The sequence below is a fragment of the Streptomyces sp. NPDC001401 genome (genome assembly GCF_042895385.1).
Classification (GTDB): Bacteria; Actinomycetota; Actinomycetes; order Streptomycetales; family Streptomycetaceae; genus Streptomyces.
Map to the genome: position 1 here is coordinate 1 of NZ_JBIAWI010000018.1, position 57,671 is coordinate 57,671.

47 protein-coding genes and 3 pseudogenes (1 of these 50 running past the window's edge) are annotated in these 57,671 nt (G+C 70.0%); 28 read left to right on the top strand and 22 right to left on the bottom strand.

Features of this window, described 5'->3' with window-relative positions; translation table 11 throughout:
- Positions 1-1,155: 1,155 nt before the first annotated feature.
- Positions 1,156-3,174 carry a hypothetical protein gene (locus ACFY10_RS41530; protein WP_390670504.1) on the top strand — a complete coding sequence of 673 codons (2,019 nt, stop codon included), beginning with the start codon at positions 1,156-1,158 and terminating at the stop codon, positions 3,172-3,174.
- Between the two features lie 57 nt (positions 3,175-3,231).
- Here ACFY10_RS41530 and ACFY10_RS41535 read toward each other — a convergent pair whose 3' ends face one another.
- The 4 genes and pseudogenes from ACFY10_RS41535 to ACFY10_RS41550 form a co-directional block, all read right to left on the bottom strand.
- The gene (locus ACFY10_RS41535; protein WP_390670505.1) at positions 3,232-4,167 is read right to left on the bottom strand and encodes an SMI1/KNR4 family protein; all 936 of its coding nucleotides are present in this window, start codon (positions 4,165-4,167) and stop codon (positions 3,232-3,234) included.
- A complete protein-coding gene (locus ACFY10_RS41540; RefSeq protein WP_390670506.1) occupies positions 4,164-4,541 on the bottom strand; it encodes a hypothetical protein in 378 nt (125 codons plus the stop codon). The genes ACFY10_RS41535 and ACFY10_RS41540 overlap by 4 nt, the downstream gene beginning before the upstream one ends.
- Positions 4,519-4,798: pseudogene (locus ACFY10_RS41545) on the bottom strand (transposase); the annotation flags it as partial. The pseudogene ACFY10_RS41545 and the gene ACFY10_RS41540, both read right to left, overlap by 23 nt.
- 950 nt (positions 4,799-5,748) lie before the next feature.
- The gene (locus ACFY10_RS41550; protein WP_390670507.1) at positions 5,749-6,327 is read right to left on the bottom strand and encodes a TetR/AcrR family transcriptional regulator; all 579 of its coding nucleotides are present in this window, start codon (positions 6,325-6,327) and stop codon (positions 5,749-5,751) included.
- Between the two features lie 1,164 nt (positions 6,328-7,491).
- On the opposite strand from ACFY10_RS41550, the gene ACFY10_RS41555 reads away from it, so the two are divergent.
- The 9 genes from ACFY10_RS41555 to ACFY10_RS41595 all read left to right on the top strand — a co-directional run bounded on the left by ACFY10_RS41555 (position 7,492) and on the right by ACFY10_RS41595 (position 16,894).
- Positions 7,492-8,310: an oxidoreductase gene (locus tag ACFY10_RS41555; RefSeq protein WP_390670509.1), complete on the top strand. Its 819-nt coding sequence runs from the start codon at positions 7,492-7,494 to the stop codon at positions 8,308-8,310.
- 53 nt (positions 8,311-8,363) lie between these two features.
- Positions 8,364-9,215 (top strand): alpha/beta fold hydrolase, encoded by an 852-nt coding sequence (locus tag ACFY10_RS41560; RefSeq protein ID WP_390670510.1) that lies wholly within the window; start codon positions 8,364-8,366, stop codon positions 9,213-9,215.
- Between the two features lie 36 nt (positions 9,216-9,251).
- On the top strand, positions 9,252-10,430 hold the full coding sequence (locus ACFY10_RS41565) for a low temperature requirement protein A (protein WP_390670511.1): 1,179 nt from the start codon (positions 9,252-9,254) through the stop codon (positions 10,428-10,430).
- Positions 10,431-10,678: 248 nt separating this feature from the next.
- A complete protein-coding gene (locus ACFY10_RS41570; RefSeq protein WP_390670513.1) occupies positions 10,679-11,338 on the top strand; it encodes a response regulator in 660 nt (219 codons plus the stop codon).
- A 338-nt stretch (positions 11,339-11,676) separates the two neighbouring features.
- Complete coding sequence (locus ACFY10_RS41575) at positions 11,677-12,687, top strand: alpha/beta fold hydrolase (protein ID WP_390670514.1); 1,011 nt, start codon at positions 11,677-11,679, stop codon at positions 12,685-12,687.
- Between the two features lie 403 nt (positions 12,688-13,090).
- Positions 13,091-13,921: an enoyl-CoA hydratase/isomerase family protein gene (locus ACFY10_RS41580; protein ID WP_390670515.1), complete on the top strand. Its 831-nt coding sequence runs from the start codon at positions 13,091-13,093 to the stop codon at positions 13,919-13,921.
- A gap of 56 nt (positions 13,922-13,977) precedes the next feature.
- Complete coding sequence (locus ACFY10_RS41585; protein ID WP_390670516.1) at positions 13,978-15,552, top strand: MFS transporter; 1,575 nt, start codon at positions 13,978-13,980, stop codon at positions 15,550-15,552.
- Positions 15,549-16,109: a PaaI family thioesterase gene (locus ACFY10_RS41590; protein WP_390670517.1), complete on the top strand. Its 561-nt coding sequence runs from the start codon at positions 15,549-15,551 to the stop codon at positions 16,107-16,109. The genes ACFY10_RS41585 and ACFY10_RS41590 overlap by 4 nt, the downstream gene beginning before the upstream one ends.
- Before the next feature lie 86 nt (positions 16,110-16,195).
- Positions 16,196-16,894 carry an SDR family oxidoreductase gene (locus tag ACFY10_RS41595; protein WP_390670518.1) on the top strand — a complete coding sequence of 233 codons (699 nt, stop codon included), beginning with the start codon at positions 16,196-16,198 and terminating at the stop codon, positions 16,892-16,894.
- A gap of 707 nt (positions 16,895-17,601) precedes the next feature.
- Here the strand turns inward: ACFY10_RS41595 and ACFY10_RS41600 are convergent.
- A pseudogene (locus tag ACFY10_RS41600) lies at positions 17,602-18,006 on the bottom strand (transposase); the annotation flags it as partial.
- 127 nt (positions 18,007-18,133) lie between these two features.
- Positions 18,134-18,574, bottom strand: a complete 441-nt coding sequence (locus ACFY10_RS41605) for a hypothetical protein (RefSeq protein ID WP_390670519.1) — start codon at positions 18,572-18,574, stop codon at positions 18,134-18,136.
- Positions 18,575-19,767: 1,193 nt separating this feature from the next.
- Here ACFY10_RS41605 and ACFY10_RS41610 point away from each other — a divergent pair.
- Positions 19,768-22,266: a SpoIIE family protein phosphatase gene (locus tag ACFY10_RS41610; protein ID WP_390670520.1), complete on the top strand. Its 2,499-nt coding sequence runs from the start codon at positions 19,768-19,770 to the stop codon at positions 22,264-22,266.
- Between the two features lie 19 nt (positions 22,267-22,285).
- Here ACFY10_RS41610 and ACFY10_RS41615 read toward each other — a convergent pair whose 3' ends face one another.
- The 6 genes from ACFY10_RS41615 to ACFY10_RS41640 all read right to left on the bottom strand — a co-directional run bounded on the left by ACFY10_RS41615 (position 22,286) and on the right by ACFY10_RS41640 (position 31,047).
- On the bottom strand, positions 22,286-23,446 hold the full coding sequence (locus tag ACFY10_RS41615; protein ID WP_390670521.1) for a substrate-binding domain-containing protein: 1,161 nt from the start codon (positions 23,444-23,446) through the stop codon (positions 22,286-22,288).
- Between the two features lie 56 nt (positions 23,447-23,502).
- The gene (locus ACFY10_RS41620; protein ID WP_390670522.1) at positions 23,503-24,609 is read right to left on the bottom strand and encodes an ABC transporter permease; all 1,107 of its coding nucleotides are present in this window, start codon (positions 24,607-24,609) and stop codon (positions 23,503-23,505) included.
- Positions 24,606-26,153 (bottom strand): sugar ABC transporter ATP-binding protein, encoded by a 1,548-nt coding sequence (locus tag ACFY10_RS41625; protein WP_390670523.1) that lies wholly within the window; start codon positions 26,151-26,153, stop codon positions 24,606-24,608. Before ACFY10_RS41625 ends, ACFY10_RS41620 begins: the two co-directional genes overlap by 4 nt.
- A 136-nt stretch (positions 26,154-26,289) precedes the next feature.
- Positions 26,290-29,166, bottom strand: coding sequence for a SpoIIE family protein phosphatase (locus ACFY10_RS41630; RefSeq protein ID WP_390670524.1), 2,877 nt, complete (start codon positions 29,164-29,166; stop codon positions 26,290-26,292).
- Positions 29,167-29,296: 130 nt separating this feature from the next.
- Positions 29,297-30,265 carry a cyclase family protein gene (locus tag ACFY10_RS41635; protein WP_390670525.1) on the bottom strand — a complete coding sequence of 323 codons (969 nt, stop codon included), beginning with the start codon at positions 30,263-30,265 and terminating at the stop codon, positions 29,297-29,299.
- A 353-nt stretch (positions 30,266-30,618) separates the two neighbouring features.
- Positions 30,619-31,047, bottom strand: a complete 429-nt coding sequence (locus ACFY10_RS41640; RefSeq protein WP_390670526.1) for a secondary thiamine-phosphate synthase enzyme YjbQ — start codon at positions 31,045-31,047, stop codon at positions 30,619-30,621.
- A 136-nt stretch (positions 31,048-31,183) separates the two neighbouring features.
- Here ACFY10_RS41640 and ACFY10_RS41645 point away from each other — a divergent pair, with 136 nt between their 5' ends.
- The 6 genes from ACFY10_RS41645 (at position 31,184) to ACFY10_RS41670 (ending at position 36,368) form a co-directional block, all read left to right on the top strand.
- On the top strand, positions 31,184-31,252 hold the full coding sequence (locus ACFY10_RS41645) for a putative leader peptide (RefSeq protein ID WP_351286961.1): 69 nt from the start codon (positions 31,184-31,186) through the stop codon (positions 31,250-31,252).
- 122 nt (positions 31,253-31,374) lie between these two features.
- Positions 31,375-32,277 (top strand): ABC transporter permease, encoded by a 903-nt coding sequence (locus ACFY10_RS41650; RefSeq protein WP_390670527.1) that lies wholly within the window; start codon positions 31,375-31,377, stop codon positions 32,275-32,277.
- A complete protein-coding gene (locus tag ACFY10_RS41655; RefSeq protein WP_390670528.1) occupies positions 32,250-32,990 on the top strand; it encodes an ABC transporter ATP-binding protein in 741 nt (246 codons plus the stop codon). The genes ACFY10_RS41650 and ACFY10_RS41655 overlap by 28 nt, the downstream gene beginning before the upstream one ends.
- Positions 32,991-33,040: 50 nt before the next feature.
- Positions 33,041-34,063, top strand: a complete 1,023-nt coding sequence (locus ACFY10_RS41660) for an ABC transporter substrate-binding protein (RefSeq protein WP_390670529.1) — start codon at positions 33,041-33,043, stop codon at positions 34,061-34,063.
- A 4-nt stretch (positions 34,064-34,067) separates the two neighbouring features.
- Positions 34,068-35,222 (top strand): LLM class flavin-dependent oxidoreductase, encoded by a 1,155-nt coding sequence (locus ACFY10_RS41665; RefSeq protein ID WP_390670530.1) that lies wholly within the window; start codon positions 34,068-34,070, stop codon positions 35,220-35,222.
- 60 nt (positions 35,223-35,282) lie between these two features.
- Positions 35,283-36,368, top strand: a complete 1,086-nt coding sequence (locus ACFY10_RS41670) for an NAD(P)-binding domain-containing protein (RefSeq protein WP_390670531.1) — start codon at positions 35,283-35,285, stop codon at positions 36,366-36,368.
- A gap of 171 nt (positions 36,369-36,539) precedes the next feature.
- Here the strand turns inward: ACFY10_RS41670 and mltG are convergent.
- Together mltG and ACFY10_RS41680 are read right to left on the bottom strand one after the other, a co-directional pair.
- Positions 36,540-37,388, bottom strand: a pseudogene (mltG, locus tag ACFY10_RS41675) (endolytic transglycosylase MltG); the annotation flags it as partial.
- 61 nt (positions 37,389-37,449) lie between these two features.
- Positions 37,450-39,252, bottom strand: coding sequence for an ABC transporter ATP-binding protein (locus tag ACFY10_RS41680; RefSeq protein WP_390670532.1), 1,803 nt, complete (start codon positions 39,250-39,252; stop codon positions 37,450-37,452).
- A gap of 93 nt (positions 39,253-39,345) precedes the next feature.
- Here ACFY10_RS41680 and ACFY10_RS41685 point away from each other — a divergent pair, with 93 nt between their 5' ends.
- Complete coding sequence (locus ACFY10_RS41685; RefSeq protein ID WP_390670533.1) at positions 39,346-39,798, top strand: MarR family winged helix-turn-helix transcriptional regulator; 453 nt, start codon at positions 39,346-39,348, stop codon at positions 39,796-39,798.
- Positions 39,799-39,936: 138 nt separating this feature from the next.
- Here the strand turns inward: ACFY10_RS41685 and ACFY10_RS41690 are convergent, their stop codons facing one another.
- The 3 genes from ACFY10_RS41690 to ACFY10_RS41700 all read right to left on the bottom strand — a co-directional run bounded on the left by ACFY10_RS41690 (position 39,937) and on the right by ACFY10_RS41700 (position 43,830).
- Positions 39,937-41,283 (bottom strand): cation:dicarboxylate symporter family transporter, encoded by a 1,347-nt coding sequence (locus tag ACFY10_RS41690; RefSeq protein WP_390670534.1) that lies wholly within the window; start codon positions 41,281-41,283, stop codon positions 39,937-39,939.
- A gap of 168 nt (positions 41,284-41,451) precedes the next feature.
- The gene (locus ACFY10_RS41695; protein WP_390670535.1) at positions 41,452-43,047 is read right to left on the bottom strand and encodes a peptide-N4-asparagine amidase; all 1,596 of its coding nucleotides are present in this window, start codon (positions 43,045-43,047) and stop codon (positions 41,452-41,454) included.
- A gap of 57 nt (positions 43,048-43,104) precedes the next feature.
- On the bottom strand, positions 43,105-43,830 hold the full coding sequence (locus ACFY10_RS41700) for a L,D-transpeptidase family protein (RefSeq protein WP_390670536.1): 726 nt from the start codon (positions 43,828-43,830) through the stop codon (positions 43,105-43,107).
- Between the two features lie 137 nt (positions 43,831-43,967).
- On the opposite strand from ACFY10_RS41700, the gene ACFY10_RS41705 reads away from it, so the two are divergent.
- Together ACFY10_RS41705 and ACFY10_RS41710 are read left to right on the top strand one after the other, a co-directional pair.
- Positions 43,968-45,764, top strand: a complete 1,797-nt coding sequence (locus ACFY10_RS41705; RefSeq protein ID WP_390670537.1) for an ABC transporter transmembrane domain-containing protein — start codon at positions 43,968-43,970, stop codon at positions 45,762-45,764.
- Complete coding sequence (locus ACFY10_RS41710; protein WP_390670538.1) at positions 45,761-47,542, top strand: ABC transporter ATP-binding protein; 1,782 nt, start codon at positions 45,761-45,763, stop codon at positions 47,540-47,542. The genes ACFY10_RS41705 and ACFY10_RS41710 overlap by 4 nt, the downstream gene beginning before the upstream one ends.
- 48 nt (positions 47,543-47,590) lie before the next feature.
- Here ACFY10_RS41710 and ACFY10_RS41715 read toward each other — a convergent pair whose 3' ends face one another.
- Positions 47,591-48,115, bottom strand: coding sequence for a hypothetical protein (locus tag ACFY10_RS41715; protein ID WP_390670539.1), 525 nt, complete (start codon positions 48,113-48,115; stop codon positions 47,591-47,593).
- A 97-nt stretch (positions 48,116-48,212) separates the two neighbouring features.
- Here ACFY10_RS41715 and ACFY10_RS41720 point away from each other — a divergent pair, with 97 nt between their 5' ends.
- From ACFY10_RS41720 to ACFY10_RS41740, 5 genes are all read left to right on the top strand, one after another.
- Positions 48,213-48,839, top strand: coding sequence for an RNA polymerase sigma factor (locus ACFY10_RS41720; RefSeq protein ID WP_390670540.1), 627 nt, complete (start codon positions 48,213-48,215; stop codon positions 48,837-48,839).
- The gene (locus tag ACFY10_RS41725; protein WP_390670541.1) at positions 48,823-49,470 is read left to right on the top strand and encodes a hypothetical protein; all 648 of its coding nucleotides are present in this window, start codon (positions 48,823-48,825) and stop codon (positions 49,468-49,470) included. Before ACFY10_RS41720 ends, ACFY10_RS41725 begins: the two co-directional genes overlap by 17 nt.
- A 242-nt stretch (positions 49,471-49,712) precedes the next feature.
- Positions 49,713-50,183: a DUF5709 domain-containing protein gene (locus ACFY10_RS41730; RefSeq protein WP_390670542.1), complete on the top strand. Its 471-nt coding sequence runs from the start codon at positions 49,713-49,715 to the stop codon at positions 50,181-50,183.
- A gap of 28 nt (positions 50,184-50,211) precedes the next feature.
- Entirely contained in the window at positions 50,212-50,466 is a 255-nt protein-coding gene (locus ACFY10_RS41735; protein ID WP_390670543.1) for a type B 50S ribosomal protein L31, read from the top strand.
- A 97-nt stretch (positions 50,467-50,563) separates the two neighbouring features.
- The gene (locus ACFY10_RS41740; RefSeq protein WP_390670544.1) at positions 50,564-51,043 is read left to right on the top strand and encodes a carboxymuconolactone decarboxylase family protein; all 480 of its coding nucleotides are present in this window, start codon (positions 50,564-50,566) and stop codon (positions 51,041-51,043) included.
- 64 nt (positions 51,044-51,107) lie between these two features.
- Here the strand turns inward: ACFY10_RS41740 and ACFY10_RS41745 are convergent, their stop codons facing one another.
- On the bottom strand, positions 51,108-51,902 hold the full coding sequence (locus tag ACFY10_RS41745) for a metal-dependent hydrolase (RefSeq protein ID WP_390670545.1): 795 nt from the start codon (positions 51,900-51,902) through the stop codon (positions 51,108-51,110).
- 145 nt (positions 51,903-52,047) lie between these two features.
- Between ACFY10_RS41745 and ACFY10_RS41750 the strand changes: the two genes are divergently transcribed.
- Together ACFY10_RS41750 and ACFY10_RS41755 are read left to right on the top strand one after the other, a co-directional pair.
- The gene (locus ACFY10_RS41750; RefSeq protein ID WP_390670546.1) at positions 52,048-54,561 is read left to right on the top strand and encodes a DUF3516 domain-containing protein; all 2,514 of its coding nucleotides are present in this window, start codon (positions 52,048-52,050) and stop codon (positions 54,559-54,561) included.
- 31 nt (positions 54,562-54,592) lie between these two features.
- The gene (locus tag ACFY10_RS41755) at positions 54,593-55,459 is read left to right on the top strand and encodes an acyl-CoA thioesterase (protein ID WP_390670547.1); all 867 of its coding nucleotides are present in this window, start codon (positions 54,593-54,595) and stop codon (positions 55,457-55,459) included.
- Between the two features lies 1 nt (position 55,460).
- On the opposite strand, the gene ACFY10_RS41760 is transcribed toward ACFY10_RS41755, so the two are convergent.
- Together ACFY10_RS41760 and ACFY10_RS41765 are read right to left on the bottom strand one after the other, a co-directional pair.
- On the bottom strand, positions 55,461-56,417 hold the full coding sequence (locus ACFY10_RS41760; protein WP_390670548.1) for a DUF6397 family protein: 957 nt from the start codon (positions 56,415-56,417) through the stop codon (positions 55,461-55,463).
- A gap of 126 nt (positions 56,418-56,543) precedes the next feature.
- On the bottom strand, positions 56,544-56,957 hold the full coding sequence (locus tag ACFY10_RS41765) for a roadblock/LC7 domain-containing protein (RefSeq protein WP_390670549.1): 414 nt from the start codon (positions 56,955-56,957) through the stop codon (positions 56,544-56,546).
- A 93-nt stretch (positions 56,958-57,050) separates the two neighbouring features.
- Between ACFY10_RS41765 and ACFY10_RS41770 the strand changes: the two genes are divergently transcribed.
- On the top strand, positions 57,051-57,479 hold the full coding sequence (locus ACFY10_RS41770) for a PPOX class F420-dependent oxidoreductase (protein ID WP_390670550.1): 429 nt from the start codon (positions 57,051-57,053) through the stop codon (positions 57,477-57,479).
- A gap of 25 nt (positions 57,480-57,504) precedes the next feature.
- On the opposite strand, the gene ACFY10_RS41775 is transcribed toward ACFY10_RS41770, so the two are convergent.
- Positions 57,505-57,671 carry the 3' portion of an ATP/GTP-binding protein gene (locus ACFY10_RS41775; RefSeq protein WP_390670551.1) on the bottom strand. It continues 439 nt past the right edge of the window, so only the last 167 of its 606 coding nucleotides appear in the window; its start codon lies off the right edge, out of view; the stop codon is at positions 57,505-57,507.

Genomic DNA, 57,671 nt, shown 5'->3' on the forward strand with positions numbered 1-57,671 from the left:
GGCTCGGGCAGCAACGGCTCGATCAGCGACCACAGTTCGTCCGACACGATCCAGGGCCGCGACTGACGTTTCCCCACGACCAGACCAACGAGCGGCCAAGCCAACAGTCACATGATCAACCGCTTCTGTTAGGACCTCTTATGTCAAACCCACCTGCACACGGACGTCAGACCGCGCTCGAGCCGCACGGTTGGAGCAGGCCAAGGTCGCCCTGCAATGGATCACCATCGAGGGACGATTGATCACATGGACCAAATGTGCCGAGAGCCACGGTGACGGGGTCAACCGGACGGTGGCGAGCAATCCTTCGGAGCCATCGCACCTGACGCTCCACCAAGAACAGCGTCGAACGAGCGTCACGAGTCACCGGTCAATCGCGCAACGTCGAGAACATCAGTCGCGCACCCCGCACTATTCCTCGACAAAGCCGCAGGTCAGCAACGTCGTGCGGCAGGCGCAGGAGCACAGCGCGCTCCACTCCATAGCGATCCGGAAACAGATCGAACGAAGTGTGATACCCGGAGTAAGTGCAGGTCAGGATCCCTTAGTCACCGGCTCAAGAATCGCCACGCACTCCAAGTGATGCGTCATCGGGAACAAGTTGAGCGGAGCCTGGATGGCGTCCCGCGCACATCAAGGGACGTGACCCATCTACCCACCGGGCCGGACGACTGCGGCCTGCTCCAGGCGTTCCCCGCACCTCAGCCGCCGGCACCTTCCCCCTGCCGGGCCGAACCGGCAGGCCCGCTCAGGCAGTTGGCCACAACCAGCCGGAGTGACCGGAAAGCCAATTTATCGAACCCCTCCCTCAGGGAAGAGAGCGCGGCAGCCACGTGAACAACCCGTGGATGTCCACGACGAGCAGGATCCACCTTGGGTCGACATCGATAAGGACGCGCTCCCTTTTTTGGCCAAGTGCACACAAAGACAGCCTCACCCATGTCACCGCCCGGCCGACCTCCTGCATGCTCGGCCCGCCCTTCTTCTCAGCTCACGGTGATAGCCGACCGAACCCTCGGCGTTCACATGGTCACGCTCGCCAACTCCTTTTTGGTCAAGGTGAGTTAAACCGTGACCTTGGCCATATGACTCGCGAGACGCGTCTGATGGGATCACATCGCATCGAACATATGTACGTTAAGGAGGGATGCAATCTTGAGCCGCAGACCCACTGTCGGCCGCCTGCGCAGACTGGTCGCAGGCGCGGCCGCCGCCTTACTCATAGGCAGCGGCACTGCCGCTGCCGCCGACTTCGCTCCCAGCTCTTCCCCTGACACCGCCCCGTCCGCGCGCCCCGCGGCCGGCCCGGAGGATGCCACCGCCGCTGGATCCCGCCCGGTCTCGGGCAAAAGCCCGTCAGCGGGACCGCAGTTCGCCAAGAGCGGCAGCATCTGGAACGTCGTCGCCCCCGAGGTGATACTGCGCAACACCGTCACCGACGCCGACGGTGACAAGGCCAACCTGACCTTCGAGGTCTGGACGACCGACGCCGACGGCAAACCGAAGACCCAGGTCAAACTGACCGACGCCAATCCCTATGGCGTCCTTGTCTCCGACTTCGTGGCCTCCGGCAAGACCGGCCAGGTCACCGTCCCCTACGGCAAACTGAAGCCGGGCGTCAGCTACACGTTCCACACCTCCGCCTACGACGGCAGCCTGTACGAGACCGACTGGTCACCGTGGGCGAACTTCAAGATCAACCCGTATGTGACCTTCCCGGCCCCGCAGACTTCGTCCACGATCGACTCGCTGGCACAGAAGAACATCGAGTTCACCCGTAGCGACCCGGGTCCGGTCGCCGGTGTCGCGGCCAAGGGGACAAGGCCCCAGGGGCTCACCCCCAAGGCGCTGCAGGCAGGCGGCAAGCAGTCGTGCTCCCGGCCGGACGCCAAGGGCCGCAAGCTGTGCATCGAGATCGCCCCGCCAACCAAACAGAGCAAACAGCGCGTTGCCGCGGCGAACGCTGTCGCCGCGGACGGGACCAACCCCAATCTGGTCTCCTGGTGCGGTCCGAGCCCTGCGGGCAAGGACTTCATGAATCGGACCGAGGCGTGCATGAAGAGCATCGGCACCGCAACGCTGACCTTCGTGGACACCGACCCGGAGCACCCCACGCTCGCCACCGCCGTCTTCGACTTCCAGCAGCAGATCAAGACGTACACGAAGAAGGGCGACAGCGGCAGCGACTTCGGCGAGTTCGACCAGCAGATCGTCGCCATGCCCGCCAGCATCCACCCCGACCTTAAAGGCGTCACCCTCAAGTGGAACGTCGGCCATAACTGCACAAGCTGCGTCCAGTCATCGACGAAGTGGGCCGACCTGAACAACACGGCGTCCACCGGCCACTGGGGTATCACCGAGAGCGGTCCGTTGAACGCCCGCTGGGGTACCGTCCAGACCACCTGGAGCGGCACCGGCAAGGAGATCATCGACCTCGGCTGGTCCGTCACCGCCAGTGTCGATGCCAGTGACCTCACCGCCTCGGCCGACTTCGGCAGCAGCGGCGTCACCACTAGGCGCGAACTCGCCCCCCGCTGTGACGACATCCTGAAGGCCGTCGCGCCCGGCTGCGTGCTGCCCTTCTTCAAGCCGACCTACACCGTCGACACCAACCTCTTCCCGGCCGCCGGCGCCTACTACTGGCTGATGCAGGAGAAGATGCCCGACCATGCCGGGTCGGTGAAGTGGGACTCCCTCCTGCACTACCTCGGCCCGGACACCACGGTGAAGAACTCCAGGGGCGAGCCCTGGTCATCGGAAGACAGCCGCGGCAAGGTCTGCCCGTCGAGCTGGACGGCGCACTCGGCCGATGCTGCCGTGGGGACGACGAGCTGCGACGAGTACGCCATGGCCTCCACCCACGAAAGGGGGGGCTTCCCCGGCCTGAACCAGGTGGGCGACGGCAAGGAGTGCGCACAGCTCTTCACCGACAAGATGGGTACCGGCACCGGCTTCGGGCTGCTCGCCGACACCCGGGCCGCGAAGAACGGCCCGACGTGGAAGGAGAAGTGCGGCCGGGCCGCCATCCCGAATACGCAGAACGAGACCGCCTTCAAGAAACTCCAGCCCACCGTGTGGCGTCTGCTGGATGACGACGGCTTCTTCGTCAGCAACCCCGGCTTCGAGCACTGCGCGAACGCCAACACCACCTGCGCCTGGCGCAAGGTCGGCTGACAGATCCTGGAACCCGGTGGGGGGAGCGGCAGTTGCCGCTCCCCCCACTGACGGGCTTCATCCGGTGTATGGCTGCCAGCCGGGCACATCGCTCACCGGCCCCCACACCAGGGCTCCGTCCGCCAGCCCCGGCTTCTCCTTCCCCGCCAAGGCCGGTGCCTCCAGGGCGTCGGCCATCTCCTCCAGGTAGACCGACAGCGACGCGAACTCCTCCCGGTGCTCCCCGTAGCGCGAGGTGTAGCTCACGACGCCGGTCCTGGCATCGAGGTACAGGACGAAGGCGCGGTCGTGCACGCCGGACGAGCAGAACGGAATCCACGGGCCCTGCCACACATCGTCATCGCCCAAGCTCATCTGGCCGACGTGGTACGTGGCAACAGCAGCCAGGTCCATCAGTGCCCAGTTACGGAACAGGAACCCCGCGCCACGCGCGTCATGGACACCTGCATGCAGGCGCCACAGTGCCTGCAGTTCCGCCGGAAGCCGGGTGCCCAGTGTGTCTTCAAGCACTGCGAGTTCCTGGCCGGACGCACCCGGGCGCAGGGCCTCGTACGAGGCAGGGGCGTGGATGCGCAGCCACGTCTCGATCCGCATCCAGGCATCCGTCACCTGGCGTCCGGCGATCTCCTCCTGCGCGGCATCGTCCCTGATGTCCCCCGCCAGCCCTGGCGGCTCCTCTTCGGCGTACTCACCGTACTTCTCGGCCGCGGTGGGGGGAGCCGTCACCTGCGCCACCGACCCGATCTGCACGACCCCCTCCGCGGCGTACGGGGGCCCGTACAAGTAATGGACGCTCAGCGTCATGCCCTCACGCGTGGCGGTGGAGGTGCGGTGGAGCTTCGTGAACGTGTCCAACTCGCCCAGCAGCGGGTCCGCTTCCAGCAACCGGGACAACTCCGTCACCGCTGCCTCGGCCGCCGGCCCAAGCTGCCTGCACTGCTCACGGGCACCGTCCGAGATCTCCACGGCCACCGTGGACTCCTCGTCGCTCACGGGTCCTCCCACATCGTCCTTCCGGGCGTGCCACCGATCCTCGCATCCTCACAGACGAAAGACCCCGCCGAAAGAATCAGCCTCCCACCCAGCTTGCGCGTGAACGCCTCGTGCACCGCGTGCCGCTCATCGTCCGTCAGCACATAGCTGTGCCCGTCGGTGTATGCCAACTCAAAGCGTGGGCGGTATTCCCCCGGTGCAGGTAGGCCCCTGAGGCTGACCGTCATGCACATCCCCAGCAGAGGCCGCTCGACCAGCGCCGTGAGCCCGTTCTCCCAATCCACGCCGAGGGCGCTCCAGCTGCTGTCCTTCTCCCACTCCAGCCAGCGCGTGACGTAGTGAGCCAGACCCTGCACTGGTGTGGCGTTTGCCATGGGCGCGCTTGCGGTCGTAGAACCGGCGCGATTCCTCGCGTGTCGGATCTCAACAACGCCGAGATGGAGAAGACGCGTTGGAGGCGACGGTTTGTATCGCTGTGGCGCCGCAGGTTGCAGCTGATCTTCCCGGAGTGGGGCACCGGGGCGACACCACCGAAGCCGGCGAGGCGGTCGGCGGTGCCGAAGAACGTCATGTCGCCGCCGGTGGCGGCCTGGAACTCCGCGCCGAGGACGACGCCCAGACCGGGCATGCTCGCTCTGCGGGGCGCTCACTCGAAGGGGACTGCCCCGAGCCCGCCTGCCCTCTTACGGGACAACTGACCACGAGTGCGTCCGCCTCGTGGGCATCCTCCACAAGCTCCCCGGCAGCTCACCGGCATGTCTCGCCCTGCCAGCGGTCACATCCTGTAACCGACAAGCGGTTCCGCCGAGCCGCCGAAATCACAGTCAACGCCAGCCGCATGACGGCTGCCCGTGGGGAGAATCTGGGGAGTACGAGCCGCTCTGGGGAGCGCCTGGGGAGAATGAGCCGCGTAACGCGGCACGATCCTGAAACACCCTGAAAGGCTCATCCGTGCAGGTCAGAGACGGTAGCGACGGCATCGCCGCAGGTCAGAGGCGCTCGGTAGACGACTTCACAAGGAACTCCCACTGCATCCCAAAGGTGGATGTCACTCTGACCCTTGTGGGCCACGATTCCCTCGGCTATAAGATCACAACGCCAGTGAAGGTCGTCGGGCGCCTGCAGCGGCACTGACTCAGGGCGCGGGCCAGCTGGGCGAAACGGAAGGCCATGGTGGGGCCCGCCGGCTGCTGGCGGGCCCCACGCCAAACCCCTTGGCGGCACCGGCTCCGGCCGGTTCCGCCGCGTCAGTCCGATACAGCCTGTTCTGGGATCGCCTGTTCTGGCCGGGGCGGTCGTGGCGGGTCGACAGTGTTCACCCGCGGGTTCGTGATCACGCGTATGGCGGCCTCGGTTGGAACAACGGAACAGCCGTTAGCGCTACTAGTGGCCGTGGCCGCAGTGGGCCCTCCCGCATGCCAGGGCCCAAACCCTCGGTATGGGGAGCAGGGCCGAGGTGCTCCCATACTGCCTCCGCGTGGCTGTCCAGGTCGAGCTGTGCCACCAGGCATGGGTGTCGCCGACAGGCTTCGGCGGCGGCAGCCGATCGGTGGATCCGGCGCTCTGCCGAGCGGTTGCGTCTCAGCCGCGTGGTCCTGCGCCGTGCAGGAGTGTGTCGATGACGAGTGTGGCCTGTGCATCCGGGTCCTGGGCGGCTGGATCCTTATCTGCGCCGGGCCTGTTGAGGGCTTCGCTGAGAAGGGCGTAGTACACCTGCCGCGTCCACTCCAGGTCCGCGTCCGGGGCGAGAAGCCCCTCGTGCTGCGCCCGGTCCAGGAGTTGGACGGTGTGGGCGTCGATCTCCTCCCAGAGTGCGGCTGCGGCGGCGGTGTGGGCCGTGGCGTGGCTGAGGGTGTACCGCCAAGTGTTCTTGACCCGCATCACGTTTGCGGTCACCCGGTACAGCGCCACGAGCGCGGGAGCAGAGTCGGGCCGGGCTTCTTCGATGGCGTCGATGAGCTGCTGCTTCGCGGAGACGGCGAGCGCCTCCAACAGCGCCTGCCGGTTCGCGAACCGGCGGTGCACCGTGATCCTTGTCAGCCCCGCCGCCTCGGCGATCTGCTCCATGGAAGCGCCGGCATCCTGGGCGAGGACTCGCTCGGCCGCCTCCAGAATCGCGCGCACACTGCGCTCGGCATCTGCCCGCAGTGCTCGGCCCATGTCTGTCTCCTTGTCTGGTGGTTCGCTACCTGGCCCCCCGTAGAGGATACGTGAACGCTACGGGTATCTCGTTAATTGATACTTCAGTGTCGCAGTTATGGATGGGCCTGACACCACAATGAAACTGATAGGTGTCTTTTAGGGACGCCGCGTCCAGCCAGGCCGCGGGAACAGAGTTCCTGCAGCGCCTCGGCCGGCACACCACCGACCCCGACGCCCCGCGAGCCTCACGACCCGCGGCGCACAGCTCACCGCGACGCCCGAGTGAGGCTTCCCCGACAGGTCCCAACAAGTTCGGCAAGCAGGTCAACGTCTTCCTCGACCACCGACGGCCTCCCTGCCGCGAGACGCTCGTCGACGCCAAGCGCGGTTTCGCCCGATCAGCAGGCTTGCCCCGCCGGAGCCGAAGCCTCCCCAGTGACGACTGCGTACGCCAGACCGTCGCCAAGGAGTCATCCACTCCTCGGGATCCAGGGGAAACGACATGCCCGTCCGCCCAGCACTCCAAGCGGCCCCTACCCAGGTACCAGCCGGGATCGGGCGCCGCATACATGACCGCCGCTCCGCTGGTCTTCCGAGCCCCCCTTCCGGAATCCAGCAGGGATCCCCCTCCGCATCCTCGGCCGCGACCCGGGCGACCCGGGCCGGCGGCTCGCGCCGCACGTCGCGCGCCGCATCCCGCCCGATCTCGCCAAGCCCCGGTTTTCCGGCACCTCCTCCAAGCCGTCAACCGACTGCGACCACCGCGACCACCGCGACTGGACCCTGTCGAGCGTTCGGGGCCCAGGAGGCCGCGGAAGCGACTCGTTGCTCGGCGGCGGACACAGGCCCCTGGGGTCCGTCGCGTCGTCCCGGCCGCCACGTCGACGGCCTGGATGTCCGCCCGGCTCCACAGTCATCCCAGCTCAGGCGTGCCGTCGACCCCACTCTCAGGCGGTCTGCTTCATCGAGTCGTCAATGCGTCGACGAGACCCTGACCCGCGACGTCGCTCCATCTCTTGACCTTCCATAGAAGATACTCTTGCGCTACACATAGAAGATTAGTTGATGCTCTCATGTTGCCACTAGAGAAGAAGCTGATACATTAATGAAACCGATTGAGGATCGCCGGAAGCGATCCCTCCACGGCATCGCACACGCGATCCCATAAGTCAGGAGTCCGAAATGACGACGACAAAACGACCGGTAGCCCTCGTGACGGGTGCGTCCTCCGGTATCGGAAAGGCAGCCGCGCTCGCGCTGGTCGCAGCGGGCTACGAGGTGGTCGGCACCAGCCGCAACACGGCGCACGTCACCCCGGTGAAGGGCGTGACCTTCCTCGACCTCGACGTGACGAGCGACGAGTCGGTGACCGCCGCGGTCGGTGAGGTGATCGACCGGTTCGGGCGGATCGACGTCCTAGTCAACAACGCGGGTATCGGCTCGGCGGGCGCCGCCGAGGAGAGCTCCGCCGCGCAGGCGCAGGGCCTGTTCGACATCAACGTCTTCGGCGTCCTCCGTATGACGAACGCCGTCCTGCCGCACATGCGCGCCCGGCGCAGCGGACGGATCATCAACATCTCGTCCATCGTCGGCTTCATGCCGCAGCCCTACATGGCGGTCTACGCCGCCTCCAAGCACGCCGTCGAGGGCTACTCGGAGTCCGTCGACCACGAACTGCGTGAGTACGGCGTGCGGTCCCTGCTCGTCGAGCCCGCCTGGACCAACACCGCGTTCGACGCGGCCAGCGTGCGGCCCGACCAGCCCCTGGACATCTACGCCAAGCAGCGGCACGTCTTCGAGGAGTACATGGCGGGAGCGGTCAAGGACGGCGACGACCCGGCCGTCGTCGCCAAGGAGATCGTCGCGGCGGCGACCGACGCCAAGCCGAAGGTGCGGTACACCGCCGGTGCCATGACCGGGCGGGTGCGCACCATGCGCCGCATCGTCCCCACCCGCATGTTCGATCAGCAGCTGCGCAAGCTCAACCGCCTGCCCGCCTGACCCGGCCCCGCCAGACCCCCACGAGACACTGCGACAGGAAAGCGAAGCCCGCCATGAGTACCTATCTGGCAGACGCGGCCGAGGACCTCACCGTGGAAGGTCCGTCCGCGACGTTCACCTACCGGCGCATCGGCCCGACCGGCGGCATCCCGCTGGTCCTGCTGAACCGGGTCCGCGGGACCCTCGACTGGTGGGACCCGGAGTTCCTGGACCATCTCGCCGCCAGCCATGACGTGATCGTGTTCGACAACGTCGGCACCGGCTACACCACCGGCACTCCGCGCGACTCGGTCGAGGGGCTGGCGGACGGCACCGTCGAGTTCATCGAGGCCCTCGGCCTGCCGCAGGTGGACCTGCTCGGCTGGACGTTGGGCGGCACTGTCGCCCAGCACATCACCCGCACCCGACCGGACCTGGTGCGCAGGCTGGTCGTGGCGGCCGCCAATCCCGGCGGCACGGTGCCCGGCGCTCCCGACCCGGACCCGAAGGTGCGGGCCACCATGACGAAGCCCGAGGTCACCGGGGACGACCTGGTGTTCCTGTTCTTCCCTGAGACGGACACCGGACGCGCCGCCGGGTACGCACACCTCGCCAGGGTGGCCACCCGGCTGGCCACCGGACGCCCCGACGTGTCCGAGGCGGCGGCCATGGGTCAGATCACCGCGATCGCGAAGGACGCGTCGATCCCCTTCGAGCAGGTGCGAGCGGACCTGGCGAGCATCAAGCAGCCCGTCCTGTACGCGACCGGTATGCGGGACGCGATGATCCCCGCTCTGGCCTCGTACACCGCCGTCCAGCACGTCACCGACGCCACCCTCGTCGCCTACAGCGACGCCGGCCACGCCTTCCTCTTCCAGCACGCCAAGGACTTCGCCGCCCAGGTGACGGCCTTCCTCGCCGGCTGAGCAACGCCGTGAAACCGTCCGACTAGGAGATTCGTCGTGGAGTTGACCAGCGTTCCGGCACGCCGGGAGGTCACCCCGCTGGAGTTGTTCTTCGACCTGGTCTACGTCTTCGCCATCGGTCAGCTGTCGCATCAGCTGCTGGCCCACCCGACGTGGACGGGCGCCGCCCAGACGCTCGTGCTCTACCTCGCCGTCTACGCGGCGTGGGCGTACACGACCTGGGCGGTCACCCTCGTCCCGGCCGAGGACCCGCGGACCCGGCGGATGCTGCTGACGGTCATGCTCCTGGGACTGTTGATGAACGCCGCGACCCCGCGCGCCTTCGGCGACGCCGGGTGGGTCTTCGTCGCCACCTTCCTGCTGATTCACATCGGCCGGACGGTATGGCTGCTCACCGTCGGCCTCGACCCTGTCAACCAGGAGCATTTCCGCCGCGTCCTGGTCTGGTTCGTCGCCCCCGCCCCCTTGTGGGTGACCGGGGCTGCAGCCGACGGCGGCGCGCGGCTGGTGTGGTGGGCGGCGGCGATCCTGGTCGAGCTGGTGGGCACCTGGGCGGCGCATCCCCTGCCCGGCCGCAGACTGGACTCCCGTGAGGTCACCTTCGCCGGGGGCCACCTGCTGGAGCGCGGACGCCTGTTCGTGATCATCGCGTTCGGTGAGACGGTCATGACCACCGGCACCGCACTCACCACCGCGCCGTACCAGCCGATGACCCTGCTGACCAGCGGCGTCGCGCTCACCGGCACGGTCGCGCTGTTCTGGCTGTTCTTCAGCCACTCCGAGCGCGTCGTACGGCACTACCAGACGACTGAGGACCCGATGCGGGCCGGACGCAGCGGCGTCATCAGCCTCATGGTCTCCGTCGCCGGGTTGATCGCCGTTGCCGTGGCCGATGAACGCGTCATCGCACATCCGACGGAGCACGCCGGCATCACCACGAACCTGCTGTTGTTCGGCGGGCCGGCCCTCTACCTCGGTGCGCAGACCTGGCACGGGGCAACCCTGTTCGACGACCTGCTCTGGTCACGGCTGCTCGCGTTGTCCGCTCTGGTCATCGGCTGCGCCGTCACGACGACGGCCCCTGCGTACCTGGCGGCCGTCATCGCTGCCGCGATCGTCGTTGCCCTGGCCATGTCCGAAGAGCGCCGTCCGGCGGGTGACGGGCGTGCGAGGCCGATCGCATCAGGCCCTCAGGTCACTGACGGGATCACCTGACCTATGGCACCCGCGGCGGGTCTGCATGTCGGCGGGGAACATCGGCGGGCCGTTCGGTGAGACCAGCGAGCCTTTCTCATTCACCCTGTTCACGCTGTTCACCCCATTCGCCGGGAGGATTTCATGGGCATGCACGCCAGTACTGTCATCGTCACCGGAGCCGGCCGGGGCGTTCGCCGGGCACTCGCGGCTGAGCCGCCAAGCCGTGGCGTGCGGGAGTGGGGGGCCCGTGCCGGGGGCGGGACGCCATGACGGAAGCCGGCGTATTGGTCTGTGACGCCCAGGAGTTGATGCGGGCCGGATTGCGCACGTTGGTGGACGGCCAGTCGGATCTCACTGTCGTCGGCGAAGCCGGGGACGGCGAGACCGCTGTGGCGCAGGCACTCACGCTGTGCCCGGACCTCGTCCTCATGGACGTACGGCTGCCGCGCCTGGACGGCATCTCGGCCACCGCGCAATTGCGCGCCGCCCTGCCCGACACGCGCGTGCTTGTCCTCACCGCCTGTGACCGGGACGAGTACGCCTACGCGGCGCTGCGTGCGGGGGCGAGCGGCTTCCTCGTCAAGGACACACCGACCGCCGAGCTGCTCGTCGCCGTCCGCGGCGTGCTGCGCGGCGACGCGGTGATCGCCCCCTCGGTGACACGGCGGCTGATCGACCGGTACGTCACGGGCGCCGTCGCTCCCCTCACCGACCAACGCCTCGACGTGCTCTCCGACCGGGAGCGTGAGGTGCTGGGCCTGGTCGCCCGCGGGCTGAACAACGCGGAGATCGCCGGGAAGCTGTTCCTCGGCGAGACCACGGTCAAGACCCACGTGGCCCGCATCCTCGCCAAACTCCGCGTCCGCGACCGGATAGAGGCCGTCGTCACGGCCTACGAGAGCGGACTGGTTCGCCCTGGCGGATGACCCCGTCGGGCGCCCGGGATGGTTTCCGACGACACAACCGATACCTAGGTTCTGGACATGTCGATCATGCGGGAGTTCCTTCGCCGCCCCCGGCTCACCGGCGTCGTCGCTCCCAGCTCCCCCACACTCGCGCAGGCCATGACCTGCGGTCCGGATCCGATCGGAAGGTCACGGGCCCCCTAGAGGTCTTCAGATCCATACGGCGGCCCGTCCGGCCCGACGAAGTCGCCGGGTCAGCAATAGCTCCACTTCCGCGCACCCCGCAGAACATCCGTACGCGGAGCGCGCGGCAGGTTCAACGCGCCGGGGAAACCTCCGGCCCGACTCAAGGAATTGGCATGTCTTCAATCAATCGGCGTACCCGTATCTCCCGGCGGACCGCGATGGCGCTGGCCGGCGTGTCGGTCGTCGCGGCTGTCGCCGCCACGGCACCGAGCATGGCCAATGCCGTGAGCGGCAGTCCCAGCGGCACACGGCACTCGGTCACTCAGACGCAGAACGCGGAGAGCGCGAGCACTGCCCCTAACCTGCGTGTCAAGGCCGCCAACGGTGTCACCTACCAGTACCGCCGCTTCGGCCACCCCAGCGCCAGCAGTGTGCCCCTGGTCTTCCTGCAGCACTTCCGCGGCACTCTCGACAGCTGGGACCCCAAGCTCATCGACACCATCGCCGCCAAACGCGAGGTCATCCTCGTGGACAACGTCGGCGTCGGCGGCTCCACCGGCACCACCGCCAGCACCGTCCAGCAAATGGCCCTGGACGCCATCGACTTCATCGACGCCCTCAAGCTGCCCCGCTACGACGTGCTCGGCTTTTCCCTCGGCGGCGAGGTCGCCCAGGAGGTCGCGCTGCGCCGCCCCTGGCAGGTCCGCCGCGTCGTCCTGGCCGCCACCGGCCCCCAGGGCGGAGTGGACCAGCGCGCATCCGACCCCAACATCCTGCAGCGGACCCTGAAGGACAACCCCGGCCCCGCCGACTACCTCTTCCTCTTCTTCAAGAACACCGCATCCAGCCAGGCAGCGGGGACCGAGTTCCTGCAGCGCCTCGGGCAGCGCACCACCGACCACGACGCCCCCTCCAGCCTCGCCACCCGCGACCGCCAGCTCACCGCGTGGTCCGAGTGGGGTATCCCCGACAAGTCCAAGTTCGTCCGCCTCCACGCCCTCTTCCAGCCCACCCTGGTCGCCGACGGCGAGAGCGACATCCTCATGCCCGCCAAGAACTCCCGCCTGCTGGCCAAGTACCTCCCCGACGCCCAGCTGCACATCTACCCGGACGCCGGCCACGGCTTCCTCTACCAGTACGCCGTCCAGTTCGGCACCGAGGTCAACACCTTCCTCGACCGCTGACAGCACCTCCGCGGCCAGACAGCCGCAGGCATCGAGAGCAGGGTGACCACCAGCCGGCGGCCGTACCCACGACGCCATCGTCCCCGGACTGCCCGCGGACCGTCATGCCGCACGAGCGGCTGCGCCGGATCCTCGGCGCAGCCGCCGGCTTACGCGCACCGCACGCTCTCGCCGGTGCACAGCAAGTCAGCGGAACCAGCCCGCGGAAGGTAGCGCCTGACGGCCGTTGAGCAGCCCGTTTTTTACACCGGCGGCATGACCCACAGCGACGCTCGTGACGGCTCACCTTCCTCTTCCCGAACGCCAACGACTGCATCCATCCAAGGGGCCAGCGCCGTCACGGCCCGACGAACGTCCACCGCAACCAGAGCCGCACGCATCCCCCTCAGCACTGGAGCACAGCATGACCCAGCACAGCATGTTCAAGATCGAGACCGTGGCGCCGAAGATCCGCAGGGTCACCTTCACAAATCCGCCGGTGAACGTCGTCGGCGCGGACACCGTCGTCCAACTCCTCGCCGTCGTCGACGAGTTGAGCAAAGACGAGAAGTTTCAGGTCGTCGTCTTCGACAGCGGCACGCCCGGATACTTCTTCAACCACGCCGATCTCGGCCAGGTGCCCGAACTCCTGGCACTGAACGCCGCGGACGGAACCCCGACGTGGGTCGAACTCGTCACCCGCCTGACCAGCGCCCCCTTCATCAGCATCGCCTCCATCCGCGGGCGTACGCGGGGCGGCGGCGACGAGATCACCCTGGCCTTCGACCTTCGCTACGCCAGCCTCGAAGAGGCGGTCTTCTGCCAGCCCGAGGTCGCGATCGGCATCGTCCCGGGCGGCGGCAGCGACCGCCTGGCCCGGCTGCTGGGACGAGACCGCGCCCTCGAAGCGGTCCTCACCAGCGAGGACTACAACGCCGAGCGCGCCGAGAAGTACGGATGGGTGACCCGGGCCGTCCCCGACGCCGAACTCGACGACCTCGTCAACACTGTCGCGGCGCGTATCGCGTCCTTCGACAAGGCATCAGTCCTGGGCGCGAAGGCGCAGATCAACCGGTCGACACTGCCGCCGGTGGCCGACCTGCGCGCGTCCTGGGCGGAGTTCGCGGAGTCCGTCAACTGGCCGGGATTCCAGGCGCGCGTGCCGCAGCTGGGCAAGGCCATCGCCGAGGTCGGTCTCGACGAGATCGAGCGGAACCTCGGCTACTACGCCGGCCTCATCAACCAGCAGGCGTAACAGCCGTCATCACCTCACCCGCCGCCGAACCTGAAGCCCGCAAGGACGTCGACACCATGGCTGACATACGGACGGCCCAGCCACGCGCGGTGGCGCAGGCCATGCGGCGCAGAGAACTTCTCACGCTAGTGGCGATGTGCCTGGGCGTGATGATGACGTTCCTGCTCATCACCGCCACCATCTCGGCGCTGCCTGCGCTCCAGGCCGATCTGCACGTCAGCCCGAGCGCGCTGATCTGGATTCCCAGCGCGTACACGCTGGTCGTGGCCAGTCTGGTGCTGTCGGCCGGCACGCTGGGCAACCTGTATGGCCGCAAGCGGATGTTCTGCGTCGGCGTGGTGGTCATGATCGCCGGAGGGCTGCTCGCCGCGAGCGCCGACACCACCGCCACGGTGATCATCGCGCAGCTGGTCTCCGGCCTCGGCGTTGCGCTGATCCTGCCCAACAGCCTGGCCATCCTCGGTGCGACCTTCACCGACCCGCACCGGCGGACCGAGGTGATCACCGCCTGGGCGGCATCGTCCGGCGTCGGCCTGGCCATCGGCCCCCTGCTCACCGGTGTCCTGCTCGACCATTCCAACTGGCACGCGGTGTTCGTGTCGACCGCCGTCCTCGGAGTGATCACGCTGCTGGTCGCGGTCCCGTTCGCCGCAGAGTCCCTGGCTCTCGGCGAACGCCTGGACGTGGCCGGTACGCTGCTGGGCACAGTGACGATCGCGGGGCTGGTGTACGCGCTCATCCAGGGAGGCCAGGACGGCTACACCGCGGCCCCGGTCGTCGCCGCGTGGATCGTGGCGACGACCGGCGCCGCGGCATTCGTCCTCGTCGAACTACGGGTCACGGAGCCGATGCTCGACGTACGGCTGTTCGCCTCGCGGTCGGTCAGCGCGGTGATGATGATCGCCGCGGTGTCGCTGTTCGGCTTCACCGGCGTGGCCGTCCTCACCGTCATGTTCTACAACAACGTCCAGCACCTGAACGCGCTGGACACCAGCTGGCGCATGCTGCCCCTGTTCGGCGTCTACGTCGTCACGGCGTTCCTCACCGGCCGGGTGATCCGCCGTACCGGTTTCAAGGCGCCACTGACGGTGGGTCTGCTGCTCGGCGCGCTCGCCGTCCTGGGCCTGACGAGGGTCGGCCAGGGCACTCCGTACAGCCAGGTCTGGCCGCTGTTCGTCCTGTTCGGTGCCGCCACTGGCCTGGCCATCGCGCCCAGTACGGCCGCCGCGCTGGTCAGCGTCGCTCCCGAACGGGCGGGTATGGCCTCCGGCGCCGTCAACACCGCCCGGCAGGTCGGCTCGGTCATGGGCACCGCGCTGCTCGGCTCGCTGTTCACCGCCCGCGTCAGCGCGGACCTGCCCCACCAGCTCGCCGCGCACGGCGTGCCCGTAGCCGCCCGAGCCCCCATCGAGGCGGCCGTCGCCTCCGGGAGCACCGGAACCCGACCGCCCTCCGCCCAAGTACGTGCGGCGGTCGAGGACGCCTTCACCTCCGGCGTGCACACCGGCCTGGCCGTCGTCGTCGCGGTGTTCTTCGCCGGCGCCGTGCTGGCCCTGACCGCCGTACACAACCGCCCCCACCAGAACGGAACGCACATGCCCGCCCCTTCGACCACCCCCACCGCCTCATGAGCGCGCCAGCCGCGCCTCAGCACCGCACCTACACCTGGCACGATCCCCAGCCGACCGCCGAGGCCGTCCAACGGCTGAGCGGCCTGGAGGTGCTGCAGGGAATCGGCGACGGAACACTGCCGACCCCTCCGGCCATGATCACGCTGGCGATCGAACCCGTCGAGGTCGGACCAGGCCGCGTCGTGTTCGAGCTGACCCCCGCCGGCTGGCACTACAACGCCCTCGGCACCGTCCACGGCGGCGTCCTCGCGACCCTCGCCGACAACGCCTTGGGCGCCAGCGTCTACACCCGCCTCCCCGCCGGAACCGGCTACACCACGCAAGGCATCAACGTCACCTTCCTGCGCCCGGTCACCATCGACACCGGCCGCATCCGCTGCGAAGGCACCGCCCTCAACGTCGGCCGACGCACCGCCTACGCGACCGCCGCCGTCACCGACCTCACCGGCAGGCTGCTCGCCCACGCCACCACCACGTGCCAGATCTTCCCGGCCGACGGCCCACCACCCGCACGTGCCCGTCAACACGACGCGCAGGACACCGCTCCGACTGCCTGACCGGCGGCAGAACCACGCCCAGGAACGGAACACCACCCCGATCCGATCACCACCCCCCTTCCCCCTCAATGCAACAGGGACTTCTCATGGACCTCTCCACCAGCACCGTCCTCGTCACCGGAGCCAACCGTGGCCTCGGCCGCGCCCTCGCCGCGGAGCTGCTCGACCGCGGCGCCACTGTCTACGCCGGTGCCCGCAACCCCGACCAGGTGAACCTGCCGGGCGTCAGGCCGATCGCGCTCGACATCACCGACCCCGCCTCAGTCGCGGCCGCCGCCAAGGCCACCGGTGACGTCACGGTCCTGATCAACAACGCCGGCATATCAACGGGCACGGACCTGCTGGCAGTTGACTTGGACAACGTCCGTCTGGAGATGGACACCCACTACTTCGGCACCCTCTCGGTGGTCCGGTCCTTCGCCCCCCAGATCGAGGCGGGCGGCGGCGGTGCCATCCTCAACATCCTCTCCGCCCTGTCCTGGTACAGCTTTCCGGGGGTCGGCGCCTACTGCGCCGCCAAGTCCGCGCAGTGGTCGCTCACCAACGCCCTGCGTGTCCAGCTCGCCGACCAGGGCATCCGGGTGGCCGGACTGCACGTCGGCTACATGGACACCGACATGGCCGTCGGGGCCACCGCTCCCAAGACCGCCCCTGCCGACGTCGCCCGCCTCGCCGCCGACGGCATCGCCGAGGGCGTCTACGAGATCGTCGTGGACGACATCAGCCGAGAGGTACAGGCCGGTCTGGCCGCAGGCGTCACCGCTCTGTACCCGCAGCTCCCCTGACCCACGGCTGTCGGGCACGCCGATGAGTGAGACCAACGCCCCCTGCACCCGAACTGCCGCCACTCGAAGAGAGTGGGCGTCCACCGAACTTCCCGAGTCATACGGCCCTCCCCCTGAGAGGCCAACGTCGGCTCCGTCCCGACGAACGTTCATCGCCACGACGACCGCCGTCGGTAGCGCCGTGATGGCGGGCGGCCTGGGCGAGGGAGCCCCTCCGTCCGGCGCCGAGGAGGCGTCCACCTCCCCAGTTCGACCCAGCGGCCATGTCTCGCTGACCGTCAACAGATCGACTTTCGGTCACCGCCGTCGAGGTGTCTTCTACAGCCACTGCGTCAGTTGTACGGGCCACTTCGCCGGGCTACTTCAGCAGCGTATGAACCCGGCGGGAGGAACCGGGGCCTGCCGGCAACAGCCGGACCTGGACGATCACCAACACAGGCTCATCGACCGGCGCACGAGGGCCGAACGGTCCATGGCCGTCGGCTGTCCGATCATCCATCCTGTCGCTACAGGAAGGACACCACGGCGCCTGCGCGGCCCGCGCCGGCATCCGCGTCACTGCGGCGGGAGCCATGCGCAGGCAGGGCCAGATCGACCGGCTGGCTGGCTGCTGTCCGCCCGGCAGACACAAGAACCTCATGCCGTTAGGAGGCGTGATGACCCGTCCTCTTCAGCCCGCCTCCCTGGCCAGGATGACCGAGCTGGTCTCGCCGGTATTGCCTGGGCAGTTGGGCCAGAGCCAGTTTCGTGGTGGTGACGTGGTCGGCTGCGGTGTTGCTGCCCGCGTTGCCCGGCCGCAGCAGGGCGGCCACCGGCTCCCCGGCCCCGGCCTGGCCGTGGTCGACGAACGCGACCAGCGGATGGTGGCCGAAGGTCTTCTTCCACGTCGCGGTCGCGTCCTGCTTGTCGGAGTGAGCCAGGACCAGCACCCCGTCGATGTCCACGACCACTTGCCCGCTCGCGTCGGGGGCATCGGCGCCGGCCAGCGTCCACACCCGATCGCGGACTTCGGCCCTGGCCCGGCGGATCGCCGTCAGCGCGCGGGGACCGGCTCCGGCCAGGGTCTCGACCATGCGCGAGACGGTCGGATCGGAGGCCACCGGCCTGAACAGATTCTTCATCTGGAGAGTGCTTCTTTCCGTGCAACTGACAGGACCCTAGACAAGTCCCATCGTCGTAGGTCAGTTCCACTCTCCACTTATTTGATCAGAGGTCGAACCGCCTCGCCCTGACAGCGTGTCACTCGGTCAGGCGTCTGGGCTCCGGCGACCAGGATGGCGGCAGCGGGATCTCCTGGTCGTGATCGATCAGCAGCGGGAAGCGGTCATGCCACCACCTGCCCTGCGTCGAGGACCGGCTGGTCAGAAGGCCCTGCGGTTTGATTGGCCCTGTCGCCGCACAGTACCGGGCATCCCATCTCTCGATCACGGGCTGACACAGCGCCCGCAGGGTGGGAGTGAGCAGAGGCAGGGCCTCGTGGAGCCAACCACGGCGGCTGAGATCGTTGTAGTACTCCCAGATCCATGTCGTGTCGAAGCCTGCCTCGACGCCAACGACGAAGTCCTGCCAGGACCTCATCGGACGGAAGAGGGTCGGGGAGGGACCGAACGAGCCTGCAAGCAGACGCTGGACGCGATCAGCGGACGCATAGTCCTCGGCACTGAGTTGAGAGACGTCCACGCTGCATAGCGTTGCAGACGTACCCCCCCCCACGTCACGGCGTTTCGTCTTGGCCGCCATCGTGCCACTTCGCACCCACCAGGTGCAGAGCAAGAAGCAACCGCCGCAGGAGAGCAGAAGCGCATCGCGCCTGGTGAGCACGAGACGCCAGCCTCCTTGTCTCAAGCGTCCTGCACCACTCGTGAAAGCGCGAGGCTAAGGAAGACATAGCCGCGGACGCCTTCCACTACTTCTGAGGCATCGGCAGTTTCGGCCTGAACCAGGGCCAGCGTCGGCGCGGAGGACGGCTGCCCGGGCCACTTCTACTAACCGCCGTTCGGAACACCCCCGCGCCGACGAGGAGCACTGGCGGTACGGCTCGAACGAGGCGCCGGACGACGGATCACCCCCGCGTCGGCGGGGAGCACCACGCCGAGTCGAACGCCGACTCCTTCGGCGCCGGATCACCCCCGCGGGTGCGGGGAGCACATCGATCTGGCGGTCCACCGTTCAGGCCAGCCGGGACCATCCCCGCGGGTGCGGGGAGCACCAGGCCGTACGGCATGTGTCGTCCTCCCTGTTGGGACCATCCCCGCGGGTGCGGGGAGCACATCGGCAGCCTCTGGTCCGGCATTCAGTCGAAGGGGCCATCCCCGCGCCCGCGGGGATGGCCCCAGGCCCGCAGCTACCCGGCCGGATACACGTCGGTGCTCCCCGCGCCCGGGGGGATGGTCCCAAGTGCCGCTGCAAGGTCGTCAAGCGCCGGAAGTGCTCCCCGTGCCCGCAGGGATGGTCCCAGGCCGGAGTTCAGGCCGAGCCGTGCGCTGGTGTGCTCCCCGCGCCCGCGGGGATGGTCCCAGCGCGTGGTTCACCATGCTCCCGGCGCCAAAGTGCTCCCCGCACCTGCGGGGTTGGTCCCTGCCAGGGCTCGCCCGCTCGGTCTCCGTCCGGGTGCTCCCCGCACGGGGGATGGTCCCTGCGCGATCGGCCCGTGCATGTTGCCCTCGGAGTGCATCCCGCGCCACGCGGGGATGGTCCCGCGCTCTCGCTCATGATCGGGCAACCTGGCGAACGTTCCCCCGCTCCGTCTGGCCTGCGGGGACAAAATCGGCTCACCCGTACCGGCCCGACATCCATCCACAGAGAGGTGCGAATGACCCTAAACTGGGAAAAGCACTCCCTGGATGATCGAGGGCAGCGTGTCGGCCAACGGTATGGCATCGAGCTCATACCCGCTCAGCGCCGCGGGTGTCGGCGAAGCGCCCGAGCGCGACGACGCGTTGGTGAGGGCCGTGGTCCATGCCGTGGAGGTCACCGGAGCACATACCGGAAGCGTGTTCCTGCTCTCCGGCGACCGTCGCTCGCTCGTCGTGGCCGCGTCCTGCGGGACACCGCCCTCCCTGCTCAGCGGGTGGCGTCGGATCCCGGTCAACAGCCGTATGCCGGTGGCGGAGGCGTGCCGCTCCGGGCGCATGGTCCACCTGGCCGGCGCGGAGGAGACGATGCGGCGCTTCCCCCAGCTCTCGATCGCCCTGCCCTACCCGTTCGGCTCTGCATCGGTCCCCGTACGGGCGGGCGAGCGGACCTTCGGCGCCATCGCCGTGGTGTGGACGCCCAGGCCGGACGGGACCGGACTGTCGAGGGCGCAGCGCGGGCAGTTGCGCTCCGCCGCCGACCGGCTGGGCACCGCCCTCGCCGGACTGCGGGCCCGCGGCACGCTCGGTGAGTACGACGAGCGGACGGCTCCGGTACTGGTCCCGCTGCCGTCCGCTCCGGCGATCCGGGTGGGCCTGTTCGACTGGAACCTCGACACCGGAGCCCTCACTGCCGACGACGAGCTGTGCGCGATCTTCGGGATTGCGCCCCGCGTGTTCGACGGCCGGGCGGCCACACTGGCGGCCTACATCGAGCCGGCGGATCTGCCCGGTTTTGGGTCCGCCGCCCGCGCCGCGGTCGAGGAGGGACACCTACTGGCGCACCGCCTACGCATCCTGGACGGCCGTGGTGGACACCGCGTCGTCGAGCTGTGGGGCCGGGTACCGGAGAGCCCCGACGACTCGGAGGCCTCTTGCCACCTGGTCGGCGCCGTGCTGGACTCCGGGAGCGGCATGGCCGCCGTGGCGGCGATCGAGCGGCTCGCGGACGGTTTCTTCGCGCTCTCTCCCGACGGACGCCTCGCCTACGCCAACCACAGCCTGGAGGATCTGCTGCGGGTCCGCCAGGACGAACTGCTCGGCCGGCGCCCCTGGGACATCCTGCCTTGGCTGGCCGATCCCGTGTACGAGGACCGCTACCGGGCCGCCGCCGTCTCCCAGCAACCGGTCTCCTTCCTGGTCCGCCGCCCGCCAAACGAGTGGCTGGTCTTCTCCCTCCACCCGGGCGCTCAGGGCATGACGGGATGGGCCTCACGAGTGCGGCAGCCCGTACCGGCCGGCACCGGACCCGGTGCACCAGTCACCGAGGAGGGGCCGCCCTTCTCCTCGGCGCCTCCGCCCGCGGCCCCCCGCGTGGGTTCCCTCTACCGGGTGCTCACGCTGGGCAGCGCCCTCACCGAGGCGGCCACCGCGGACGAGGTGTTCGATGCCGTCGCCGAACAGTTGCTGCCGGCCTTCGGCGGCCAGAAGCTGGCGATCGCCGTGGTGGAGGAACAGCGCCTGCACCTGCTCGCTCAGCGCGGCTACTCGAAACACTTTCTCGCCCGGTTCGAAGGCACCCCGCTGCACGCCCGGCTGCCCGTGACGGACGCGCTGACCTCCGGGGTCCCGCTGTTCGTCGAGTCCCGGGAGCAGCTCCGCGAGAGCTACCCCGGGCTCATGGTGGGTCACACCAACTCCTGGGCGTTCCTGCCGCTGATCGCCTCGAACCACCCGGTCGGCGCCTGCATTCTCGGCTTCGACGACATCCACCGATTCCCCGACGAGGAGCGCGGAGTCCTCACCGCGCTGGGCGGCCTGATCGGCCAGGCGCTGGAACGCGCCAGACTCTACGACGCCGAATTCGCCCTCGCCCGCGGCCTGCAGGACGCGCTGCTGCCGCACCGGCTGCCCACTCTGCCGGGGCTGCACGTCACCGGGCGTTATCTTCCAGGCACCAGGGGGATGGACATCGGCGGCGACTGGTACGACGTCATCCCCACCGGCGACGAAGTCGCACTGATCGTCGGGGACGTCGAGGGGCACAACGTCCCCGCCGCGGCCGCCATGGGCCAACTGCGCAGCGCCATGCGGGCATTCGTCGCCGCCGGCCACCGACCGAGCGACGTCGTCGCCGGCACCAACCGGCTCCACATGGACCTCGACCCGGTGCTCCTCGCCAGCTGCTGCTACGCCCAATTCCATCCCCGCTCGGGGATCGTGCGCATCGTCCGCGCGGGCCACCTCCCGCCCCTGCTGCGCCTGCCCGACGGGCACACCAAGATCCTGGATGTGCCCGGCGGCCCACTGCTCGGCATCGACGCCACGGCACGCTTTCCGGAGTCGGAGCTGCGTCTCGCTCCCGGGTCGGTCCTGGCCCTCTATACGGACGGGTTGATCGAGAGGCGCGACTCGGACATCGGCTCCGACGTCGAGCGACTCCGGGGGTCGCTGGCCCGGCTTGGCGGGGGTGGCCTGGACGATCTGGCCGACGGGCTGCTGCGGGATGCCTGCCACGTTTCCCCCGACAGGGCGGACGACATCGCGCTCCTGCTCACCGAGTACGCCCCGCCACGTTGACCAGTCCCTGCCGCCACTGTCACGTGCCCCAGATCTTCCGGTACGCCTCCCGGTATCCCGCCGGATCCCAGGTCGTGGCGCCGTGGCTGTTGTCGGCCGTGCTGATGTGGACGGGGGCCACATACCCGCTGGCCGGCCGGCCGGAGAAGGCGCGATTGAACTCGTCGACGATCTGCCAGCCCTGCAGGGACAGCGGCTCTGGCACGGTGGCCGCCTGGTACTGCTTGCTGTTGATGCGCTGGAAGGCGGAGGGGTCGCCGTCGCCGGCGCCGATGTTGAAGGGCGGGCCGGAACCCTGCTTGCCGGCCGCGCGGAACGCCGGGGCGGCATCGGCGAAGTACAGGTCGTTGATGGCGACGGAGTGGGTCCATCTCCCCTGGAAGCGGGAGAGCAGTGAGGAGATCTCCCGGGGCGTGCGGCTGCTGGCATCCGGGATCGGGATGTTCTCGTACGCCAGCAGCTTCACCCCCGCGCAGGTGGCCAGCTCCTTCCTGATCAGGTCGGACTTGTACTTGGCGAAGGGGATCGAGGCATCGGTGAAGACCACGGCCCCGGCTGTGCCGTCGGAGCTCGAGATGACCCACTGCGCACTGGCTCTGGCCACGTCCTCGACTTTGGTGGTGACGTTGGTGAAGAGCCTGGGGCGCCGGCTGGGGCCGGGGGAAGCGACCGCGTGCCAGCCGATGAGCGGGATGCCTGCCGCGTTCGCACGCGCCACCTGCTGCGAGGTCGAGCCCGGGTCGAAGCCCCCGATGACGATGCCCGAGGGTCTGACGTCCACGGCCTCGCTCATCGCCGCCTGGATGCCGGCGGGGGTGCCGCCACCGTCGATCACCCGGACGTGCCAGCCGATGACGTGCGCGGCTTTCCGCACGCTGTCCGCGGCGCCCGCGACTCCGGGATTGGTCATGGTCTGGGCGACGTAGACGATGGTCTTGCCGGCCACCGCGGTGGGACCGCTGGTCGGTCCGTTCCAGGGGATGTCGGTCCGCTCCGCCCGGCTGACGGCGGCCTGGGCCCTGGTCTGGGCCGCGGGGCAGCCGCTCGGACCCGAGGTGGAGTGCGCCGGGCCGCTCGACGAGCCGCGTTCACAGCCGGCCAGCACGAAGACCGCGACCACCAGGGCGGTGGCAGTGGACCGCGCGTTGCGGACGGTGGGGGTGTTGCGGTTGCGGTGCACGGAAGCTCCTTGCGGAGGATGCCGCCCGGGCACTTTGGCGGTGCCCGCGGCGTGGGTCATGGAGGGCTGCCCGGCGTGCCGTCGTCCTGTGTCACGGCGGGCGAATCGCGGGCGACGACCGCACCGGTGCGCAGTCGGCGACGAGCGGAGTAGCCGGCCAGTCCGACGGCGAGGAGCAGAGTGCCGCCGTAGAACAACGGGACCGTCCAGAAATCGCCGCCCATCTGGGCGATGCCGGTGAGGCCGACGGCGAGGACGGCGACGGCGACGAGGGTGCCCAGGGCGTTGGGGCGCCCGGGTTTGATGGCGGTGGAGCCGAGGAGGGCCCCGACGAACGCGGGCAGCAGGTAGTCGAGGCCGACGCTGGGATTGCCGATCTGCTGCTGGGCCGCGAGCAGCACTCCGTCGAAGCCGACGATCAGTCCCGACGCGGCGAAGGCGTAGACGGTGTACTTGCGGGTCGGGATGCCGACCAGGTCGGCGGCGCGCGGGTTCGACCCGACGACGTACAGGTACCTGCCGAGCGGCAGCCGCTCCAGAACCACCCAGAGGGCGACCGTGAGCGCGAGCACGTAAAACGCGGGAACCGGCAGGCCGAGGAACGTCGAGTCGTAGATGTCGGTGAAGGCGGCCGGGAGGCCTTGCGGGCCGGGGACGATCCGGCCGCCGCCGGTGACCCATCCGGTCACCGCGTACATGATGCTGCCAGTTCCGAGCGTGGCGATGAACGAATCGATCCGTCCGAATTCGACGACGACACCGTTGAGGACGCCCACGACACCCCCTCCGGCGATCACCGTGAGGCAGGCGAGCGGCCAGGGCCACCCGTCGGCCACGACAAGCTGCATCACCATGACATGCGCCAGGCCGAGACCGTAGCCGATGGAGAGGTCGAACGCGCCGGTCACGATGGGGACCATCGCGGCGAGTGCGAGGACGGCCGGGATCGACTGGTTGGACAGGATCGAGTCGACGGTGTCCCGGGTGGGAAAGGTACGCGGCAGGGTGAGGGAGAAGATCAGGAAGAGCAGGGCGGTGAGGGTCAGGAGGCCGTAGGCGCCGATGAGTTGCCCGCTACGGCCGTGCAGTCGGGCGAGTCGCCTCGGTGGTCCCGAGCGACGCGGCCGTGGCGGGGGCGCAGCCGGAGAGGGGGAGCCAGTCACGGATTCGCCGCGGTTCCGGAGGAGGGCAGGGCCGAAGCCGCCCGCGTGAGCTCGGTGACCGTGAGGGCCGGGCCGGTCAGCTCGGTCGTCACGGATCCGCGGACGAAGACCAGGGCGCGCCGACACACGCCCGCGACCTCCTCGAAGTCGCTGGAGATGAGGAGGACCGCGAGGCCGGCGGCGAGCGCCTCGTCGAGCAGGCGGTGGATCGCGGCTTTGGCACCGATGTCCACGCTCGCCGTCGGTTCCTCGAGGATCAGCAGGCGCAGGGCCAGCCGCAACCACCGGCCGATCATGACCTTCTGCTGGTTCCCCCCGGACAGGGTGGCGATGGCAGCCTCGCTGTCGTCGGGACGCACCGAGAACCGTTCGATCAGGGTGCCGGCCTCGGCGCGTTCGCGGCGGGGGCTGATCCAGCACAGCGCCGACATGCCTCCCGCCCGGGGGTTGGCCAGGAGGTTCTCCCGTACGGTCAGCTCGGCGAGGCAACCCTCCCGCTGTCTGTCACCGGGTACGAGGGCGACACCCCGTCCGACGGCGTCCGCGACCGTACGGGGATGGTACGGGCGACCGCCGAGAAGGGCCCGTCCGCCGAGGAGGGGCCGGGCGCCCGCAAGGGCTCGGGCGAGGCCCATGTGTCCGGCGCCCGTGAGGCCGACCAGGCCGAGGACTTCCCCCCGCCTGAGCTCCAGACTGACCGGTCCCGCGTCGGGGGTGCGCACCCCGTCCAGGGTCAGGATGGCCGGGCCGCCGGCCGGGGTGGTGGCGGGGCGGTGATCGGTCGGCCCCTCGCCGGTGATGGCGCGCACCAGGCGGGCAGGAGTGTGGCTCGCCAGCGAGCCGTGGCTGACCAGGCGTCCGTCGCGCAGCACGGCGAAGGTGTCGGCGACCTCGTACACCTCGTCCAGGCGATGGCTGACGTAGAGGATGCCGTGCCCCCGGTCGCGCAGGGTGTGCAGCACCCGGAACAGCCGGGTGCAGTCCGCGGCGGGCAGGCGGGCGGTCGGCTCGTCGAGGACGATGAGTCTCGCCCGTGCCGCCAGGGCTCGTGCGACGGCGACAAGCGAACGCTCGGCCGGGGCGAGGCGGGAGATCGGCGTGTCGGGGTCGAGATGTCCGGCGACGACCCGCAGGGCCTCGGTGCATTGTTCTCGGGTGAGCCGCCAGGAGATCAGTCCGGCGCGGCGCGGATACCCGGTGCTCAGAGCGATGTTCTCGGCTACCGTCATCCACTCCACCAGGCCGAGATCCTGATGGATGAAGGACATGTGCCGGGAAGCGGCGTGACTCCCGAGCGGGTGCCCGGCCACGGTGACCTGCCCCGAGTCGGCGTGGTGGACGCCGGCGAGCACCTTGATGAGCGTGGACTTCCCGGCTCCGTTGGGACCAAGGAGGGCGAGGACGCTGCCGGCGTGGACATCGAGGTCGACCCCGGCGAGCGCGAGGGTTCCCCCGAAGCGCTTGGCAAGTCCGCGGACACGGACCAGAGGTTCCGCCCCGAAGGGCGGGACCGCATGCGCAGAGGTGTCGTGGGCCTCGTGCACGGACCTCTCCGGGGTTGGACCTGTCGTGTTCTTCCCGCTGTGCATCAGTGACATTAGCGGCACATGTTGCACATTTTCCGACATGTGGCCGCCCGCTGTGACCCCAACGGAGCAGCGAATCGCCGGGGTCGGCGCCTCAGGCCCCCTCGAGCCCGCATTCGGCCCAGATGACCTTGCCCTGCTGGGTGTAGCGCGTGCCCCAGCTCTGCGTCAGCTGCGCGACGAGGAACAGGCCGCGGCCGCCCTCGTCGGTGCTGGCCGCTCGGCGCAGGTGCGGGGCGGTGTTGCTGGTGTCGGAGACCTCGCAGATCAGGGTGCGGTCGTGGAGCAGCCGTACCCGGATGGGCCCTGCGCCGTGGCGGATGGCGTTCGTGACCAGCTCGCTGAGCACCAGTTCAACGGCGAACGCGGCCTCGTCGAGTCCCCAGTCGGTCAGTTGCCGGGTGGCGGAGGCGCGCACCTCGCTGACCAGGGCCGGATCCGCGGGCAGGTCCCAGGTGGCGATCCGCTGGGGGTCCAGGGCGTGGGTGCGGGCGACGAGCAGGGCGATGTCGTCGCAGGGGTGGGCGGGGGCCACCGTGTCGAGTACCGCCTCGCAGGTCTCGTCGGGCGTGCCGTTCGCTTGGGCCAGCGTGGCGCTCAGCTGATCGAGGACCACGTCGACGTCGCGGTGACGGTCCTCGATGAGCCCGTCGGTGTAGAGAACCAGCTGGCTGTTCTCAGGGAGGTCGAGCTCGGCGGCTTCGAACGGCAGACCGCCGAGGCCGAGCGGCGGTCCGGCGGGCAGGTCGGGGAACCACACGGTGCCGTCGGGGCGGACCAGAGCGGGCGGGGGATGGCCGGCGCGGGCCATGGTGCACTGCTGTGTGGTCGGGTCGTAGATGGCGTAGAGACAGGTTGCGCCGATGATGCCTGCGTCCACGGCGCCGGGGTCCTCCCGGTCCAGACGTCCCACGAGTTTGTCGAGGTGGGTGAGGACCTCGTCCGGGGGGAAGTCGAGTTCGGCGAAACTGCGGGCGGCCGTGCGCAGCCGCCCCATGGTGGCGGCGGAGAGCATGCCGTGGCCGACGACGTCGCCGACGAAGAGCCCGATGCGGCTGCCGGACAGGGGTATGACGTCGTACCAGTCCCCTCCCACGTCGGATTCGGCGGGCAGGTAGCGATGGGCGACCTCGACGGCGTCCTGATCCGGCACACCGTGCGGGAGCAGGCTGCGCTGCAGGGCCAGGACCATGGCGCGTTCGCGCGTGTAGCGCCGGGCGTTGTCGATGGACAGTGCGGCACGGGCGGCCAGTTCCTGGGCCAGCGACCGGTCGTCGTCCCCGAACGGCGGCGAGTCCTGCGCGCGGTAGAAGACGGCCACACCCAGGACTGCGCCGCGGGCGACCAGGGGCACCGCGATGAGGGAGTGGACGTGGCTCAGCAGCTGTGCGGAGTGCTCAGGGTCCTGCGCGAACCAGCCCGCGGCAGCCTTCAGGTCCGGTTCCAGCACTGCCTGGCCGCTCGTCAGACACCGCGACTGCGGCATCGTCGGACCGTAGTCGACCTGCTTGCCGGCCGGGTGGAAGGGACAGTCGTCATGGATGCCGTGGACCACCGTACGGCGTAGGTCACTGCGGGGATCGGCGGGCTCCTCGCCGCGGAGCACGGCTTCCGGCAGGTCGATGGTGACGAAGTCGGCCAGTTGCGGCACCGCCGACTCGGCGAGCTCCCTGGCGGTAGTGCGCACATCCAGGGTGGTGCCTATGCGGACGCCGGCCTCGGACAACAATTCCAGGCGGCGGCGCGCGGCCAGGGCGTAGGTCCCCACGTGCGGCTCCCCCACCATCATGAGCCCTCTCGCCGGGGGCGGGGAGTCGGAGTGCTCGTCCGTCGTGCCGTCGCCGACCGTGACGCGCTCGACGCCCACGGCGACAGGGCCGTGCTCCGTGCCGGGAAGATACTCCGCCGGCGGGGTGACGTGGAGCTGCCCGGGCGCCACGTCGGGAACAGCCCCGGAGAACGTGAGGGAGGCGGCGACGGCAAGCTCGGCAGGGAGGCCCAGCGGCTCGTGGACCTGATGCGGGAAGGCGAGGGGCTCGCGCGGTGAGGGACCGGGGACAACGGCCTCGATGGCGAAGCCCTCCACTCCGGAGGCACTCGTCATCGGCCGGCTCACGAGCGTGACCCGACGGCCGTCGGACAGGGGCACGTCGACACAGGCCCGCTGCGCGCAGGCGATCAGCTCGGCGGCCTTCTCCATGAGGATCGCCCGGTCGCGGGGGCTCATCTCCACGGCCAGTTCCCGCACCCCTATGCGGTGCCGAAAACCTGCGGCGGCCTCGGCTCCGCTGTCCAGGTACGCCCGCAGCAGAGCGCGCTCACGCGAGGAACTCTGCCCCAGCAGCCGCCGCTCGATGGTCTCGGCCGCCTTGCGTATCACGGTGTCCAGCGCCGGGTCCTCGGCGCTGCGCGGATAGCCGAAGCACAGGATGCCCTCGATGCGGCCGCTGAGCGGGTCGCGGACGGGAAGCGCGCGGCAGGCACTGCCCTGGGAGCGCTCGGCGAAGTGCTCGGCACCGTAGACCCGGATGGGTTGGCGCTCGGCCAGGGCGAGACCGATGCCGTTGGTACCTGCGACCTTCTCGGCGAACACGAACCCGGGGACACTCTGGATGGCCGGGAGAACTCTGGCCAGCGACGCTTCTCCGAAACGGCGCAGGAGAACCGTCCCGCTCGCATCGGCGACGGAGATGTTCATCGCGCTGCCGGCGAACGTGGCCTGCAGCCGGTCGAGCACCGGGACGGCCGCGCGCACGATCCGTCCGTCCGGTTCGAAGTCCTCCCGGAAGGGAAGGTCGGACTGGTCCGGCGACAGCCCCAGGGTCCGGCAGCGCCGCCAGGAATGCAGGATCGACGTGCGCACGCCCGTCTCGACCGGCTCACCCTGCAGGAACCGCTCACGGAAACTGGCGGGCCCCGTGCCGCCTGGCGCACGCCCCGCCGGTATCGGATCTTCGCCGGCCCGAACCACGCTCCGCCTCACTCGCGCCTTCGACAGTCAACCCTTCCGAAATGTCTGATATAGACGAGGATACGGGTATTGGAGGCGCGAGTCACCGTTCACCAGGCCCCTCACACACGGTGACCGGACCGGATCGGCGTCACAGGACCGCGACCGGGTTGACGGGCGAGCCCGTCCCGCCCGGGACGTTCAGCGGCGCCACGACGAGCATGAAGTCGTAGCGCCCCGCCGTCGCGGTCGCGGCGGACAGCGCTTCCAGGTCGAGGTTGTCCAGCAGCGGCATCCCCATCGCGGCCACAGCCAGGGCGTGGACCGGCGAGTGCACGCCGTCCACGGGTGAGGGGCGTACGTCACTGTCGCCGTCTCCGCCGAGCAGCGCGATGCCACGCTCGGCCAGCAGCGGCAGGGCGTCCACATGAAAGCCCGCGCTGGCCGTGTCGGGGTCCCAGGCGCCGAGTTCCTCACGGCGCCGGACGTGTCCGGAGCGCAGCAGTACCGCGTCGCCATCGCCGATCGTCACATCGAGCGCCTTCTCCACAACGACGATGTCCCTCGCGTGCACCGCTCGCCCCGGCTCCAACCAGTGGATCCCGAGGACGGCGGGCAGGTCGAGGAGCACACCCCTCGTGACGAGGGGCCCGAGCGTCGACACCGCGCCGAAGCGGGCGCCTGCGGCATCGACGACCTCGTGTGCCGTGCGGCCGTCGTAGAGCTGCCCCCGATAGGCGATGTGGCACAGCGCGTCGAGATGGGTGATGCCCTTGCCGTGGTAGTCGGCGGCGATGAAGTCCTTGTGGGTGGAGGGTTCCGGCGCCTCCACGTCACCGAGGTCGGTCATGTGGTGCAGGGCAGGCTTGCGGTTGCCGGGGCCGGGCCGGGTGTTCCACGGCAGCGCCAGCGGGACGACCGTCCCGGTCCGCACGCGCGCTGCGGCCCGCCGCACATGGTCCGCGGTGACCCGGTTCCAGGCACCGCGGTCGGCCGGGGACCAGCGACCCCACGTGCGAACCGCCTCGAAGAGTGCGTCGAACTCCCGACGGGAGACGGCGGGCCCGTTGCCGACACCGGTCGGCGCGGGATTCGCGGCATCGGCGGAACTCGGACTCATCTGTACTCACCGCTCCCAGGCTGGAACGGCTCCGACGGCAGGACGTCACCGGGCGCGACACGGATCGGGCTTACGGGGTGTGCGCCCGGCTGACGCCGTGACACGGAGAAGCACCGTCCTCGTGATCGGAAAACCAGCTTCGCACATTCACGGGTGCTCTTGGAGAGGTGTGCCCGCAGGGAGGGGTTGTGCAGGTTCCGTCCGCCACCGCGCCGGGTCCCCCATCCCGGCGCACGTCCACCCCGGTGCAGGTGCGCTCGCCGTGGTGGGAGAGTAGGGCGAGTGGATCGAGTGCGGCCTCTTCACCGAGGTGCTCGACAACAATGCGCTCGTGGGCGAGTACACGGCTGCAGTCAGGAGCCCGCAAGAAACGAGAAACGCACCTTCCGCTCCGCATTATCCCTGTTCGTATCCACCAGACACACCGACTGCCAAGTCCCCAACTCCAGCCGCCCGTCGACCACCGGCAGCGTCGCATGCGGCGGTACGAACGCCGGGAGGACGTGGTCGCGGCCGTGGCCGGGGCTGCCGTGGCGGTGCTGCCAGCGGTCGTCGGCGGGGAGGAGGGTGTGGAGGGTGGCGAGGAGGTCGTCGTCGCTGCCGGAGCCCGTTTCGAGGATCGCGATTCCGGCCGTGGCATGGGGGACGAAGACGTTGAGGAGGCCGTCACGGCCGGCGGCCGCCTCCCGCAGGAAGGCCGCGCAGTCGCGGGTCAGGTCGACGACCCTCTCCGTGGAGCCGGTGGCGACGTTCAGGACTCGGGTGGTGAAGGCATCTGACATGGCCCCATCCTGACCCATACGTCGGGTTCCGCAGGTCAGCGGCGGCCCGCCGGTTGATACGAGTGGTCCACTCCGCGAGACGCCATTGACCGTGCACCGACGATCTGGCTACTTTCGCCGCATGTTGCGTTCAGCCATGCTCACCACGCGCGGTCACATCGACCTGCTGCGGGTGGCCTCCGCCGCGTGTCGCCGCGGCTGCTGACGCCTTTCCAAGTCTTCCCCCCCTCATTGCCTGCACTTCGCCGTACCCGCGCGCCCCGCGTGACGTGGCGGCCCTGAGGCGTACCCCCTCCCTCACCGGACGCTCTCCCCCCTGGAGCACCCATGAGCATCAGCCATGCCCCACCAGGCTCCTCCGAACCCGATATTTCCCCTATATCCGCATCGAAGGGTACCGACGCCGACTCCCGTGACCCGGCGCCCCTCGACCTCACCCCCATCGTCCCGACCTCCACCCGCCGCACCCGCATCCCGCGCTGGCTGCGCCGCACCGCAGGCCCCCTCCTGTTGCTCGCCCTGTGGCAACTCCTCAGCTCCACCGGCGTGTTGACGTCGGACGTACTCGCCCCGCCCGGTCGGATCGCCCGGGTCGCCGGGGACATGGTCGGTGACGGTTCGCTGGCCTCCGCCATGGGCACATCGCTGCAGCGTGTGGCGTTCGGGCTGCTGCTGGGCACCGTCATCGGGACCGGACTCGCGCTGGTCTCGGGTCTGTTCAGGATCGGTGAGGACCTGGTGGACGCGCCGGTGCAGATGCTGCGGACCGTGCCGTTCGTGGGTCTGATCCCGCTGTTCATCATCTGGTTCGGCATCGGCGAGGCCCCGAAGGTCGCCATCATCACGCTCGGCGTGACCTTCCCGCTCTACCTCAATGTGTACGCCGGAATCCGCGGTGTGGACGCCCAGTTGATCGAGGCCGGGGAATCCCTGGGCCTGTCCCGCTGGGGACTGGTGCGACATGTCGTGCTGCCGGGGGCGCTGCCCGGCGCGCTCACCGGGTTGCGCTACTCGCTCGGCATCGCCTGGCTGGCGCTGGTCTTCGCCGAGCAGGTCAACGCCGACTCCGGCATCGGCTTCCTCATGGTGCAGGCACGGGACTTCCTGCGCACCGACGTGATCGTGGTCTGCCTGATCGTCTACGCCTTCCTCGGCCTGCTGGCCGACTTCGTCGTCCGCTCCCTCGAAAGGCTGCTGCTGCAATGGCGACCGACGTTCACCGGCCGGTGACCCCGCAGACTGCGGTACGCGTCGAGGGACTGACCCGCTCCTTCGACGGCCGTGCCGTCATCGACAACCTCCAACTCGACGTGCAGCCCGGCGAGTTCGTCGCCCTGCTCGGTCGCAGCGGCTGCGGCAAGTCCACCCTGCTGCGCATCCTCGCCGGCCTCGACCGCGACATCGAGGGCACCGTCCTGGTCCCGCGCCGCAAGGCCGTCGCCTTCCAGGCCCCACGCCTCATGCCCTGGAAGAAGGTCTGGCGCAACGTCCTGCTCGGCCTGCCCGGCAAGCCCGAACGCGCCGTCGCCGACAAGGCCCTTCAGGAGGTCGGCCTCAGCCACCGCACCACCGCCTGGCCCAAGACCCTCTCGGGCGGCGAGGCCCAACGCGCCTCCCTGGCACGGGCGTTGGTCCGCGAACCCGATCTGCTGCTGCTCGACGAGCCGTTCGGCGCACTCGACGCACTCACCCGCATCAAGGCCCAGCGCCTGGTGGGCGAGTTGTGGCAGCGCCGGGGCTGCGCGGTGCTGCTGGTCACGCACGACGTCGAGGAGGCCGTCCTGCTCGCCGACCGCGTCCTGGTCATGGACGACGGCGTCATCGCGCACGAGCAGCACATCGACCTGGACCGCCCGCGCGACATCTCCGACCCCCGGTTCGCCGAGCTCCGCGCCGGCCTGCTGGAACGGCTCGGCGTCGACACCGCCGCCGAAGCCGCCTGAACTCCCCCCCCACACCACCCCCAGTTCCACAGAACGGAAACCGATCCGCCATGCGACGACGTCTCGTCCCCGCCGCGCTGCTCCTCCCCTTCGCCCTCCTGCTCACCGCCTGCGGCGGGAACTCGTCCGCGAACACGGGGACCGGCACCGACGGCAAGGGCTCCCTCACCCTCAACGTCGGTGACCAGAAGGGTGGTTCGGAGGCCATCCTGCGGGCCGCCGGGGAACTCAAGAGCCTCGACTACAAGATCAAGTGGTCGACCTTCACCTCCGGCCCGCCGCTGCTGGAGGCCGTCAACGCCAAGGCCGTCGACATCGGCGGCGTCGGCAACACCCCGCCGGTCTTCGCCGCGGGCGCGGGCTCGAAGATCACGGTCGTGGCCGCCTTCCACGGCACCTCCAAGGGCGACGCCATCCTCGTACCGAACAACTCGAAGCTGACCGACCCCGAGCAGCTCAAGGGCAAGTCGGTCGCTGTGGCGCAGGGTTCCTCCGCCAACTACCAGCTGGTCGCCTCCCTCAAGGCGGCCGGGCTGAGCCTGAGCGACGTGAAGGTCAAGTACCTCCAGCCGGCCGACGCGCTGGCCGCGTTCACCTCCGGCAAGGTCGACGCCTGGGCGGTGTGGGACCCGTACACCTCCCAGATCCTGCAGGGCAAGCAGGGCCGCGTCCTCACCACCGGCGAGGGCATCACCAACGGCCTGACCTTCCAGGTGGCGGCGCCGAGCGCGCTGCAGGACAAGAAGAAGGCCGCGGCCATCAAGGACTACCTGGACCGTCTGCGCCGGGCCACGGCCTGGGTCTACAACCACCAGGAGGAGTGGGCGAAGGTCTGGGCGAAGGACACCGGTCTGCCCTACGAGGTGGCGCTGGCCTCGGTGAAGCGCACCAACGCCACCCGGATCTCGGTCGCCGTGGACAAGCCGCTCATCGCCTCCGAGCAGCAGATCGCCGATGCCTTCACCGGGTTGAAGCTGATCCCGAAGAAGGTCGACTTCGCCGACTTCGTGGACACCCGCTACAACGGCAAGCTGCCTGCCTCGACCACGCCCGCCCGGGCGTCGCAGGGCTGAGCGGATGAGCGTCCGTCTCCACTGGTTCCTGCCCACCGGCGGCGACGGCCGCACCCTCGTCGACCGGCACGCCTATGCGCCCAATGAGGCGGGCGCGGCCCGGCAGGTGCGCGGGGTGCGTCCGCCCGACATCGACTACCTCGCCCAAATCGCCAAAGCAGCCGAGCAGTTGGGCTTTGAAGCGGTGCTGACACCGACCGGCACCTGGTGCGAGGACGCCTGGCTGACGACGGTGGCGCTGGCCCAGCACACCGAGCGGCTGAAGTTCCTGGTGGCCTTCCGGCCCGGGCTGATCTCGCCGACGCTCGCCGCGCAGATGGCGGCGACCTATCAGCGGATCACCCGCGGACGGCTGCTGCTCAACGTCGTCACCGGCGGCGACTCGGCGGAGCAGCGCCGCTTCGGCGACGGGCTCGACCACGACCAGCGGTATGTGCGTACGGACGAGTTCCTGTCGGTGGTACGAGGGGTGTGGCGCGGCCAGCCGTACGACTTCGACGGCGTTCACTACCAGGTCGAGGGCGGGCTGACCGCGCTGCCGCCCGATCCGCTGCCGCAGCTGTTCTTCGGCGGGTCCTCGGCGGCGGCCGGGCCGGTCGCGGCGCGGCATGCCGATGTGTATCTGACCTGGGGCGAGCCGCCGGCGCAGGTGAAGCAGAAGATCGGCTGGATCCGGTCGCTGGCGGAGCGGGAGGGCCGGACGGTCCGTTTCGGGATCCGTCTGCACACCATCTCGCGCGACTCGTCGGCCGAGGCGTGGGCGACGGCGCACCGGCTGCTCGACGACCTCGACGCGGACACCGTAGCGGCCGCACAGGCGGCGCTCGGGCGCAGCGAGTCGGTGGGGCAGCAACGGATGCTGGCGCTGCACGGCGGCTCCCGTGACGAGCTGGAGATCCATCCCAACCTGTGGGCCGGGGTGGGTCTGGTGCGCGGTGGCGCGGGTACGGCGCTGGTCGGCAGCCATGCCGAGGTGGCCGACCTGATCGAGGAGTACCACGCGCTGGGCGTCGAGCACTTCGTGCTCTCCGGGTATCCGCACCTGGAGGAGGCGTACTGGTTCGGCGAGGGGGTGATTCCCGAGCTGGCGGCGCGCGGGCTGCTGGACCGTGCGGCGAGCGGCGGCGGCTCGCCGATCCTCGTCGCGGGCGGGCGGTGATCCCGCACACCACGGACCGACCGCGGGAAGATCCACGGCCGCCGCGCGGTTGGTGGAAGCGTGAACAACGCGCGCGAGGTCGAGGTAGTCGTCGTGGGCGCCGGTCAGGCGGGTCTGGCTGGCGCCTATCACCTGCGGCGCACTGGTTTCGAGCCGGAGCGCGACTTCGTGGTGCTCGACCACTCCGCCGGTCCGGGCGGCGCCTGGCAGTTCCGGTGGCCGTCGCTGACGTACGGCAAGGTGCACGGCATGCATGCGCTGCCGGGCATGGAGCTGACTCACGCCGATCCCGCTCGGGCCTCGTCCGAGGTGATCGCCGAGTACTTCGCCTCGTACGAGCGCGCCTTCGACCTGCGGGTTCGGCGGCCCGTCGATGTGCGTGCCGTGCGGGAGGGTGTGGGCGGGCGGTTGCTCGTCGAGACCTCGGACGGCGGCTGGTCGACGCGGGCGCTGATCAACGCGACCGGCACCTGGGACCGGCCGTTCTGGCCGCGCTATCCCGGTCAGGAGACCTTCCGGGGGCGGCAGTTGCACACGGCGCAGTACCCCGGGCCGGAGGCGTTCGCCGGGCAGCGGGTGGTCGTGGTGGGCGGGGGTGCCTCCGGTACGCAGCATCTGCTGGAGATAGCTCCGTACGCAGCCGCCACCACGTGGGTGACCAGGCGGGCCCCGGTCTTCCGTGAGGGCCCCTTCACCGAGGACGTGGGGCGGGCGGCCGTTGCGCTCGTCGAGGAGCGGGTGCGGCAGGGGCTGCCGCCGAAGAGTGTCGTCTCGGTCACCGGGCTGCCGCTCAACGACGCGATCCGGCAGGGCATCGAGGACGGGGTTCTCGACCGCCGGCCCATGTTCGACCGGATCACGCCGGACGGGGTGGAGTGGAACGACGGGCGGCGGGTGGCGGCCGACGTCATCCTGTGGGCCACCGGTTTCCGGGCGGCCATCGACCATCTGCGGCCGCTGCGGCTGCGCGAGCCGGGCGGCGGGATCCGCGTCGAGGGCACGCGCGCGGTCGCCGATCCGCGGGTCCATCTCGTCGGTTACGGACCGTCGGCCAGCACCATCGGCGCCAACCGGGCGGGCCGGGCGGCCGTGCGGGACATCCGGCGGCTGCTCGCGGGGCGGCCGGGCGAGCCCGTCGCCGCCTGATGACCAGTGCGCGGGCTACTTCGTGGCCTGCGGTCCGGGGCTCTGCGGAGCGAGGCTCTGCGGTCCGGGGCTGTGCGGGCCGGAGCTCTGCGGACCAGGGCTGTGCGGAGCGAGGCTCTGCGGACCAGAACTCTGCGGACCAGTGCTCTGCGGGCCAGAACTCTGCGGACCGGAGCTCTGCGGACCAGGGCTCTTCTGCTGGGCGTTGAACTCGGCCACGTTGCGCTGGTGCTCCAGATAGTCGGCGGTGAAGCGGGTGTCGCCCGGCTTGACCGTCACGAAGTACAGCCAGTCGCCGGCGGGCGGGTTGATCGCGGCACGCATCGCCTCCTCGCCCGGGTTGTCGATCGGCGTCGGAGGCAGCCCCATGCGCTGGTAGGAGTTGTAGGGGCTGGCGAGCTTCGTGTCGTCGGCGCTGGTCTTCAGCGTGGCGCGGTCCAGGGCGTAATTGAGGGTGGAATCCATCTGCAGCGGCATCCCGCGCTCGAGCCGGTTGAAGACGACCCGCGCCACCTTGCCCATGTCGGCCTTCGAGGCGGCCTCGGCCTGCACGATGCTCGCGATGGTGACCGTCTGGTAGACGTTCATCGCGTTGTGCTGCGCGCCTGCCGTGACCGGGGCGCCGTTGAACTTCTTGTTGGCCGTGTTGACCATGAACGACAGCAGGGACTCGGGCGTCGTCTTCTTCGCGACGGGATAGGTCGCCGGGAAGAGGTAGCCCTCGGGGTTGCCCTGCGCGTCGTTCGGCAGGTTCAGGTGTGCTTTCGCGAGTGCCTTCTTGGTGCTGCCGGGGGGCAGGGTGAGGGCCTTGTCGACGGCCCCGTAGACCTGGCTCGCGCGCCAGCCCTCCGGGATCACCAGGGAGGCGGGCTTGGCCTCCTCCCCGCCGCTGCGCACGGTCAGCAGCGGCACCACCAGGGCGGTGCCGGCCACAACGGCTCCGGTCGCGATGAGGATGAGGACGAGTCGGCCCCGGCGCGTCAGTCGAATCGTGCCCCGTGGCGGAGTGTTCTTCTGCATGCGGGCACGGTAACGCGCATATCACCATAAACCCGACATATCTTCAGCCTGTCGGTTCCAGTCAGCCTGTCGGTTCCAGTTGGGCATCCCGGCGTACGAGGGCCGCGTACCGCCCGTCCTGCTCCAGCAGTTCCTCGTGGGTGCCCCGTTCGGCGAGGCTGCCGGAGTCGAGGACCACGATCTGGTCGGCGCCGCGGACGGTGGACAGCCGGTGCGCGATGGTGAGCGTGGTGCGGTTGGCCGACAGGGCGTCGATGGCCTCCTGGACGGCCGCTTCGGTGCGGTTGTCCAGGGCACTGGTCGCCTCGTCGAGGATCAGCACCGGCGGGTCGCGCAGGATGGTGCGGGCAATCGCCAGGCGCTGCTTCTCGCCGCCGGAGAAGCGGTGGCCGCGCTCGCCGACGACCGTGTCGTACCCGTCGGGAAGCGACGCGATGTGGTCGTGGATCTGGGCCGCCCTGGCCGCCGCGTGCAGGTCCTCGTCGGTGGCGTCCGGCTTGGCGAAGCGCAGGTTCTCGGCGACCGAGGCGTGGAAGAGGTACGTCTCCTGGGAGACGACGCCGACCGCGCGCGCGAGGGTGTCGAAGTCGAGGTCGCGGACGTCGATGCCGTCGAGGGTGACGCGGCCGCCTGTGACGTCGTACAGCCTCGGGACGAGATAGCCGAGCGTCGACTTGCCGGCGCCGGTGGGGCCGACGATCGCGAGACTGGTGCCCGCGGGGACGGTGACGTCGATGCCGTCAAGGGTGGGGCCGCTCTTCTCGTCGTAGCGGAACTCGACGTCCTCGAAGCGGACTTCGCCCTTGATCCGGTCGAGGTGGACCGGGTTCTCCCGCTCGGTGATGTCGATCGGCAGGTCGAGGTATTCGAAGATGCGCTGGAAGAGCGCGAGCGAGGTCTGGATCTGGACGCCGGTCGACAGGAGGCTGACGGCCGGGCGGAACAGGCCCTGCTGGAGCGAGACGAAGGCGACGATCGTACCGATGGAGATGTCGGGGCCACCCGACTGGAGGGCGATGCCCGCGGTCCAGTAGATGACGGCCGGCATGGCGGCCATGACGATCGTGATGACGGCCATCCGCCAGCGGCCGGACATGTTCGACCTCACCTCGAGGTCGACCAGGCCCTCGGACTCCTCGGCGAAGGACTGCGTCAGGGAGTCGGAGCGGCCCATGGTGCGGCCCAGCAGGATGCCGCTGACGGAGAGCGACTCGGTGACCGTGGCGGCCATGGCGGCCATCTGCTTCTGGCGCTGGGTGGTGATCTTCTTGCGTTCCTGGCCGACGCGGCGGCTGATCCACACGAAGACCGGGAGCAGGAGGAGCGAGACGACGGTCAGCCGCCAGTCGAGGGCGATCATCGCGACGATCGTGGCGACCACGCTGGTCAGGTTGGAGACCAGGGAGGTGGCGGTGGAGGTGACGGTGGCCTGCATGCCGCCGATGTCGTTGGCTATGCGGGACTGGACCTCGCCGGTGCGCGTGCGGGTGAAGAACGCGAGCGACATGCGCTGCAGGCGGCCGTAGACGGCGGTGCGCAGGTCGTGCATGACGCGCTGGCCGACCGTCGTGGAGATCAGGGTCTGCAGCACGCCGAAGATGCTGGTGAGGACGGCGCTGAGGATCATGCCGAGCGCGAGCAGGCTGAGCAGGCCGGTGCGGCCCTGGGGGATCGCGACGTCGAGGGTCGCCTTCAGCAGGAAGGGCGTGGCGACGGAGACCAGCGAGGAGGCGCCGACCAGCAGGCCGACGACGGCGAGACGGGCGCGGTAGGGGCGGAAGAGCTTCAGGATGCGGCGCACCTGCCGGGGTTGCTCCTTGGCATCGGCCGGCGGCGTCCAGCGGGGTTCTCGATCGGGGTGCAATGGACTCCTAGGGAGTGAGATGACGAAGACTGGCGGAGCCTAGCTCATTGTTACCTATGCTCACAATGAATTAGGTCCTGATATTGTTCCCGCATGGCCACCCCCGATTCCGACAGCCTGCTCGCCGAGCAGCTGCTGCGGTTCACTCGCCGTGTGCACCGCATCCAGAAGCGGCACATCGAGCAGTGCGGCCTGGGCATTACCCCGGCCCAGTCCCGGCTGCTGCGCACGCTGGCGCACTGGAGCTCACCGCCGCGCATGGCCGACCTCGCCGAGCGCCTCGAGGTGGTCCCCCGGGCCGTGACGACACTGGTCGACGGCCTGGAGGCGAGCGGCAAGGTGCGGCGGGTGCCGGATCCGACCAATCGCCGGGTGATCCGGATCGAGCTCACGGACGACGGACGGAAGGCGCTGAGCGAGCTCCGCGGGGCACGCCGGTCCGCCGCCTCGGAGATTCTCGCTCCGCTGACGGACGAGCAGCGCGAGGTGCTGGGCGGGTTGCTGGACACGCTGGTGGACGGGGCGCCGGAGAGGCGCTGCGGGTAGGGGGCCTTAACGGTTCGCGGGCGGCTGCGGGTGTGTGGGGGCTTATCGCGCAGTTCCCCGCGCCCCTGAAGGGGCGCGGGGAACTGCGCGATCAACCACGAACCACCCGCAGCCGCCCGCGAAACAGGCTGCCCCGAGCTACTGGGCGACAGACACCGTCGGCTCCGGCACCGAAGACTCCGACTCGTCAGCGACAGCTGAACCGTCCAGCACCTTCTTGGCCCGCTCGAGGTCCAACGCCCCCTCCCAGCGGGACACCGCGAACACCGCGACGCAGTTGCCGAGCAGGTTCGTGACGACCCGCATCGAGTCCATGATCCGGTCCACGCCGAGCAGCAGCGCCACCGCACCGGCCGGGATCGCACCCAGCGAGGAGGCGGTCGCGGACAGGGCGAGGAAGGCGGAACCGGGGATGCCCGCCATGCCCTTGCTGGTCAGCATCAGCACCAGTACGACGGTGATCTGCTGGCTCAGGCTGAGGTCGACGCCGACGGCCTGGGCGATGAACAGCGTGCCGATGGAGAGGTAGAGCGAGGCGCCGTCGAGGTTGAAGGAGTAGCCGGTGGGCAGCACCAGGCCCACGGCGTCGTCGCGGGCGCCGGCCTTGCGCAGCTTCTGCATCACACGCGGCATGACGGACTCGGTGGACGCGGTGCCGAGCGCGAGCAGCATCTCCTCGCGGATGTAGCGCAGGAACTTCCAGAGGCTGAGGCCGGTGACGATGCGCAGGGCGACGGCGAGCAGCGCGATGAACAGCGCGGCGGCGACGTAGCACAGGATGATCAGCTTGGCGTAGGTCTCGATCACTCCGAGCCCGTACTGGCCGATCAGGACGGCCATCGCGCCGAACACCGCGATCGGGGCCAGGCGCATGACGAAGCCGACGATCGCGAAGATGATCTCCTGGGCCTGCTCGATGGCGGGCAGGACCTGCGGCACCTTGGTGTGGCCGAGGTGGAGCAGCGCGGCGCCCACCAGGCAGGCCAGGATGAGCACCTGGAGCAGGGAGTTCTCGGCGAACGCGCCGATGAAACTGGTGGGCAGCGCGTTGACGACGAACTCGGTCGTCGAGGGGAGCGCGGCGCCGCCCGTCTTCGCGTCGACCGCCTTGGTGCTCAGCGTGGACGGGTCGACATGCATCCCCGAGCCGGGCTGGACAACGTTGGCGGCGACCAGGCCGATGATCAGCGCCGCGGTGCTGGCGACCTCGAACCAGATCAGGGCCTTGAGCCCGATCCGGCCGAAGGCCTTGAGGTCACCGGCCTTGGCGATGCCGACGACGACCACGCAGAACACCAGCGGCGAGATGATCGTCTTGATGAGCCGGGTGAAACCGTCGCCGAGAGGCTGCAGATCCGCGGCAAAGCCGGGCCACAGCTTCCCGACGACGATTCCGAGCACGAGCGCGCAGAGGACCTGCGCGAAGAGAGAGGTACGCAGTATGCGTGCGACGCGTCGCGGGGCGGACGGGACGGACGGCGGCACGGGCACTCCTAGAGGGGACGTCAACACACAGAAGCCGGGGAGGACTTCTGCGATACGGAAAGCGGCTTCCGTGACGATCACTCTCGGGGTGTTGTTGATCGCTGTAGCAACCTCCGTGTTGCGGACATGTAAATCACGCCCCGTGTGGCGCATCGCACACAACTGACCTCAACAGCTGTCGCGTTCCTCCGTGAGCACCCCCTGCACGGTGGTCAGGGAACGGTCGTAGCAGCCCGTCGAGCCGTACAGCCGGTATCGCTCGCTCGTCGTGCCGACCGCGTGCCGCTGGTCGCGCGGGACGCCCGTCGTGTACGTGGCGTCGCCGGTGACCGTGTCGTCCAGCCGCGACCAGCCCGTGCGCAGACCACCGCGCGACTCGACGACGGCGGCACGGTCACCGAGGGTCAGCACGGTGCGCAGGCGGGCGTCGTCGCCGATCGTGGTGGTGCCGCTCATCGTGTACGTCCGGTGGGTGAGCGTCGTACGGGCCGGTCCGCGCCCGTCAACGGTGACCGCCTCGTCGTCGCTCCACTTCGCGTCGAGGCCGTCCATGTTCTCGCCGTCGGTCCACCGGTGTGCGGAGGCGTTGGCGAGCGTGCGGCTGACCGTGGTGGTCACGCGCCCGTGCGAGGTGTCGACGTAGCCGGAGACGGTCAGCCGATGCCCGGCTTCGGTGTCCACCCGCTCCGGTGAACCGGCCGTGTATGTCGAGGAGTTGGCCAGGTCGCCTTCCTTGTGCACGGTGAGCTTCCCGGTCACGTGGGTGCTCTTGGCGTCCTGCCACACGAGCACATTGACCGGTGCGCTCCAGCCGCTCTGTCCCTCGGGCACGCCGACCACCGAGACCTCGACCTTGTGCGGGCGGCCGTCGTTGAGCAGGCCGGCGAACGGGGTCAGGTCGTATTCGATCGGCTTGACGTCGAAGGCGCGCGGTGCCGGAATGACGTACCAGAGGAAGGGGTCGGACCAGCCCCCGGTCCACACGTGCGGGAACGGCGCGGCGATTCCGGCCAGTTGGCCGTCGACCTTGATCTGCACCTCGCGGTAGGGTCCGCCGTCGGCCTGGCAGGAGTACGGCGCCTTGCCGGGCACCGCCAGGTACCAGAACTCCTCACAGCCGCCGCCCGATCCGGTGGCGTACACCTCGGCGAGGATGCGTTCGCTGTTGCGCGGAGTGGTGAGGGTGTTGCCGTCGCCGAGGGTGAGGACCTTGTCCGCGGGCGCGGCGGCGGCTCTGCCCGGGTAGAAGGTCAGCGTGACCTTGACGTCGATCACGCCGGTATAGGTGTCGTCGACGACGTTCCCGATGAGCATCTCGACGTCCTGGCTGCTGCGGAACGTGTCGCTGTAGCGCGTGACGTCCTTCTCGACGGACCACTCGATGCCGTCGGGCGAGGGCTCGGGGGTGGACGTGCGGAGGATCTCGGCCCCGCCGACGTGCAGATAGCCGAGCCGGTCGAACTGCCGCCCCTTGACCTTGCCGTCGAGGCGCAGCACCACCTTGCTCCAGCGGTCGCCGCAACCCTGCGGCGGGGTGTAGGTGCCCCGGTACGGGGTGAAGTCCCGGAACTGGGCCTCGGCGAGGGTGACTTGGCAGGACTTGCCGGCCGGTCTGTCGACGGGCGGGGCCGCGGTCACCGGGTCGTGCCAGGCGGTGCCGAACTCGGCGGGCACGTCGGCGGCCCGAGCCGGCCCCGCCCCGAGGAGGGTGCTCGCCAGGAGGGTCGCTCCGGCGAGCATGGACAGGACGATCCGTCTCTTCATGGCCGGTGTTCTACGGGGAGTTGGCGCCTCGTGGCAATGAGGCCTCCGCAAGAAGGGCTAGGCCTCCAGGTCCGCCCTGTCTCCCATCACCACCACGGGATGCCGGTCCGGGTCGAGCGTGCGCAGCAGGTACTCCATCGCCGCCCTGGACAGGCTGACGCAGGCCGACGTACCGCTGCCGTGGTCCATGTGCAGCCAGATGCTGCCGCCCTTCGCGTCGCCCTCGGGGCGGGTCGGGTCGTTGGGCGCGGTGCCCTTGACGCGGTTGTAGTCGATGGCGATGACGTAGTCGAAGTCGTGCCAGTGCGATGCGGCCCACCAGCGCGGGGCCGCGAAAGACGCATCGCGGGTGTACGGGAGCCGGGCGCCGGGGTCGGGCAGGACGCCGCCCGCGTCGGTGAGGGTGAAGACACCGACGGGGCTGCGCCGGTCGCCCTCGTGGTGGTCGGCGGTCCAGCCCTGCTTGCCGTTGTGCGCCGGCCAGCTGCGGGTCCGGTCCCAGGTCGGGCCGTGCTTCGTGTACAGCACGACCGTGGAGTCGGGCGAGTCCCTGCCGTCGCCGTAGACAGCCACGACCTGGCGGGAGTCGGCCGGGATGCGGTGCTGCAGGCGGTCGCCGATCCCGGGGATCCGGGTGCGCGCGTCCCGAGCGGCCGTCCTGCCCGCCGCTCCTGCCCCTCCGGCATCGCTGTGCCGCACACCGCCACAAGCGGCCGACGTCGCCACAAGGGTCCCCAGGGCCGCCATGGCGACCACCGTCCGATGGACACCGATCTTTCGCATCGCGCCATTCTGTACGCCGCCGCGGAAAACCGTTTGCCTCCGACCACGCTGCGACGCGAACCTGTCACGGTTTGCTGCCGCCGTGCGCGGCTCCCCCCCCCACCCCCCTGACACGAGCCACTGGGACGTCAGTCGTCATGCAGATTCAAGACCTTCCGTATCCCGATCCGGGTGTGCCGGACGCGCGCTCGGGTCCCCGATTCCTGTGGTGGCTGGGCCGAAACCAACTGGGCGGTCAGTTCAAGTCGCTGGCCTGGGGCCTGCTGCACTTCGTGTCGGTCTCCGCGCTGCCGTTCTGCGTCGGCACGGCCATCCAGGCCGTCGTCGACCGCTCGGGCACCCGACTCGCCCTCGCGGGCGCACTGTTGGCGCTGGCCGGCATCGGCACCGCGCTCGGCGACACGTTCCTGCACCGCGCCGCGGTCACCAACTGGATCACGGCGGCCGCCCGCGTCCAGCAGCTGCTCGCCCGCAAGGCCGCGGTGCTGGGCTCGGCGCTGACGCGGCGCGTCGCGGCCGGTGAGGTCGTGGCCGTCTCCACTGGCGACGTCGAGAAGATCGGCTGGTTCGTGGAGGGCGTCTCCCGGTTCACGGCGGCGGCCCTCACCGTCGTGCTGGTCTGCGTCGCCCTGCTCGTCTACCAGCCGGCGCTCGGCGTGGTCGTCGCCGCGGGTCTGCCCCTGCTGGCGATCGCGGTGCTGCCGCTGCTGCCACGGGCGACCCGACGGGCCGACTTCCAGCGCGAGAAGGCGGGGCGGGCCACCGAACTGGCCTCGGACACGGTCGCCGGACTGCGCGTGCTGCGCGGCATCGGCGGCGAGGAGCTGTTCCTCGACCGCTACCGGCGCGCCTCCCAGGAGGTCCGCCGCGCGGCCGTGCGCAGCGCCCGCATGTGGTCCCTGATCTCCGCGATCCAGGTGCTGCTGCCGGGTCTGCTGATGGTCGTGGTCGTCTGGTACGGCGTCCACCTGGCCCGCCAGGGCCGCATCACCGTCGGCGAACTGATCACCGTCTACAGCTCGGTGATGGTCCTCACCTACCCCCTGCGCCACTTCGAGGAGATCGCCATGGCGTACTCCTTCTCCCGGCCCTCCGCCAAGCGGGCGGCGCGTGTGCTGTCGCTGGAACGGGCCACGGACACCGGGGGTTCGCGCACTGCCGACCTCCCCTCCGGGGACCTGTACGACCCGGCGACCGGTCTGCTCGCGCCCGCGGGCCGGCTGACCGCCGTGGTGTGCGGCGATCCGGACGCGGCGGGTCTGCTCGCCGAACGGCTGGGCGGACACCCCGCCGAGCAGGGCGCCTCCGTCCTGCTGGGCGGCGTACCCCTCGACGAGCTGCCGCTGGCGGCGGCCCGCGAGGCCGTGCTCGTCCAGGACAAGGACCCGGTGCTGCTGTCCGGTTCGCTGCGCGAGCTGCTCGACGTGCCCGCTTCCGGCGACGTCGCCGCGCGCGACGCGCTGGCGGCCGCGCAGTGCGGGGACGTCCTGGAGGCGCTCGCGCAGGGGTCGTTGGACGCCGAGGACCCGATGGACACCCGGATCACCGAACGCGGGCGGTCGCTGTCCGGCGGGCAGCGCCAGCGGCTCGCGCTGGCCCGGTCGCTGATCACCGACCCGGAGGTGCTCGTCCTGGACGAGCCGACCTCGGCCGTCGACTCGCACACCGAGGCGCGGATCGCGGAGGGGGTGCGCGCCCTTCGCGAGGGGCGCACGACGGTGGTGTTCACCTCCTCACCGCTGCTCCTGGACCACGCGGACCGGGTCGTGCTGGTGCACGAGGGCGAGGTCGCCGCGGTCGGCGTGCACCGCGAACTGGTGCACGCCGAGCCGCGCTACCGGGCCGTGGTGACGCGGGAGACCGAGGAGGAGGCCGCCCTGAGCGGCGCCCTCGGCGAACTGACCGAACTGGAAGAGATCGAGGAGACAGCATGATCGGCGTGGCGCCACCGGCGTACGACCCGGCGGCCCCGACGACGGCGCACACCCTGCCCGTCGGCGCCCCCGCGACCGTACGCGCCTATGTGGCCGAGCTGTTCCGTCGGCACCGCCGTGCCTTCCTGGTCCTGATCGCCGTCAACACGGTGGCCGTGCTCGCCTCGATGGCGGGCCCATGGCTGCTGGGCGACCTGGTCGAGCGGGTGTCGGAGGACGCACGGGAGCTTCATCTGCCGCTCACCGTCTCGCTGTTCGTGCTCGCGCTGCTCGTCCAGGCCGTGTTCGTACGGCAGGTGCGGCTGCGCGGGGCGATGCTCGGTGAGCGGATGCTGGCCGACCTGCGCGAGGACTTCCTCGTACGGTCGGTCGGGCTGCCGCCTGGCGTCCTGGAGCGGGCGGGCACGGGCGACCTGCTGTCCCGGATCACCACCGACATCGACCGGCTCGCCAACGCCATGCGTGAGGCGGTGCCGCAGCTGGCGATCGGCGTGGTGTGGGCGGTGCTGCTGCTCGGCGGTCTCGTCGTCACGGTGCCGCCGCTGGCGCCCGCCGTCCTGGTCGCCGCGCCGCTGCTGGTGGCCGGCTGCCGCTGGTACTTCAAGCGGGCGCCGTCCGGCTACCGCTCCGAGGCCGCCGGGTACGCCGCCGTGGCCGCCGCCCTCGCCGAGACGGTCGACGCCGGGCGCACCGTGGAGGCCCACCGCCTCGGCGAGCGCCGTATCGAACTGTCCGAGCGCCGGGTCAAGGAATGGACCGCTTGGGAGAACTACACGCTCTGGCTGCGGTCGGTGCTCTTCCCGGTCATCAACCTCACCCATGTGACCGTGCTCGCGTCGGTGCTGATGATCGGCGGCGTGTTCGTCCTGCAGGGCTGGATCGGGGTGGGCCAGCTGACGACGGGTGCACTCATCGCGCAGATGCTCGTCGACCCGGTGAACCTGATCCTGCGCTGGTACGACGAGCTGCAGGTCGCCCAGGTGTCGCTGGCCCGGCTGGTCGGCGTGCGGGACATCGAGCCGGAGGCCGGTGAGGAGTCCCTGGCCCCCGATGGACGTGACGTCCACGCGGACCGGGTGCACTTCGGCTACCGCGAGGGCGTGGACGTGCTGCGCAAGGTGTCCCTTGAGGTTGCGCCCGGCACCCGGCTGGCGCTGGTCGGCCCCTCGGGGGCGGGCAAGTCCACGCTGGGCAGGCTGCTCGCCGGAATCTACGCACCCCGGGACGGCCGCGTCACCCTCGGTGGCGCCGAGCTGTCCCGGATGCCCGCCGAGCGCGTCCGCTCCCATGTGGCCCTCGTCAACCAGGAGCACCACGTCTTCGTGGGCTCCCTGCGCGACAACCTCCTGCTGGCCCGGACCGACGCCGTGGACGCCGAGCTGTGGGCGGCGCTGGGCGCGGTGGACGCCGACGGCTGGGCGCGGGCGCTCGACGACGGCCTGGACACGGAGGTCGGCTCGGGCGGACTGGCCCTCACCCCGGCGCAGGCCCAGCAGATCGCGCTGGCCCGCCTGGTGCTGGCGAACCCGCACACGCTGGTCCTGGACGAGGCGACCTCGCTGCTGGACCCGCGTGCGGCCCGCCATCTGGAGCGCTCCCTCGCCCGCGTCCTCGACGGCCGCACGGTGGTCGCCATCGCCCACCGGCTGCACACCGCCCACGACGCGGATGTGATCGCCGTCGTCGAGAACGGCCGCATCAGCGAGCTCGGCAGCCATGACGAGCTGGTCGCGGCGGACGGGGCGTATGCGGCGCTGTGGCGGTCCTGGCACGGGTGAGTGTTCCCGGCCCGGTGGGGGGCTGCCGTACGGCGGTCCCCGACCGGGTCAGTACCCGTAACCACCGCTACCACCGCTGCCGCTGCTGTTCGACGACGGGACGGCCTTCTTGATCGGCGCGCCCTTGGTGTTCAGGACGTACCAGATCTTGTCGATGCCCTGCCCCTTCAGATCGCCGGCCGCCCGGTCCTTGGCGTAGTAGTACAGCGGGTGTCCGGCGTAGGTGACCTGGGCCGTTCCCTGTCCCTTCGTGCGGCCGAGGAGGGCCGCGTCGATGCCCGCGCCCGCGCGCGGCTTGCCCTCCATGTGCGGCCACAGCCTGACGCACGCGGCGTCGCAGTTCATCGAGTTGGTGTTCTTGCCGTCCTCGGCGAACAAGTACAGCGTGCGCCCGCTGCCGTCGACGAGGATGTCGCCCACCGGCGAGTGGCTCGCCTTGATGGCCGAGGTGTCCATGGTTGCCGCCGCCGGGCTGCCGCTGTGGGCGCTGCCGCCCCCGCTCCCGCCGCCGCAGCCGGCGAGCGCCAGTGCCGCGAGTGCGAGCCCTGCCACGGTGATCCTGCTTCGCCTCATGGTCTCTCCGTCCCTTCTGACGGAGGTTGTACGGGCGAGCGATACGGGTGGATTGGGGTGAATTCCGTTTTGGGGCTAATTGCCTTCAATCCTTTCGGTGCTTCCGTACGTACACATGAACGTGGAGTTGTTCTCGCGTGCCGACCGGGTCGACGACGCCTCGCTCGTCGCCGGCTTCGCGCTGGGCGACGAGCAGGCGGCGGTCGCCTTCGTCCGCCGCTTCCAGGACGCGGTGTACGGGCTGGCGCTGTCGGTGACCCGCGATCCGGTCCTCGCCGAGGACGTGAGCCAGGAGGTGTTCGTACGGGCCTGGCGGGCCGCGGGCAACTACGACCCCCGGCGGGCCTCGGCGCTCACCTGGCTGCTGACCATCACCCGCAATGCCGCCATCGACGCCGTACGTGCGCGGCGCTCCACTCCTGTCCTGGCCGAGACCCTGGAGCGGCTCCTGGATGCGACCCTGCGGGCCGAGAACGACTCCGCCGGCACGGAGCGGCTGGCCCTGATCGCCCTGGAGAGCGAGCGCGCCCTGGCCCGGCTGCGGGCCCTGCCACTCGAGCAGGCCCGGGCGGTCGCGCTCGCCGTGCTCGGCGGCTGCACCGCCGCCGAGGTGGGCCGGCACGAGAACATTCCGCTCGGTACCGCCAAGACGCGTATCCGCACCGGCCTGCGCAGGCTGCGCGACGCACTGAAGGAGGGAAGCCGCAATGGAACGCCACCCTGACGAGGACGAACTGGCCGCCCTGGCCCTCGGCACCCTCCCCGCCGAACCGGCGCAGCTGCTGCGCCACCTCACCGCCTGCGCCACCTGCCGCACGGCGTACGACGACCTGTCGGCGGCCGTCGACGCGGTACTGCCGGCGGCGCCTGCGGTCGCGGCCCCGCCCGGCTTCGACGCCCGGGTCCTCGACCGCCTGGAACTGCGCCGTCCCTCCCCCGCCCGCCGACGCCACCGGACCCCGCTGCTGGTCGCCGCGGCAGCCGCGGCCGGACTGGGCCTGGGCACGGTCGGTACCGCACTCCTGCACCATGAGTCGGCCCCGGTCCAGGTGACCGCGAGCGACCACGGAGCCCTGCTGGTCACGGGCTCGGGGGCGAAGGTCGGCAGCGTGGAACCGAGCCGCGCCGGCGCCGAGCAGGTCATGGTCATGCAGATCACAGCCGGCCGGCCCGGCACCCACTACACCTGCCGGCTCCTCCTCAAGGACGGCTCCACCCGCGACGCCGGCCAATGGTGGATGCCGCCGTCCGGCCGAGCCACCTGGATCGCCTACGGGTCGGCCGGCGCCGTCGACCGAGTCGATCTGGTCACGGACGACGGCCACGTCTGGTCGTCGGCCGTTCTGCGCAGCTGACCTCGGCTCCGCACCGCGGCACACGGACCCGGCCCACAGGCCGTTCCCCCGGCCCGGTGTACCTCCTGGTGCCGTGCCGTTGCGCAGTCCCGAAAAGGGGTGGAAGGCTGGATATCGGCACCGGCTCGGGGAGCGCCCTGGGACCGACGGTTCCTCCCGGGCGCAGCCTGTGCTCCGCGTCACGGCGGCCCGACGCCCCACGCGGTGAGAAACGGGCCCGTCCCCACCACCTGGAGGTACCCGTGAACAGCGCCGACGGATGGGGAGACGACGTCTACCAGCCCGACGGATCCGAGATCCAGGAGGACTCCGGACTGCTCGACGCGGAGGACACCCTGGTCGACGACGGTGTCGACGACCCCCTCGACCGCGGCTGGTCCCCTCCGGACAGACCATGGGCGGTGGAGCGCGCCGATGTGACGGCGGCGGAGCGGCAGCACGGGGAGACCCTGGACCAGCGGCTCGCCGAGGAAGTGCCGGACCCGGTGGTGCCCGACGGCGACGGCCTCGGCGACTGCGACGGCACCGACGGCGAACTCCTGGACAACGAGGTCGGCGCCCTCCGCTCCGGCCGTCTCGTGGCACCGGACGAGGGCGCGCACGAGGACGAGGAGAGCGCGCTGGTCGCCAGGGACGTGGGCATCGACGGCGCGGCGGCCTCCGCCGAGGAGGCGGCCATGCACATCGTCGACGAGGACGCCCTGTCCGGCTGAACAGCCACCGACCAGCCAAGGAGCACGCATGCAGCAGGACAAGCACCCCGACTACCACCAGGTCGTCTTCCGCGACCGCGCCGCAGGCTACGCCTTCCTGACCCGGTCCACCGCGACGAGCGACCAGACCATCGAGTGGGACGACGGCCAGACCTATCCGGTCGTGGACGTGGAGATCTCCTCCGAGAGCCACCCGTTCTACACCGGCAAGGCACGCACGGTGGACACGGAGGGCCGCATCGCCCAGTTCGAGCGGCGCTACGGGGGCGGGAAGGACACCTGAAGTCCGCGCGGAAATCCATGACGCCCGGCGGTCACATCCGCCCTTCGGGATCCGTCAGTCCGACGTAAGCATCCCGAAGATTCCGGAAGGAAACGTCATGACCACGCAGCCACGTCTGTCCAACCCCGTCAAGCTCGTCCCCGAGTTCGGTCCGGTCACCGGAGCCCTGTTCAAGGCCACCGGCAACGGCTCGGTTCCGCAGACCACCATCAGCCTGGTGCAGCTGCGCGCCGGCCAGCTGGTCGGCAACACCTACCTGACCGTGATGCACAGCGGCAACCTGCGCAAGGCCGGCGAGTCCGAGGAGCGGATCACGGGTGTGGCGACCTGGCAGGACGCCCCCTATTTCACCGATGCCGAGCGGGTCGCGCTGGCACTGGTCGAGGCCGTCCTCACCCCGAACCCGCACGGTGAGCGCGTCTCGAACGACCTGTACGCCGAGGCGGCCAAGCACTATGACGAGAAGGCGCTCGCCACCCTGACGATCGCAATCGGCCAGGTCTGCTTCTTCATCCCGCTCGCCGTGATCGGCAGGCCGCTGCCGGGTGTCTCCCCCGCGCAGCAGTGGAGGGACTGACTCCAAGAGCTGCGAGGGGTTCCGAGGGATGGGGCCACGGTTGCGTGCTTGCAGGCCCGGTTCCTCAGATGAAGTTCAGTGCCGCCGCGCAGCCCACCCCGCCGAGCAGCATGAACGCCGGCATCAGCACCTTGAGCTCGACCCAGCTGCCGGCCCGGAACCGCATGGCCTTCGGCGGGCCGATCGGGTACCAGCGCTTGCGGCCCACCGGGATCGGCCACAGGATCGGGCAGCCGGAGACCGTCAGCGCGTCCCCGATGTCGTGCACTATCGCGCCCAGCACGATCGGCAGTCCCAGCCACAGGTACGCCTGGCCGGGCTGGGTGAACAGCCAGTCCGAGCCGTTGCCCGGCTTGTCCAGGACACCGGCGAGGATCCACGAGCTGGTCGCGGCCAGCAGCCACACCAGGACATCGGCGCTGGAACCCCGGGTCGCCCGCCACAGCAGGCCCTCGATGGCCAGCACCACGTGGACGAAGAGGATGGCGAGCACCGCCCAGCGGCCACCGGTGATGGCGGCGACCGACGTACCCGCACCGATCAGCACCGCCCACAGCCAGGTGTGGGTGAGCGTGCGGTGGCCGCCGGAGCGACGCGGGTCGCCCTGCTTCCTGGTCGCCTTGTAGACGGCGTAGGAGAGCTTGTCGACGATCTCGCACAGCCCGCGCGAGAGGGGGCCGAAGGCCCTGGAGATGGTGGCCGCCTTGTGGTCCAGGTCCGGGGCGAGCGCGGCTCCGGCGCAGATCAGAGCGCCGACCAGGATGACCGGCCAGGGCATCGGGTGCCCGGCCGCCGCGGCCGCCGCACCGACGCCGAGCCAGGCGGCGGCTCCCGACAGTGAGTGTGCTGGTCCCATCATGGCCGTTGCCCGCCCCATTCCTCTTGTGCCGCTGTCCAGTTGACCGGGTGCCCTGACACTCCGTCGGCGACACAGCGTACTGGTCGTGATCTTCCTGCTGACAACCGATTCCCCTATGGGGGAGGACGCCAGGCAAGATGGGTGCGTGACCCTCATCGATCAGCTGCCGCCGACCGCCGACCCCGACGCCCTCTACGAAGCCTTCGAGTCGTGGGCCCAGGAGCGGGGTCTCACGCTCTATCCCCACCAGGAGGAGGCGCTGATCGAGGTGGTCTCCGGTGCGAACGTGATCGTTTCGACACCCACCGGCTCCGGCAAGAGCATGATCGCGGCAGGTGCCCACTTCGCCGCCCTGGCCCGGGACGAGGTCACCTTCTACACCGCTCCGATCAAGGCGCTGGTCTCGGAGAAGTTCTTCGAACTGTGCAAGATCTTCGGCACCGAGAACGTCGGCATGCTCACCGGCGACGCCTCCGTCAACTCGGACGCGCCCGTCATCTGCTGCACCGCCGAGGTGCTCGCCTCGATCGCGCTGCGCGACGGCAAGGGCGCGGACGTCAGCCAGGTCGTCATGGACGAGTTCCACTTCTACGCGGAGGGGGACCGAGGCTGGGCCTGGCAGATCCCGATCCTGGAGCTGCCCCAGGCGCAGTTCGTCCTGATGTCCGCCACGCTCGGCGACGTCTCGATGTTCGAGAAGGACCTCACCCGGCGCACCGGCCGCCCCACGTCGGTGGTCCGCTCCGCGACCCGCCCGGTCCCGCTCTCCTACGAATACCGGCTCACCCCGCTCACGGAGACGCTGACCGAGTTGCTGGAGACCCGGCAGGCTCCGGTCTACATCGTGCACTTCACGCAGGCGCAGGCCGTGGAGCGGGCGCAGGCGCTGATGAGCATCAACATGTGCACCCGCGAGGAGAAGGACCAGATCGCCGAGCTGATCGGCAACTTCCGCTTCACCACCAAGTTCGGCCGCAACCTCTCCCGGTACGTGCGGCACGGCATCGGCGTCCACCACGCCGGCATGCTGCCCAAGTACCGGCGCCTGGTGGAGAAGCTCGCGCAGGCCGGCCTGCTGAAGGTGATCTGCGGTACGGACACGCTCGGCGTGGGCGTCAACGTGCCCATCCGCACGGTGCTGTTCACGGCCCTGACCAAGTACGACGGCAATCGCGTGCGCACACTGCGCGCCCGTGAGTTCCACCAGATCGCCGGCCGTGCCGGGCGGGCCGGCTTCGACACGGCGGGCTTCGTCGTCGCCCAGGCCCCCGAGCATGTCGTGGAGAACGAGAAGGCGCTCGCCAAGGCGGGCGACGACCCGAAGAAGCGCCGCAAGGTCGTCCGCAAGAAGGCGCCGGAGGGCTTCGTCGGGTGGACGGAGAACACCTTCGAGAAGCTCATCGCCTCCGATCCGGAGCCGCTGACCTCCCGCTTCCGGGTGACGCACACGATGCTGCTGTCGGTGATCGCCCGCCCGGGCAACGCCTTCGAGGCGATGCGGCATCTGCTGGAGGACAACCACGAGCCGCGCAAGCAGCAGCTGCGGCACATCCGGCGGGCGATCGCCATCTACCGTTCCCTGCTGGACGGCGGCATCGTCGAGAAGCTCGACGAACCGGACGCCACCGGCCGCATCGTCCGCCTCACCGTGGACCTGCAGCAGGACTTCGCCCTCAACCAGCCGCTGTCCACGTTCGCACTCGCCGCGTTCGAACTCCTCGACCCGGACTCGCCGTCCTACGCCCTGGACATGGTGTCCGTCGTGGAGTCGACGCTGGACGACCCGCGGCAGATCCTCGTCGCCCAGCAGAACAAGGCCAAGGGCGAGGCCGTGGCCGCGATGAAGGCGGACGGCGTCGAGTACGAGGAGCGCATGGAGCGCCTCCAGGACATCAGCTACCCCAAGCCCCTGGAGGAGCTGCTCTTCCACGCGTACAACACCTACCGCAAGAGCCACCCGTGGGTGGGCGACCATCCGCTGTCGCCGAAGTCCGTCATCCGCGACATGTACGAACGAGCCATGTCCTTCACCGAGTTGGTGTCCTTCTACGAACTGGCCCGCACCGAAGGCATCGTGCTGCGCTACCTCGCCAGCGCCTACAAGGCCCTTGACCACAACATCCCGGACGACCTCAAGTCCGAGGACCTGCAGGACCTCATCGAGTGGCTCGGCGAGATGGTCCGCCAGGTCGACTCCAGCCTGCTGGACGAGTGGGAGCAGCTCGCCAACCCAGAGGAGATGACCGCCGAGGAGGCCCAGGAGAAGGCCGACGAGGTCAAGCCGGTCACCTCCAATGCCCGCGCCTTCCGGGTCCTGGTCCGCAACGCCATGTTCCGCCGCGTCGAGCTCGCCGCCCTCGACCAGGTCGAGGAGCTGGGCGAGTTGGACGCCGACTCCGGCTGGGACGCCGACGCCTGGGGCGAGGCGATGGACAAGTACTGGGACGAGTACGACGACCTGGGCACCGGTCCCGACGCCCGCGGCCCCAAGCTGCTGCTCATCGAGGAGGAGCCGGAGCACGGCCTGTGGCGCGTTCGCCAGACCTTCGCCGACCCGAACGGCGATCATGACTGGGGCATCAGCGCGGAGGTCGACCTTGCGGCCTCCGACGCCGAGGGCCGTGCGGTCGTCCGCGTCACCGACGTCGGCCAGCTGTGAGCCAAGTCGTGAGCCAAGGAGAATCCCACGCATGACGAACCCGGCCGAGAGACTGGTCGACCTGCTCGACCTGGAGCAGATCGAGGTCAACATCTTCCGTGGCCGCAGCCCGCAGGAGTCCCTGCAGCGGGTCTTCGGCGGCCAGGTGGCGGGCCAGGCGCTGGTCGCCGCCGCCCGCACCACGGACGGCGAGCGTCCGGTGCACTCGCTGCACGCGTACTTCCTGCGCCCGGGCCGGCCGGGCGTGCCGATCGTGTACCAGGTCGAACGGGTGCGGGACGGCAGGTCGTTCACCACCCGCCGGGTCACCGCCGTGCAGCAGGGCCGCACGATCTTCAATCTCACCGCCTCCTTTCACAAGCCTGAGGAAGGACCCTTCGAGCACCAGCTGCCGCCGGCCCGCAAGGTCCCGGACCCGGAGTCACTGCCGACCGTCACCGAGGAGATCCGGGAGCACCACGGCGAGCTGCCCGAGCAGCTGGAGCGGATGGCGCGCCGTCAGCCCTTCGACATCCGCTACGTCGACCGGCTGCGCTGGACCGCGGAGGACGTGAAGGACGCCGAGCCGCGCAGCGCCGTGTGGATGCGTGCGGTCGGGCCGCTGGGCGACGACCCGGTCGTGCACACCTGCGCGCTGACCTACGCCAGCGACATGACCCTCCTGGACGCCGTCCGCATCCCGGTCCAACCCCTGTGGGGCCCGCGGAGCTTCGACATCGCGTCGCTGGACCACGCCATGTGGTTCCACCGGCCTTTCCGCGCGGACGAGTGGTTCCTCTACGACCAGGAGTCGCCGATCGCGACGGGCGGCCGGGGACTGGCCCGCGGGCGGATCTACGACGTCGAGGGCCGGCTGCTGGTGTCCGTGGTCCAGGAAGGTCTGTTCCGGGCGCTGTAGCTCACGGAGTTCTGCGGCGCAGCCAGCCCAACAGGCCGCGTGAGCGTCCCGGTTCCTCACCCACGGGCGGGCTGTGTTCCTCGGCCGTCGACGGCACCGGCGGGCTCTGTTCCACGGCCGTCGGCGGTGCGGGTCGGGCCCGTTCACCTGCTTGCGACGGCCTCGGCCGGGGAGTCGGGCGCGGCGCGGGCTGGACTGCGCGCGCATGGCTCACTGCCTGGGCGAGATCGGCCCGCAGCCAGTCGATCTCGTCCGGGTCCTGCGCCATGGCGAGGCTCTCGGCCAGGTGCGCGGCGGGCGAGCCCGGTGCGCCGTGCGCCTGCGGCCTGGGCCGGAACCGGTTCAAGTGGACGCGCTCGTAGGGATCCTGCACGATTTCCGCGACCTGAACGGCATCGAGCTGGGAGGCCACGGCCGCCGCGCACGCCCACGGATGCCTGTCGGCCCGGCGCAGCAGGAATCCGAGGTGCCGCGAGCGCCAGTTGCGGGGCCGAAGATCCAGCCCGGCCGCCAACTGCTCTCGCGGACCGGAGGGCGTACGGCCGTTCAGCAGCGGCGCGTTGTTCTCGTCGGCCGCGAACTGCCGTAGCTCTTCGGCCAGATAGAGCCAGACAACGGCCCGGTACCGGTTGAGGTAGAAGGTGACGGGCTTGACCACGCCCAGCCGGGCCAGCCGCATGAACCTGCCGAGTGTCACCTGCAGAAGCTTCGCGCCTTCCGTCGTGCCCACGGTCGCGACGCGTTTCTTCAGGGCCTCCGGAAAGCCGTCCTCGGCGCGCAGCCGGTCGATCTCGGTACGGGTGACCCGTCGGCCCCCGCCCCCTTCGTCGGGCACGGTGCGGATGTATCCGAGGTCCACGGCGAGGTCGAACTCCCCTCGCCTGAGCCCCAGTTCGCGTGCCGCCCGGCTCGGCGTGCAGGAGGTGGTGTGCGGTTGCGTGACGGTGTTGCCTGACATGGCCGGTCTCCCCCGTGGAGTACGTGGCTCGCGCCGTTCGCGCGGCCTCGGAAAAAACCGTAGCCGCTTCGGCGGATCTCGTGGCGAGCCTGTGGATAACTCCACGGGAGAGGGTAAACGTGCAGGTCAGATCTCTGTGGTCCGGGTTCGCTCGGGCTGCCGGGCCTCCACGTCGAGGTGTTCGCCCACGCGGTTGACGAGCAGGGTCATCTCGTAGGCGATCTGGCCGATGTCGGCCTCCGCACCGCTGAGCACGCACAGACAACTGCTGGTGCCGGCGGCGGTCACGAACAGCACCGCGTCGTCGAACTCGACCATCGTCTGGCGCACTCTGCCCGCGCCGAAGTGGCGTCCCGAGCCCTTGGCCAGGCTGTGCAGTCCGGACGACACGGCGGCGAGATGCTCGGCGTCCTCGCGCCGCAGCCCCGTACTCGCTCCCGTCACCAGGCCGTCGTTGGACAGGACCAGTGCGTGCCGCACATGTTCGACGCGCTCGGTCAGGTCGTCCAACAGCCAGCCAAGTCCCTGGTTCTGCGCCATGATCCGGTCTCCCCGTGTGACGACTCCCCCTGGCCGGAGGATCTCCACGCCAGCCTTCACCACGACCGCTGCGCGGGCAAGGAGGATAGGGGCATGGCGCAGAAGATGACCGACAAGGAATGGCGGGACTTCGTCTCGCACGGCACCCGCACCGGAAAGCTGGCGACCGTCCGGGCCGACGGAAGTCCGCACGTGACCCCGATCTGGTTCGTTCTCGACGGGGACGACGTGGTGTTCAACACCGCGAGCACGAGCGTGAAGGGGCGGAATGTCGTGCGTGACGGCCGGGTCGCCCTGTGCGTGGACGACGACCGGCCGCCCTTCGACTACGTGGTTCTGCAGGGCCGTGCCCGGATTTCGGAAGACCTCGACGAGCTCAGACAGTGGGCCGCCCGTATCGGGGCGCGCTACATGGGTGAGGAGCGTGCCGAGGAGTTCGGGGCCCGCAACGGCGTGCCGGGGGAACTCCTCGTCCGTGTCACGATCGACAAGGTTCTGGCGGAGAAGGCCGTCGCGAGCTGAGCGAGGCGCCCGTCCGCGGCATCCGTCAGCCGACCGAGTCGAGGAGCCGGGCGGTGTGCATCCGCCCGGCGTACTCGACGAGCCGGATCAGCACCTCCTTCCCCGAGTCGCGGTCGCGGGCGTCGCACAGCACCACCGGCGTGCCCCGGTCGAGGTCGAGGGCGCGTGAGACGTCCTGGGCCCCGTAAGTGC

Coding starts and splice junctions, on each gene's coding strand:
- ACFY10_RS41590 (WP_390670517.1), top strand. CDS start 15,549: ATGAGCGCGCCAGCCGCGCCTCAGCACCGCACCTACACCTGGCACGAT.
- ACFY10_RS41735 (WP_390670543.1), top strand. CDS start 50,212: ATGCAGCAGGACAAGCACCCCGACTACCACCAGGTCGTCTTCCGCGAC.
- ACFY10_RS41770 (WP_390670550.1), top strand. CDS start 57,051: ATGGCGCAGAAGATGACCGACAAGGAATGGCGGGACTTCGTCTCGCAC.
- ACFY10_RS41745 (WP_390670545.1), bottom strand. CDS start 51,902: ATGATGGGACCAGCACACTCACTGTCGGGAGCCGCCGCCTGGCTCGGC.
- ACFY10_RS41695 (WP_390670535.1), bottom strand. CDS start 43,047: ATGAAGAGACGGATCGTCCTGTCCATGCTCGCCGGAGCGACCCTCCTG.
- ACFY10_RS41760 (WP_390670548.1), bottom strand. CDS start 56,417: ATGTCAGGCAACACCGTCACGCAACCGCACACCACCTCCTGCACGCCG.
- ACFY10_RS41685 (WP_390670533.1), top strand. CDS start 39,346: ATGGCCACCCCCGATTCCGACAGCCTGCTCGCCGAGCAGCTGCTGCGG.
- ACFY10_RS41715 (WP_390670539.1), bottom strand. CDS start 48,115: ATGAGGCGAAGCAGGATCACCGTGGCAGGGCTCGCACTCGCGGCACTG.
- ACFY10_RS41550 (WP_390670507.1), bottom strand. CDS start 6,327: ATGGGCCGAGCACTGCGGGCAGATGCCGAGCGCAGTGTGCGCGCGATT.
- ACFY10_RS41595 (WP_390670518.1), top strand. CDS start 16,196: ATGGACCTCTCCACCAGCACCGTCCTCGTCACCGGAGCCAACCGTGGC.
- ACFY10_RS41665 (WP_390670530.1), top strand. CDS start 34,068: ATGAGCGTCCGTCTCCACTGGTTCCTGCCCACCGGCGGCGACGGCCGC.
- ACFY10_RS41710 (WP_390670538.1), top strand. CDS start 45,761: ATGATCGGCGTGGCGCCACCGGCGTACGACCCGGCGGCCCCGACGACG.
- ACFY10_RS41705 (WP_390670537.1), top strand. CDS start 43,968: ATGCAGATTCAAGACCTTCCGTATCCCGATCCGGGTGTGCCGGACGCG.
- ACFY10_RS41655 (WP_390670528.1), top strand. CDS start 32,250: ATGGCGACCGACGTTCACCGGCCGGTGACCCCGCAGACTGCGGTACGC.
- ACFY10_RS41700 (WP_390670536.1), bottom strand. CDS start 43,830: ATGCGAAAGATCGGTGTCCATCGGACGGTGGTCGCCATGGCGGCCCTG.
- ACFY10_RS41560 (WP_390670510.1), top strand. CDS start 8,364: ATGAGTACCTATCTGGCAGACGCGGCCGAGGACCTCACCGTGGAAGGT.
- ACFY10_RS41635 (WP_390670525.1), bottom strand. CDS start 30,265: ATGAGTCCGAGTTCCGCCGATGCCGCGAATCCCGCGCCGACCGGTGTC.
- ACFY10_RS41765 (WP_390670549.1), bottom strand. CDS start 56,957: ATGGCGCAGAACCAGGGACTTGGCTGGCTGTTGGACGACCTGACCGAG.
- ACFY10_RS41650 (WP_390670527.1), top strand. CDS start 31,375: ATGAGCATCAGCCATGCCCCACCAGGCTCCTCCGAACCCGATATTTCC.
- ACFY10_RS41740 (WP_390670544.1), top strand. CDS start 50,564: ATGACCACGCAGCCACGTCTGTCCAACCCCGTCAAGCTCGTCCCCGAG.
- ACFY10_RS41575 (WP_390670514.1), top strand. CDS start 11,677: ATGTCTTCAATCAATCGGCGTACCCGTATCTCCCGGCGGACCGCGATG.
- ACFY10_RS41585 (WP_390670516.1), top strand. CDS start 13,978: ATGGCTGACATACGGACGGCCCAGCCACGCGCGGTGGCGCAGGCCATG.
- ACFY10_RS41725 (WP_390670541.1), top strand. CDS start 48,823: ATGGAACGCCACCCTGACGAGGACGAACTGGCCGCCCTGGCCCTCGGC.
- ACFY10_RS41570 (WP_390670513.1), top strand. CDS start 10,679: ATGACGGAAGCCGGCGTATTGGTCTGTGACGCCCAGGAGTTGATGCGG.
- ACFY10_RS41660 (WP_390670529.1), top strand. CDS start 33,041: ATGCGACGACGTCTCGTCCCCGCCGCGCTGCTCCTCCCCTTCGCCCTC.
- ACFY10_RS41540 (WP_390670506.1), bottom strand. CDS start 4,541: ATGGCAAACGCCACACCAGTGCAGGGTCTGGCTCACTACGTCACGCGC.
- ACFY10_RS41640 (WP_390670526.1), bottom strand. CDS start 31,047: ATGTCAGATGCCTTCACCACCCGAGTCCTGAACGTCGCCACCGGCTCC.
- ACFY10_RS41555 (WP_390670509.1), top strand. CDS start 7,492: ATGACGACGACAAAACGACCGGTAGCCCTCGTGACGGGTGCGTCCTCC.
- ACFY10_RS41755 (WP_390670547.1), top strand. CDS start 54,593: ATGACGAACCCGGCCGAGAGACTGGTCGACCTGCTCGACCTGGAGCAG.
- ACFY10_RS41580 (WP_390670515.1), top strand. CDS start 13,091: ATGACCCAGCACAGCATGTTCAAGATCGAGACCGTGGCGCCGAAGATC.
- ACFY10_RS41610 (WP_390670520.1), top strand. CDS start 19,768: ATGGCATCGAGCTCATACCCGCTCAGCGCCGCGGGTGTCGGCGAAGCG.